Source organism: Synechococcus sp. H55.7 (genome assembly GCF_047462395.1).
Classification (GTDB): Bacteria; Cyanobacteriota; Cyanobacteriia; order Thermostichales; family Thermostichaceae; genus Thermostichus.
On sequence record NZ_JANSJD010000005.1, the window covers coordinates 110,564 to 156,992 of the forward strand.

Here is a 46,429-nt window from a genome sequence, read left to right on the forward strand (position 1 = left end):
CTCTTGGAAATGTTGGTTTGCCTTGCCCCAATCATGTAAATAAGATCCCAGCTTAACAATAGATTTCAGACGACTTGCGTCCTTCAACCTCAACTGCTGCTGAATAGTCTCTCCTAGATGCTCTGAAAGAACTTCAGCCGCTGATAATACAGCCGTAACATGACCTGTAAGCTTAGCAGCGCCTTTTGCTTGAGCGTACTCTTCTTCGGATTGGTGGCTGGGATCCCGTTTCTCCAGAGATTTTGCCAGTAAAAACTTAAACATTGTAGATCTCTCCTTACTTGTATGGTAGAAAGAACCCGCAGCCCATGCGCCGTCGGCCACCTAGGCCTACTTGCTGTAGACGAATTGAATCTTCCTCTTGTAAGTTCTCTACCAATGTTGAGAAACCTATGATTGTATGCCCCTTGATTCTTAAGGTTTTACGCAGAGGCTTTCCGGTTTTATCTTGCAGTACTGTTACCTGGCCTGAAATCTTTAGCTTCTCTAGCTGAGCCTGAGCAGCTTGGGCAAATGTATCCGGCTCAGTGTAGCCCTTGATCGTAACGATTCGAGCTTTCAGGGAAGTACTTGGTTTGAGAGTAAAAATCTTAGGGATCCCTAGCTGTACCTCATGAGATCCAATCTTCAATTGTTTACCGGCTAGCTTGTACACCTCCGCCACTGCCTCGATAGGTAGTCGAATCCTAATGTGGGAGTGTGGAGTTAGTAGGATTTTGCCTTGTCTATCTCTGATCCCTGCTGTTGTCAAAATACCGACGCAGGGATTCCGATGCAACATCGGCACTCGGTGACACAGTGCCGCCAATAAGCCGTATCCATGATCTGCCGGGAGCGTGGCTCCTCGTACAGGCAGGCACAAGTCTACTACGAGGGTAAGGAAGTCTGTTGAGTCAGGTGGTGAAGCCTCAGCAGTCATTGGTCTGGCTCCGCGTACAACCGCAATTTAAGACATCCCAGAAAGGAGGTTACTGGGGGCTCTTATCCCTTGTCAAGTGATAGACAGCGCCCTAAGGCGATCAGTGGATAGGGCAGTCAGGGGTGTTAGAGCCTGCTGCCACCAGCAAAGCACTTCTGACCACAACGGCCATTTAAGGGTGCTCAACGCCCGGAGGCTTACCTTCGACAATATCATCGTTCTCGGCTCACTGCATCTGTGAGTCAGTTCTGGGAATAGTTCTCAGAAGGCTGTTGGATCCCCCGCCCCTGCATAGGCAGGCTCAAGGGGCAGGGCTTAGGATGGCTTAGCATCTTTCTGCTTTTCATGTCTCCCCACTGCACTGCCTATGAACTTGTTCTTCGTTGCCAAGCCGCAGCCGTTTTCTCTTCTACTGATCGCGCTTCAGCTAGCTTTGGGAGCACCAGCACCAGCTCATCCGAGTTCTTTTTCTGGAAGTGACTCGACGGCGATAGCAGTTCAGAGAGTAACAGAAATCCATGGCGGAGCCGGCCCTTGGGCAGTGATCGGCTATCGCATGGGGATGCGCGCCCTTGCGGAGCTAGGCTTAATGGATCCAACTCCCCACACTTCTAGGAACCGTTTTTTGGTGGAGGTTATTCACGAGTCGCCGCTGGAGATCCCGTTTGTGTGTATTGTGGATGGCTTGCACGCTGCAACAGGAGCCAGTTTGGGCAAACTGAACTTGAAGCTGGTGGAAGTTGGCTCCCTCGACAAGATGCGCAGTGTGGTGATCCACCGAGAGACCGGCAAGCGGGTGGAGTTTCAAGTTTTGCCTGAGTTTATCGCCCAATACCGGAATTTGCCCCCGGAACAACTGGCGGCTGCAGGCCAGGAAGTTCTCCAACTGGCCGATGAGAAGCTCTTCCGCTTCACGATTAGCCCCTAGCAGGAAATCTTGTTTTGGGATCCCTTCAGCATTTGTCAATGGCCTGGAGATAAACTAGCAGGCTGTTTCACGCTATTTGCACTAAACCCACTAAGGGATCCGCGCTTGGGCAAACACATCCTGGGGAACAACCTTCAAGCCCGGCAAGCAATCGTCTTGGATGGCCTGGGATCCTGCAAATGTCTGCGGCGGGGCATCGGGGTAGAAGACGGTGATGCTCTTGGCCTGCGGATCCACAATCCAAACGCGCAGGATCCCGGCCTGCAGGTAATCGGCTGCTTTTTGAACCACAGCCCCAAAACTCTGACCCGGTGAAAGAATCTCAACCACCAGTTCGGGAGCTGTTGGACAAGGGCCGTCTTCCACCTGCTGCTCTGGCCAGCGTTCAAACGAAACATAGAGCAAATCAGGAACGGGAAGCCACTTCTGACCCTGCCTTTGCAAAACAATTGCCAGCTCTGTATATACATCTCCCTTGCCCTGACACCACGCATCCAGAATGAAAAGCAATCGCTTCTGCAGAGAGGCATGAAATCTCTGAGGGGACATCGGCGCATCTTTGGGAACAGCTTGTCCATCGACCAGCTCATAGGTAATATCTTCCTCTGGCAAAGCAAGAAACTGTTCAGGAGTCATCGATAGCTTTTCGGTCGGGAGCATGCCAGGATCCCCATCGTTCTAGAGGCCAACTGCTTTCTAGGCTAACCCCGGGCTCCTTCCACCTTCACTGCTTGGGAAAAGGCGTCTTGTTTTCGTGAAGGGGGAGCTTCCAGGTTGCGGTAGCTTGCAGGCGGTTGTGCTTTGATGCTTTGCAGACCCAACCGCGAGGATCCCTATGGCTAAAACCCTTTTGACCACCCTGGGCACCGGCGATTACACCGAGACGGTGTATTGTTTTGGGGAGCGGCGGGCAGAGAAAACCTGCTACGTTGCCAAAGCCCTCTGCCAGCTCTTTGAGATTGACAGAATTATCCTCCTGCTGACGGAAGAGGCCCGCGCCAAGCACTGGAGCCGCCTGCAGGAAGATCTACCGCCCCATGTGGAGAAGGTGGCCAAGGCCATTCCCGAAGGCAAAACCGAGGCGGAGACCTGGGCCATCTTCGACATGCTGGTTGATAGCATCGAGCCGAACACCCGGCTGTTTTTCGATATCACCCACGCCTTTCGCTCCATCCCCCTGCTGGTGCTCTTGGGAGCTGCCCTTTTGCGCAAGGCCAAAAATGTCGAGATCCAGGGGCTCTACTACGGCCTCTACCGCCCTGGTCAGGCAGAAACCCCCATTATCGATCTCACCCCCGCCCTTCGGCTTTTGGACTGGCTGACGGCCACCGACAAGTTCATCAGCACCGGCTCAGCCCTGGAGCTGGGGCAGCTTTTGGACAGGGTTCATGGGGACTTTTACCGGCAGCAAAGACCCGGTCCCAAGCCCACCCGGCTGCAGAGCTTTGGGCAAGCCATCCGCGACATCTCCCGTTGCCTGGAGCTGGTGCGGCCAGTCAGCCTGCAGGAGGACTTGCGCAAGTTACAAAGACACTCCACCCAGGAGTTGGCAGAAGAGGTGGGCCAATTTGCCAAGCCCTTTGGCCTGCTACTGCAAAGCATTCAAGATAGCTACAGCCAACTGGCGCTGCCGGCAGAAAAAGCGGCGGATCCCCAAGCTCAAGTTCAAAAGCACTTTCAACTGCTGCGCTGGTATGTGGAAAAGCGCTTCACCACCCAAGCCCTTCTCTTGGCCCGCGAGTGGGTGGTTTCTGCCCTTTGCCTCTGTGAGGGGATCCAAAACTACCGCGAACGAGAAGCGCGGCAGGGAATTGAACACCAGTTGGGATCCCTCATCCCGCGGGAAGAGCAGCTCTTGGGAGATCCCCCTGCGACTGGATCCCTTATCCAGCAAGAAGAGCAGCCTCAGTCTCTTCCTCCCATTGCCGCCCATGTCCCAGATGTGCAGCAGCTTGCTGATCTTTGGTCTCGCCTTAGCCCGTACCGCAACGACGTGGCCCATGTGCAGATGAATCGCCAACCCCTATCCAGCGAAAAGCTGGAGAGCTTCGTCTTGCAGGATCTGCTGCCCAAACTGGAAGCGCTGTTTCCCGAATTGACCCGGACAAAAGGGGAATTGGAAGGGGATCCTTCCAGTTCTCAGTAGGCTATAGACATCGGCCCACCCTCAGGTTCTGAGTTTTCAAGCTCGGTCAAACAGTTGGCAGGGGCTTAGCTTGTACAAGTCCTACTGAGCTGGAGAAATACTAAAGAAACCTGAGGGCTGGTCGGGATCGGTGGATTTTGTTTTGTAGCTTCTGCAGCCAGGTATCGGGTGGCTGCTGGGGTTTTGTTTACTTTTTTGTCTCTTGCGCGTTCAGTTCTTAACTCTCCCATTTCTCCTGCGAAAACACCATGTCTCATCACTACTGGCAAGCGAAGCTCTGGGGTTTGCTGCATGATCCTGCCCTCAAGGCCCTCCACAACGCCTCTGGCCGCGCTAAGGAAGGGCTGTGGCCAAACTTAGCGGCGATGCAAGGGTGGATCTCGCCCAAGGCAGAGGGATCCCTCCTAGCAAGCGTTGGCGATGCGGATCTGGTTGCCGCCGCCAGCGATCGGGCTGCCATTGGCCACCTGCCGGTTGCCATCGACTACCAGGTAGCCGATCGCGGCCACAGCCTGGGGCCGGGCCTAGAGATGAGCCATCTGCTTTCGGGGCGCAAGCGCTTTTGGCAACTGCCCGAAGAGGAACACCGGGCCCTGCAGCAAGCCGGCTCCCGCGCCGAGCACCTGATGCAGCTAGAGAAAAAGGTGATTCCCGATTGGATCCGGCAAGAAGAGGAGGATATCCAGAAGGTGTTCTGGTGGTTCTGGCGCTGTTTTCCCCAGGCGTTGGTTCGCAAGTTGGGCGATGAGAACCTCCTGCTTTTGCCGGCGGAAACGCGGCTGCCGGATGGATCCCTGTGGAGCCACACCAGTGTCGTGGCGGCCCTGGCGGGCTGTTTGGCCGGCTACGACGAGCCCAAGTTCACGCGGCCCTTTTTGGCCAGCTTCACCTTCAACCCCATCCAGGAGCTGATTAAAGCCAGCCGCAAGATGCGGGATTTCTGGGCCGGATCCTGGCTGTTGCACTACCTCTCGGCACGGCTTTGCTGGCGCCTAGCGGAGAAATACGGCCCCGACTGCCTGCTCTACCCCAGTCTCTACGGCCAGCCGTTGATCGATGCCTGGCTGCTGGAGAAGTACCCCAAATTTGCCGAGTGGATCCCTCAACCTTCTGCCCACGCCCTGCTCACCGCCGGCTTCCCCAACGTGATCCTCTTGCTGTTGCCGGAAGAGCGGGTGGAGGCGGCCATGCAGTTGGCCCAGCAGACCCTCAAAGAAGAATGGCGCCACCTGGCCGAAAGAGCGCTGGAGCACCTGCAACTGGAGCGCCGCTGGCTGGTGCAGTTGCGCCCGGAGGATCCCACCTGGGAGGGATGGTTGGAGCACCAGTGGCAGCTCTACTGGGCAGCAGCACCCCTGGGATCCCCCCAGCAAAGGCTCAAAGACACCGCCATCCTCAAGTCCCAGGAGCCGGTCGAACGGGATCCCTGGGTCAGCGCCCAAAACCGCACCTACCACCTAACAGGAGAGCGGCAGCTTTTTGCCGACGCGGAGCTGAAGTTCCTGCGGATCAGCTTCGGGGATCCCCAAAAGCAGCAGCGCCGCCAGTACAAGCCGGGGCTGAACGTCGGCTCCTGGTGGGCAGCGGCGGTGGAGGCGACGCGCCGGCTGCAGGCTGCCTGCAAACAGGCCCGCGATTGGCAACTGCCGGTGGCCTTTGGACCGCGCAGCACCGTCTCCGGCCTGGGGCCGGTGGTTCACCCTTCCCCCAGGGATCGCTGGATTGGCGAAGGGGAGAGCCGGCGGCTTTGGCAGCGGCAGGCGGGGCTTTTCGATGGCCGCGAGCAGCTCAACGCCACCGAAACGGTCAAGCGGGCCCTGGACAAGGTGTTGCCGGAGCTCTTTCCCAACCTCGATGAAGACAAGATTGCCGCTTCCTACCCCGATCTCACCGCCGGTGTGGCCGGCTACCTGAAAACCCACGGGCGACGGGAGCAGGAGCACTTGGAGCAAGCCTGCCGGGCCGTTGAGGCCATCCACCCCGGCATTCGGGAAGTGGTGCGGGAGATGCGCGGCAAGTGGGGGATCCCGTGGGCCGACCAGCAGAACCTACGCTACCACCCGCGGCTGCTCAACGCCGGCTGGCTGGTGGAAGACCTGGAAGCAGACGCAGCAACCCAGAAGCGCTGCCGCCAGGAGATAGAAGCCACCCTCAGCCGCTACTACCCCAGCATCAACCCCGCCAGTTGGTACGTGCTGGCCGCCGGCGACGGCGACGACATGGGCCAGTGGCTGAGGGGGGAGAAGATGCGACCCTACTACGACTACCTGCCCCAGCCGCTGCAGCGCCTAGCCGATAAACAGAAGGACACCATTGGCCAGGTCATCAACTCCGAGGAGCTCGACCAGGTCAAGGACGCCTTCGGCGAATTTGTCAAAAACAGCCGCAAGCGCATGGGCCCGGCCACCCACAGTGCCCTCAGCCGCGCCCTGTTGGATTTTTCCGGCCAGTTGGTGCCCTACCTCACCGAGCAGCGCTACGCCGGCAGGCTCATCTACGCCGGGGGAGACGACGTTTTGGCCTACACCAACCTCTGGGAGTGGGATGGCTGGCTCTGGGACATCCGCCAGTGTTTCCGCGGCGGCGAAGACGACTGGCGGGAGTTCGCCAACGAAGGGGACTACTGGCAGTGGCAAAAGGCGCAGTTGCCGCCTGGCCTCAGCCGCCGCCCTCTTTTTACCCTGGGATCCCTGGCCAGTATTAGCTTTGGCGTGGTGATTGCCCACCACTCGGTGCCCTTGGCCATTGCCCTGGAAAATCTCTGGGAGGCGGAAAAAGACGCCAAAGGGCAGGCCTATGCCCATGGCAGCCCCAAGGACAGCGTCCAGGTGCGGGTACTGTTTGCCAACGGCAACCAACTGGTGGGCACCAGCAAGTTCGACACCTTCGACAAGTGGAAAGACCTGCTGGATTTTGACTGGAAGTTGTTGGGCCAACAGCAGGATCAAAGCTCGCTGTTTGAGCAGGCCGCCCAGCTCTGGGAGCAGCACCCCGCCCCCAGCGTGGAAGCTGTGCCCGATTGGGCCCGCTTGTTCTGTAGCCGCCGGGATCTCTTTGGCGGCGAAAGCGAGCAGAGGGATCGCTTCCAGGCCAAGCTAATCGAGTTTATCCAGCACTTTTGGCAGCACAGCCTGCCCGCCCAGCCGGCAGCCTGGGATCTGGCCATCAAAAACTGGTTTAAGCTAGCGGCCTTTGTGCTGCGCAACCGCACCGTGAAATTGGGGAGGAACGGTCGATGAGTTGGTTCACGCTATCGCCTTTGGATGTGTGGATGTTTCGCGATGCCAGGCCCTTTGCGCCGGGGGAGCGGGCCTGGGCCACCAGCGGCTTTCCGCCCAGCGGCCACACCCTGGCCGGAGCCATCCTGGCCCACCTGGGCCAGCCGACAACCCTGCGCCTGCGCGGCCCCTTCCTCTGCTGGGATGAGCAGCTTTACTTCCCCAGCCCCCTGCACCTTGACCAGGGATCCCCGCTGGTGCCCATCCCCTGGCTGGAAGAGGAGCATTCCTACAGCGGCTACCGTTGGGATCCCACTCGGCCGGCCCCTTTGGTAGCAGCAGCTCCGGAGGAGGAACGGCCAAGCCCCAAGCAAAAGGCCGCCGGCTACCTGCCCTTTCAGGCGGTGCAAAAAGCGCTGCAGGGCAAGGGCTGGGATCTGGCTCAAGCCGTTCCGCCCCCCTGGGTGGCAGAGGTGCGGCCCCACAACACCCTGCAGGCAGGCAAACGTCAGGTGCGAGAAGCCGATGGCTACTTTGTGGAAACCTGCATCCGCCTGCAGCCCGGCTGGAGCCTGGCTTTCTCCATCGAGTGCTGGGATCCCGAGCGCGAAACCTGGGATCCCTTGCCCCTGGAGCAAGAAGAGGTGGTGCGGCTGGGGGGAGAAGGCCACGGCGCTCTCCTGGGCCCTTGCCCAAAGCTGGGCAAGCAGTGGCAAGCGCTGCAGGAGCTCTCCCAAGAGACCTTCCGGCAAACCCGGCGGGCCCTCTCCTACCTCGTCACGCCTGGAGTGTTCATCAAGAAGGTGGATGGGCGCTCCCTCTGCCGCGCCTGGCCCTGGGAATGGCGCTTGGCCACCCCCCACCCTGCCCACTCCCTCACCGGCCCTCTGGTAAGCGTGGCCACCGGCAAGCCGGTTCCCATCAGCGGCCGCCTGCAGGTGGATTCCCTAACAGAGCCGCGCAAGACCAGCTTACCGGCTCCGCAAGTGTTTGCCGCTCCGCCCGGCAGCGTCTACTACCTGGAGCAGCCGGCTCCCCTTGGGCAGGACGAGCCGGAGCTGGAAGATGGCCGGCTCAACGTCTTCCACCGCTGGCGGCTGTTGGGCTACAGCGAGTTGCTCTGGCTGCCTTGGGTTAACTGATGCTTTTGCAGCCCTGTTCTTTGTCGATAAGGAGTGTTTTTTCGATGACTTTTCACCTGGTCTATCTCACCCTGTTAACCCCCCTGCACACCGGCGGCACCACCCAAGAAGGCAACCTCTTGGGCATTGCCCGCGAAGCCCACACCAACTTGCCCTACATTCCTTCCAGCACCATCCGCGGCAAATTGCGGGCCAGTATGGCTGAGAAAGAGTTAAAGTTTGAGCTCTTTGGCAACGAAATTGGGGAGGGGGATCAGCTTACCCAAGGCTCCATTTGGATTGGGGATGGATCCCTGTTGTGGGTGCCGGTGGCTTCCCTCAGCCACGGGGTAGTCTGGATGAGCTGCCCCCTCTTGCTCAAGCGCTGGCTGCGGCTAAGTGGCCAGCAGTTGCAGGTGCCGGATCCCTATAGCACCAACTTAGAGACAAACCGGGCCATCTACCTCAAGGATGCCATCCTGAAAAATGGCCTGAAAAAGTGGGCCAACTGGCAAGACTTTGTCAAGTCTTCCAGCATCACCCGCGTCATCGTCTTGCCGGATCAGCACTGTGCCACCCTTATTCAAATGAGCCTGTGGCGGCAGGTAAAAGTTAAGCTCAGCGAGCACAAAGTTGTAGAAGGCGGCTTTCGCTACGAAGAGGCCATTCCCCCCGATAGCTTGATGTACTTTACCTGGGGGGTAACAGCCCAAGCCAATGGCAGTTCCCAAAAAGCAGTAGAGCAATTCCGGAAGCTTCTGCAGGATAACCAGCTTCTGCAAATTGGCGGTCAGGAGAGCCTAGGTCGGGGCTTTGTCGAGTTGTCTTGGAACTAGTTGAGGAGGTTTTATGGAAACTTTTGATCCCCGCACGTTGGCCAAGCCTGTTTACGAATCCCTTCGCCAGTTAAGGGCTCAAACCAGAGACCAAGAAAAGCTTAAGGAGCAGAAAAACCAGGCTGTGGAACTCTACACCTACCTTTCCACCTGGGGCCTGCTGCGCCTTAAGGCAGAAGAAGATGCCCTCGGCCAAGACGGCAAAAAGCAAGTGGTCAAGGAGTTCTTTAATTGCCTGGAAGAGATTTCTGGTCAGAAGGGAATTGCTAACTCCAATGGTCTGGATCGTCTTATGGGACTGGGAGTCGAAGAGTATCTAGGTTTAACAGGGTTAGGGCTGGCTTTGGCTCAGGAGTTTGGCTTTTGGGCCATGGCCATCTACCACGACATTAAAGGAGGGGAGTAATGGGCGTCGCAATCCCCCTACAATCGATTTCCCTGCAAGAAGGCAGCCGAGTGGTTATTCATTCTCTTACCTGGCAAGACTGCGAGAGCATTCTGGAGGAGCTGGGCGAAGATCGCCACACTCGCATTGCCTACTACGATGGCACTTTTGAGATCATGTCTCCCTTATCCAAACACGAGCGCCTTCATCGCATTGCCGGGTATATTGTCTCAGCCATTCTCGATTCTCAGGGTAGGGATTGGGAAGACTTTGGCTCAACAACCCTTAAAAAGTCAGGCAGGGCTGGAGTGGAGCCCGACACCTGCTTCTATGTCAATCACCTGGAGTTGGTGCGAGGTTGTGAGGGCAGGATCGATGTCGATCAGTTGCCCCCACCTGATCTGGCCATCGAGTCCGACGTTACTTCCCGAACTTTTATTGAGGCCTATAGAGCCATCGGCGTGCCGGAAGTTTGGATCTTGGGTGAGCGAAGTTTGCGGATCTTTATCCTGCAGGGAGAAGACTACGTAGAATCAAGCCGCAGCCGGCTTTTTCCAGACTTCGACATCCCCAATCTTGTACCTCAACTCATTCGACGCGCCCTAGAAATTGGTACCAGCACCATGTTGCGTGAATCTCGCCAAACCCTTGGCAATTCCTAACCCTGTTTCCCGCTTTTGGAGAAGATCCCATGACCGGTCATCGCCCTACTCGTCAGCCGCTTGCTCGTCCCCCCAGGCCAGGGGATCCCAGCCGCCGGCCGCCTCAGGAAAATCGAGGCCCCAATTCTCCTAGAGGAGGCAATGGAGGGGGAAACCAGCCGCGCGGTGGAGGGGGCAACAATCCTCCGCCCTCGCCTTGGCTGGGTCACCCCTTGGATCCCACGCCCAGGCCGGATCCCACCGCCGGTTTTATTGAATATCTGCGCTGGATGCGAGCGCCGGTTGATGCTGCTACTAAAGACGGCACCAAAGCGGAGCTGGCGCACCAAGTGGAAACAACGATTAACCTTGGAGCCCGCTTGAAAGTTTTGAACGAGCGCACCCAACGCCTTGCCAGCGACACCTTTCAGGTTACCTGTCCCTGGCGAATTCGAGTCGGTGGGGCCAAGGGCCCAGAGAGCATGTTGCTCCCCGCTTTCGATCACTTAGGGATCCCTTACATTCCTGGCTCCACCCTGCGCGGTGTAGCCCGCTCCCAGGCCATTCGGGAGCTGATGCAGGAGCGCAACCTATCTTGGGATCAAGCAGACAAAGCTGTAGCTCCTTGGTTTGGCCACCTACAAGCTGAGGAAAAAGATAGCGCCGGCAAGGTTGTCTTCTTGGATGCCTATCCGGTACCCACTCGCCCCCAAAGGCGGGAGGATCCCGATAACTCCAAAACGGGGGGGCTGGCTGTAGATATTGCTAATAACGTCTGGAAATGGAATGGAAAAAATCTTGAATACTCGACCAACCCCAACTTATTTTTCTCTCTCAAGCAAGCCACTTTTTTGATTGGCCTACGCAAAGGCAGCGGCTGCACCGATGAGATGCTGGATCAAGTTAAGCAATGGCTCCTCCGGGGTTTGGAGCAAGGGGTGGGATCCCAGGTGAATACCGGCTACGGTCGGCTAATCCCCTCAGGGAAATCGCCGGACAAGAGCCAAGGAGAATTCTTGCGCCTGCCCTTTGAGTTAGAAGGCCAACTCATTCACGGGCGCCAGGTAGTCAACTGGAGACCCGACAAGAATCGCTACGACAACCGATCCATCGCCGAAGTGCGGCCTGTGGCTTTTAAGAATATGCTGCGCTATTGGTTCCGCACCCTTGCCCTGGGAGTTTTGCCGGTTGATCAGGTGCAGGAGTGGGAAGGGCAACTTTTTGGCGCCATCACCCCTAAGCAAAAACACGGCTGGATCCATGTAGATCTCCTAGATGGCAAAGTCTCTCAGCCGGAGCCAGAGCCCAATCAGCAAGGAAGAAATAAACCTGCCGGACGACAAGAAGGGATCCTCGTCTTGAGTCTTTCGGGCGAGTGCCAAAATTATGCTTCGCAGGAAGATCAAGAGGCGGCGAAAAAGCTCTTTGCCAACCTCACCTGGATGATGTTCCATCTGGGAGGTGTGGGCCAAGGGGCCAGAAGACCCTGCTACTCCCGCCAAAACCGCGAGGGGGCTCCCTGGTGGCGCGGCTCTACCCTAATTCCCAACTCAGAAGATGCCTTTTGGAAGCCGCCGAAATCGGTGGCTGAGTTTCAGAAGCTTTTCCAAAAGCGTCTGGAAAACTTTTTTGCCGCTCTCGAGACTCTAACCAAGCAGGCGATTAACCCCAATAGCCCAGGAAGTGTTGGCCAAGTTGACAGGGATAAATGGCCGCAAGCGGTGGATGCCAACTGCCAGATTGTGGTCTGCAGCGGCGAGGAAGACTTTAACAAACCCTATGCCCTGGCCACTTTGCATCGTCTTGGCCGGCAGGGCGAAGGCCGGTACGACAAATTCTTGTGTGGGGGTGTACAGGGAGGTGCTCTGCCCTCTCCAGTTTGGATTGCCGATTTGGGTGATTACCAAGTGGTTACCGTTTTTGGGGCAACGGCGGATCCTAGGAAAAGGTATCTTGACGAGCTCAAGAGAAGTGCCGATAGCTTTGGAGTAATCTGGCCCTTGAGATAGAAAAAATCTTGGAGAGTTTTCGGGAAAACCATGCCTAGAAAGAAGATCAAAGCCAAAGTTCTCAGAAACCTTGTTACAGCTACAATCAATGGCCTGATTACACTGGCCATTTTGCTCATTGCTCCCTTGGGCCTGGCAGCCGTGATTACCAACACTATTTTGGTTGCAATTGCCAGCTTCTTTTCTGGAAGCTTAACGGAGATAGTCATGGAGCTTTTGTCAAGTCCTGAAATTAATGTAGATGTTTTACCAGAAGAGCGCCAATCCAAGACCAGCACTTCCATAGAGCCAAGGCGAGGCTCAGAGAGTCTGCGTCGAGATGATCGATAATGCGAACCTTGTATGTTTCCCAGCAAGGGTGCAGGCTAAGCCTCAGGCAAGAGTTTGTGCTGGTTCATTTGGGCGATTTGCTTTTGCAGGAGGTGCCTCTGCCCTTGCTAGAGCAAATTTTAATCTTCGGCCGCTCGCAGGTGACTACCGATGTTGTAAGAGAGTGCTTGAAGCGCAATATCCCCATTGCCTACCTCTCCCGACTCGGCTATTGCTACGGTCGCCTCATTCCCATTGAAAGGGGCTACCGCCGCTTGGCCCATTGGCAACAAGCACTCCCTGAAGCATGGCGATTGCAAACAGCAGCCCAGATAGTGCGAGCTAAGCTCCTCAATGGCCGCGTGTTGTTGATGCGGCAACTTAGGCAGCGCCCCAGCGAAACTGGGGATCTAACCCTGCGCAGCCTGGAACATCTGGCCGAGCAAGTTCTGCAGGCTAAGTCTCTAGATCAATTGCGCGGCATTGAAGGGATCGGCGCAGCCCTGTATTTCCCAGAATTGGGCAATTGCCTACAACAAAAAGGATTTGTTTTGCTCAAGCGCACCCGACAACCACCCACCAATCCAGTCAACGCCATGCTTAGCTTTGGCTATATGGTGCTCTGGAACCACCTATTAACCTTGATTGAGCTGCAAGATTTGGATCCCTATCAAGGTTGCCTACATGCCAGCAGTGAACGCCACGCTGCTCTGGTGTCCGATTTGCTGGAAGAGTTCCGAGCGCCTATTGTGGACTCCCTGGTACTGTGGCTTGTCAACAGCAGTGTTATGGATATCCAAGAAGACTTCGAGTATCGAGATGGGGGCTGTTTTCTCAACGATGCTGGCAGAAAGAAATACCTCAAAGCTTTTCTCCAGAGAATGGAGGGATCCATTACAACTCCTGCTGGGGATCAGCCCCGCTGGGATTTGCTAACACAGCAGGTTAAGAAGTTTAAGCAGTCCGTCTATAATCCTCAAGACTTGTATCAGCCTTACCGGATTCGCTGATGTTTCTTTATGTTGTTACCTACGATACCCCCTGTGACAAGCGCCGCAAGAAAATTGCCGACTTGCTAGAAGGCTACGGCAAGCGGGTGCAGTACAGTGTCTTCGAGTGTGTCCTCAACAAGGACAAGTTCGAGGAGCTCAAGCTACGGCTCCGGAAAAGGATCAAGCCTAACGAAGACAGCGTCCGCTTCTATCCCCTCACCAGCCACGCCCTCGACCAAGTGGAAATCTGGGGTGAACCCCCTTTAACTGCACCCCCTGGCTCGGTCATCGTGTAGCTCAGGCAACTTTCCCCCTACCTAAGTACTTGATGTTCTCGAAAGCACACAAAAACGGTATCAGCAGCTCTGCGAGCGCCTCGCCAAATCCCGCAAAGGCCGATTCTTTCGTTGACCCGCTCGATGCCTTGCCCCACAAGGCTTTCAGGCCTCTTGCCCCCCCTCTTCCAGGCCCTTTTTTGCCGTCTTCGACCGACCCCCTCGCAAATGGGTCTTGCATTCCTTGCCCCGCTTGGGTTTAATAGGGGTAGAGTTCCCCCTTCGGGGGGATCCCTAGAAATTGGAAACTCCACCTGGTGGCCGGGCCTGGTGTGGTGGAGTTGTCGGCCGTTCCCCCTTCGGGGGGATCCCTAGAAATTGGAAACACTCAGCATAGGGAACAAAGAGTTCCCCGTTGTTGGTAAGTTCCCCCTTCGGGGGGATCCCTAGAAATTGGAAACACCTATAACGCCGCCGAACGGGTGGTGGCATGCGGTCGGTTCCCCCTTCGGGGGGATCCCTAGAAATTGGAAACTGCCTACGCCACCTGGAGCTGGACGTGCAGAGCTGGGTGTTCCCCCTTCGGGGGGATCCCTAGAAATTGGAAACACTTGGACCCGCCCCTCGCAAACAAGGACGGCAGTTCCCCCTTCGGGGGGATCCCTAGAAATTGGAAACATGGATCGCATCGGAGTTTGCGATGAGACGGTGCTGTATAGTTCCCCCTTCGGGGGGATCCCTAGAAATTGGAAACGCTTCGCGATGGTTTGTGCCGTGTTAGCGGCACCGGCCGTTCCCCCTTCGGGGGGATCCCTAGAAATTGGAAACTACGCCCCCAACCATCTTACGGCCTTGATACCGTACAGTTCCCCCTTCGGGGGGATCCCTAGAAATTGGAAACGGTATTACAACCATCACTCCCAGACGCCTCCCCTCTAGTTCCCCCTTCGGGGGGATCCCTAGAAATTGGAAACCGATGAAGAACTCCATCTCCCGGCTAAACTCAGCATAGTTCCCCCTTCGGGGGGATCCCTAGAAATTGGAAACCACGGCCCCGCCGATACGGCGGGGTTTGTGCCACCCAGGCCGGTTCCCCCTTCGGGGGGATCCCTAGAAATTGGAAACAGCTCAAGTCTTTTTTGATGAGTTTCAGTAGTATGTCAGGTTCCCCCTTCGGGGGGATCCCTAGAAATTGGAAAAGAAATTGGAAAGAAAAGAAGAATAAAGCCGCTGCTGCTCAGCAGTAGACAGATAGCGCTGTTGGTAGCCGGGCCACTCCTGGAGGGCTAGCTTTTGTTGCTCTTGGAGAAGGGTTTGCAGTTCTGAGTCTGCGGGCAGCTCGGCTTGCAAAACTTGCAAGTCGTTAAAGCGGCCCAGTTGGTCTTGCAAGCGCTTCAGGGTCGCTATCCAATCTTGCATGGCTTCCCCGTAAAAGGGCGCAAAAAACTCCACCTGATAGCGCAGCCGTTTGGTAGCCTTGCGCAGCTCGTGCAGTTGCTCAGCTTGAGCTTCTGTCTCGGGAAAAGCAGGGATCCGCCAACCCGGTTGCAGCAGCCACTCGGCCAGCAGAGGGGTCAGCAAATGGGGCAAGCTTTCCAGCAAAGGCAGCTCTGCCTGAGGCTTGTAGCGCGGGTGAGCCAGCCACTGCTCGCAGGCGGCTTGAAACTCCAGAAAGTCAGAATCTTCGAGGGCGCGACGGGAGCGCTTCTCAGCTTGGGCTCGACGTTGCCGCAGATCTTGCCTTAGCTTCTCCAGCTCCGCTTGCTGGGCCGCCGGGATCCCTTCCCAGCACGGCTCCTGCAGGATTTCCAGCAGCACGTCCAGATCCCGCTGTTTGCCCAAAGCCCTGGCCAACTTTTGCAGGCGTTTGGGCTTAAGAGGTTTGGGCAGCCGGACAGATCCCTGAAACACCTCCACCCAGGTGCCAATACGGCGCAGGATCACCCGGATTTGATGCAAGGATTCTACTGCCTCTGGATGCTGGGCCAGAACTCGCCGCACGTGTTTTTGCAGTCGCTGCCATTGCTGGCTCAACAGTTGGTGGGCTTGGAGCGCCAGAGAGGACGAGGACAAAGGGGAAAGCATGATCTGGTTCTGTTCACCCTTTTGCTCGGTACCCAGCAACATCGCATCTATAGACAGGTCTCCCTTTCCAAAAGCCCAGCGAAGCAATCGAAAAGACAAAACTCTCGCCCGCGGAGCTGCCCAGCCAACCTAACCTAGGAAGAGGTAGAGCGGCTTTGCTTCTTAACCTAATTTTAACCTTAAGGGGGCGAGAGGGGAGAGATACTAACTTGCACTGTTGTCGCGCCGGGGTAGGCGGGGCTTCACCACCGACCAGATGCGCGCGGCTACCTCGGCAGGGGATCCCTCGGCATCGATGCGGACAGTCCGCTGCGGTTCTGCAGCGGCCAGGGCTTGGAACCCTTGGTAGACGCGGCGGTGGAACTCCAGGTGCTCCTGTTCCAGTTTGTCGCCAAGATGGGAGCGCGCTAGCCCCACTTCGGGAGCAAGATCCAGCCACAGGGTGAGATGCGGCTGCAGCCCGCCGGTGGCCAAGTGGTTGAGCTGGCGGATCTGCCCCAAATCCAGCCCCCGACCGTAGCCCTGGTAGGCCAGGGTGGAATCGGTGTAGCGATCACAGATCACCACTTGTCCCGCCGCCAGGGCCGGCGCGATGACCTTGCTCACGTGTTCAGCCCGATCCGCCGCGTACAGGAGCAGCTCGGCCAGCGGCGTCATGGGATCCCCGTGCAACAGCAGCTCCCGCAGCACCTTTCCCAGTGCTGTGCCCCCTGGCTCGCGGGTACACAGGCAAGCATAGCCCTCTTGTTGAAGCTGCTCGGCCAAAAGGGACTGCTGAGTGGTTTTGCCCGCTCCTTCTCCACCTTCTAAGGTGATGAACACGTCCTCGCCCAGGAGAGTGTGTCAAAGGATTGTTTGAGGGGCATGGCTAGCGCAGGTTGAGTTGAGGCTGCAAATTGAAGGAGTGCCCCGGCACCATCACGTACACATCGGGGATGTTGGTGGGCTCCAGGCCTTGCAAGGCCAGCCCTTCGATGTTGGAGCGCAGGGTGTTGTTGATGGTGGTTTCCAGTTGGGACAAAACCTGGGCCTCGTTACCCTGACTGGCCAAGCTAGGAAACTGGTTGTAGATGGCGCGGGCCAAGCCGCTGGCGAGAGGGAGCTGGATGAGGGTGAGGTTGGATCCCCCCAATTGTGGGCCTAAGGTGTCTGCCCGCCCGCGGATGCCCAAGGCCTGCAGGGCGTTGGCGGTTTGGCTGACGGGGATGGTGCAGGTGTCCATCTTGTAAATGGGCACCGAAGCCATGGTGAGGGCGGAAACGCTGGTCAGTTGCACCACGGTAAAGGAAGCCGTGCCATTGTAGGCAAAGCAAAAATCCCGGAAGGCCGCCGGCACGTTGGCCGCGCGGATGGGACGCTCATCGTCGAAGCCGCCCGACTCGGCAAAGATGTTGCGGATGGCAAACCCGCCGAAGAAAGCCAGCAAGGCCACCACCAGCAGGATTGTCAGATCCGAGGAGGAGACTCCCCCTGAGGAGCTGCTGCTGCGTCCTCCACCTCCATATCCTCCACTGCCGCCGTAGCCGGCGGTGTAGCCGTAAGTTGCAGACCGGTAGGAGCCGGCATAGGCAGAAGAGCGGGCGGATCCGTTCCGGCTGCCGGAGACAGAACGGCGGGGAACTAGGGCCTGTCCAGAACGCTCACCCGCTCTTCTCTGCTCACCCTTTTCGTTGTCTCGGCTGCGGCCAGAAGGTCGCGAAGCCCTGTGGCTATCCCGCCCATTCTCCTCATCCAGCCAATCTTCTGCGCCCGCAACAGTTGAGCCCTCTTCCGGCAAAGGGGGCGGAGAACGACGGCCGCCCGCTGCTCCGCTGGAGTTTGGACTGGAAGTAGAATCTGGAGAACCACGGCCGGCAGCCTGCTCTGTCGCGGCGGTGGGATCGCGATCCTCAAACTCGGAGAAGCTCATGTTGCCTCAAGTACTCCCTTTCGGCTGCCAACGCAAGAGGGTTTTCCCTGTCCCAAACCCTCAAGAATTGGACTAGTGTATCCTAGCAGCTCCCAAGCCTTTGGTGAGTCTAGGCTAGCCCAGACTGCCCTCCAAGGCGAGCAACTGCTCCTTGAGGGCGCGTAGGGCCTGGCCGCGGTGGCCGATGGCTTCTTTTTGCGCCGGGCTCATCTCGGCAAAGGTTAGCTCCACCTCCGGCACCCAAAACAGCGGGTCGTAGCCGAACCCCCCCTTTCCCCGCGGCTGGGTCAAGATTTCCCCGTGGCAAAGGCCTTCCACCAACGCCTGCACCTGGCCCTGGGGATCCACCAGGGCGATGGCGCAGTGAAAGGTGGCTCGGCGATTTGGGATCCCTTCCATCTCCTGCAGCAGCCGCTGGATGCGGGCGGCATCGCTGTTAGCATAGCGAGCCGAGTGGATCCCGGGGGCGCCGCCAAGGGCTGCCACCGCCAGGCCGGAATCGTCGGCAATGGCCCACTCTCTCAGAGCTTTGGCCACGGCCTTGGCTTTGAGAAGGGCATTCTCGGCAAAGGTGGTACCGGTCTCTTCCACCTCAATTGCTGCAGGCAGACGGAGCAGCTCCCAAGCGGGGGCATGGGCTTGGAAAAAGGCGTTGAACTCGCGCCATTTGCCAGGGCTGCTGCTGGCCAAGATCAAAGAACGGGGCATGAAAGGGATCCTAGCGCAAATCCAAGGGATCCCTACCTAATCGATCTCGAGAACCATGTTGTGCAGAGCCGCGTTGATCACCAGGGTGGATCCCCACCGCTCTACCTTGCCCCCATCCCAATGCATGTGTCCGCAGATGTAGTAGCGCGGCTGCACCTGTTCCAATAAGGGGCGCAAAGTGGGCGTGCAATGGTGATACCATTTTCCGCCTTCATCCAAAAGACCTTGCGGCGGAGCATGGGTCAGCAGCAGGTCAATGGGCCGGGGGGGTTGACGGTAGAGGTGGAGCAGCTCCTGCAAATGGCCGGAGGTGAGAGACCAGCTCCAACCACAGGGGGGAGTCCAGGGCACAGCCAAAACCTGTAACCCCAGCCACTCAAAGCAGCAGGACTGGGTGATGGCCCGCCCCCAACTGCCAGCCAGCGAATCCAAAACCGCAGCCGCCGGATCGTGGTTGCCGGGCAGGAAGAGCCAGGGCTTGCCCAAACTCTCCACCGCCGCCAGAAAAGATTGCAACTGGGCTACCTCGGCTTGCGCTGCCGGATGAAAGCCCTGGGTGGCTTTACGGGAGGGCTTGCCGGCCTTGGAACAGAAATCGCCGCAGTTGATGTAAGCATCCACCTGTGGCAGATGGGCCAGGGCCTGCCGGATCAGCCGGTCGCTGCCGTGGTAGTCGGAGCCCAGCAGTAGCTTAATTCCCATGCTGCCCTACACCGCTGGCGCAAAAGGAATCTGCAGCAGCCGGGCGGCCACTTGCTGCCAGGAGCTGCGGTACCAAGCTTGCTGGGCCTCCAGTTCTTCGTCCAGGGATCCTGTGGGGCCAAAATCCGAACAGGCATACCCCAGGGAGCGCAAGCCTGCCACCAATACCGCCGGAGACAGCCACCATTGCTGGGCCAAGCGCAGCAGATCCACCTGGCTGTGGGTTTGCAGGTATTGGCGGAGCTGGCGTTGCAAGCCGGTGGCGGAGGGTAGGGGCACCGCTTGCCGATGGACGGCGATCAGCAGCTCACTGCTGGGAGTACCCCAGAGCAGCCACTTGAGGTGATCCACAGAAGGAGGCCAACTCCACAACCAGAGTTGATCGTAGCGGTGGCCGGTTTGGGGGCGGTCGTAGTGGAGAGTCAAGTGCCGCCCAGAAGACAGGACAAGCGAAGGGCGGCGGAAGCCGTAGAACAGGATGGTTCCCCGCGCCCGGGGCAAGAGGACAGAAAACCGGTCTACAGCTTGCCAACGCAAAGGCTGGGTGGGCTGGGGGGTGGGTCGCCAGATCAACAGGGGTGAGGACTCGGTCTCGCTCTGGGAGTGGGACATGGAAGGAGCAGCGTCCAGAGGAAAGGGGGGGGTGCGGGCAGCAGCCTCTTGGGCAGGTCGGATCCCGACAATTTCCAGCTCCAGTTGGGTTTCTCCCTGCCACGTTTTGGCCTTCAGAGTGTAGGCGAGGTCAACTCGGTCGGGCAGGGGATAATTCTCAGCCCCTCGCCAGCGAATGGCCCACAGGGGACGGCTGCGGGCTTTGGCGGTTGAGGCTAGTGAGGGTTCTGCTCGGTTGCCAAAGGCAGAAGTGTCGGGATCCTGAACCAGCAGCTTCAGGTGGCTGGGGGTATCCCCACTAACGGCCCTTGCGCCAAAGCGCTGCTGTTGCAGCACCTGCAGGTTGCGGCTGCAGAAGACCGGCTCAGGGTTGCCGATGCCACAGGGCTGCAGATGCTGAAGCTCTCGATAGAGGTCAAGGGTGAGATCCGCCAGTGCCACCTCCACGTCGATCTGTACCAGCGGCTGGATCTGCTCCGGCTGCAACTGCTGTTGGGCAAACTGCCGCAGCCGCTCTTCAAAAAGAGGCCAGTTTTCCGCCCTCAGGCTAAATCCCCCTGCCGCCGGGTGGCCGCCGTGTTTGCTGAACAGATCTTGGCAAAACTCCAACGCCTGAAACACGTCGAACTCCGGGATCCCCTGCCGCGCCGAGCCGCTGACCTCCCCTTGCCGCGACTGGCTGCCGATGAACACCGGACAGCCCAAACGCTCTGCCAAGCGCGAGGCCACGATGCCGATCACCCCTTTGTGCCATTTCTGCTGCGGGGATCCCAAAATCGTCAACACCCGCTCCTGCCGCAGATCCCGACCTTGCCGGGCAATTTGCTCCAGGGCCTCGGCCTCGATGCGGCTGCACATCTGCTGCCGCACCTGGTTGAGGCGTTCGCAGCGGCGGGCCAGTTTCTCCGCCTGCTGCGGGTCGTCGGTGGTCAGCAACTGGATCCCCATTCTCGCCTGGCCAATCCGCCCAACGGCGTTGATGCGCGGCCCCAGGCCAAACCCAATCCACTCAGGCCGCAGCTCCTCTGGGGATCCCTGCACCCCCATCACCTGCAACAGGGCGCGGATCCCGGCCACCTGGGAAGTGGGCAAGAGGTTCAGCCCCTGCCGCACCCAAAGGCGGTTGATCCCTGTCAGCGGCGCCAAATCGGCAATGGTGCCCACGGTAAACAGTTCCAGCGCCACCCGCTCCAAATGGCCGTCACCGCGCCGCTCCGCCAGCGCCTGGGCCAGGAGGTAGGCCACCCCCACCCCGGCCATCCCTCGATAGGGAGAAGAGAGCGGGAGCTGTTTGGGATTGAGGATGGCGTCGGCAGGGGGCAACTGGGGCGGCAAATCGTGGTGATCCGTCACGATCACCGTCAAACCTAGGGCTTTGGCCAGTTGGATGGGCTCGTGGGCAGAGATGCCGTTGTCCACCGTGAGGATGAGGCGCACCCCCTCGCGGTGCAGCTCTTGCACCATGCGGCTGTTGAGGCCATAGCCCTCGGTCATGCGGCTGGGAATGCGGTAAACCACTGGCGTGCCCCGCAACGCCCGCAGCAGCAGAGCCGTGCTGGTCATGCCGTCGGCATCGTAGTCGCCGCAGATGGCAATGGGCTCTTGTCGGCAAATCGCCCCATCCAGCAGTTCCACCGCCAGCGGCAAATCGGCAAAATCCTGGCTGGGCGGGGGCAGGTGGGCGGGATCCGGCTGCAAATACCGCTGCACAGCAGCAGGGCTAGAGAGGCCGCGATTGAGCAAGATCTGAGCCAACACAGAGGAGACCCCCACTGCCTCGGCCAAGTTCTGGGCAGCCAGTGTGTCTGCAGAATGAAACAGCCAGCGTTGGGCAGGGATCCCGGCCATTGCAATCGGTCTTCAGGTAGCAGGTAGCAGTGCTACAGTTGGCCTATGGGCTATCCTTTTGACATTAACTCAAAACGCTCCTCTGCTCTTTCCTGCCGCCGATGTATTCTCTGCTGCTTACCTATGGCCTCAACCCGCTGACAGGCTGGAAGCTATTGGTCAAGTCTCCTGAGCAAGCCTCTCTGTGGACGTTGGCCCGGCAGCTTTGGAGCCGCCCTGGATCCCGGCGCCGCAGGCCGCGCCTCCAAATCTCTCTCGGCCGCCTCGTGCCCGAACAGACCGAGCGCCTGTCTAAACTGGAGGTGCTGCTGCGTCTAAGATTTTTCATCGCCCTCGAAGCCGAAACCCCGGATCAGCCCTTGCCAGCTCTTCCCTCCGGCCAGGGATCCGCTATTCAGCTTGCCCACTACACAGAGGGCTCGCAGCAGTACAAGACGGAGATCATCCGCTTTGCCCTGGGGGGATCCCGCACCCTGACTGCTCGGCGCCGCCGGCGCCGCCGCTTCTGAAAACCCCTGGGCCGCAAACCATTCCCGCCAGGGGTGGAGTTCTGCCGACCTGTCTATACTAGAGATGCACCCAAAAATGCGCTAAGTCTGTGCTTATCCCGTGAACGCCGGGCTGTTTCAGTGCCGCAGATGGCTTATAAACCAAAGGGCTGCTCCAGGGTGGCAGGGGCTTCCTGCTCCACGGCTGGGGATGACAGCGGCTCTCTTGGCCGGATCCCTGGCGGCTTTTGTCCTCGCCCTGCCTGCTGCTTTGGCCTTGACCCGCTACCAGGTACATGTGCTGGCCAACGAGGCAGCCGCTCTAGCCCAGGTGCGCGGCCAGGTGCCGGATGCCTATTTGGTGCAAGGGGACGGGCAGGTGTTCATTTTAGCGGGGACGTTCATCAACCGCAACCACGCCCAACGCCGCCAGGCTGAATTGGAACGGTTGGGCTTGCCGGTGCGGGTGGTGAGCCGTCAAGATACGGATCCGCCCCTTCCGCCCGCTTTTCCCGCCCAAACAGCGCCCGACCGCCCCTCCCCCAGCTCTGAAAACCCTGCCCCGCCGGCGCCAACGGCTCCCCCCTCCGATCCCCAGCGGCCCTTTGCCACCTATGTGCCCAACCCCAGCAGGGATCCCCGGCTGGAAGAGCGGGTGCGCCGCTTTTTTCCAGGAGCTGCTGTGGTGCAGTACCGCGGCCAGGCGGCTTTGCAGACGGGCACCTTCTCCCGCCTGTCGCTGGCGCAGGATCAGGCCCGCTGGCTGACCGCCCAGGGCTTGCCGGCAGTGGCGGTGTCGCTGGCAGGGGAGGAAGCTGTAGGGGATCCTGACTCCAATCCACCTCAGGGGGAGCGCTACTGGGTGTTGGTGGCGGATCCCAGCGGTGAGAAATGGCCTGCACTCAAACAACTGCTAGAGGGATCCCTGCCTTTGATCTACGACGACCTGCGGGTGGTGCGCACGGGCGGGTTTGCCGATCCGGCTGCTGCCGCCGAACAGGTGCGGTACCTGGCCGACCGAGGCTACGAAGCCGGGATCTTCCCCGCCGATCTGCGCCGCTCTCGACCGCTTCTGGTTCAGGATCCCACCCCCTCTCCCGCATCCCTGCGCGAAGAAGGCACAGGCGGATTTTGGGTGGTGGTATCCGCCGGCGCAGAGGCGCTGCCCAAGCTGCAGCAGTTTGCCCCTGACGCTTTTGTGCGCGGCTCTGTGATTCAGGTGGGCACTTACCGGCAGCGGGCCAATGCCGAACAGGCGCGGCGCGCCCTGGCCGAGGCGGGGTTTGACGCCCGCATCCTGCCCGTGGAGTAGCAGCAGCCAGCTTCAGCCCCTTTCCCTGAGGGAGAGGGGAGGTCAGGAACCGTCTCGCTGCTGTTGAGAATAGCCCCATTGGGCCTCGCTGCCCTTTGCACCGCTTGTTGGAGTCGCCAGGGATTCTTCTGCAAGTGAGATCGCCACTAGGGTGAGGCGCAGGGTTTCCGCCTGCAATTGGGCCGGGCTGGCCAGGGGATAGGCCAACTGTTGCACCACGTGGGGGCGATCCCCGCCGCCAAGATCTAAGCTGGGATCCAACCAGTCCAGTTGCCTTTCGCAGGGGCTGGACAAGATGCTGTGGACATCCTCCACCCCCCGATTGGCCCCGGTGAGGCGGAGCCAACGCCGAAAGCTGGGCCAAAGGTGCTGGGGCAAGGGTCGCACCTGACCCGGCACGGCCCTGTCGAAATAGATGAGAAAGTCTGCCTTCCAGCCGTTGCAGGCCGGGCAGAGGGGCTGCAAGTTGGCAGCCGTGTTGGGCCCTCCGCGGCTGAGGGGGATGATGTGATCCTGGACAGGAGCGGATCCCACCTGTGACCATGGCCTGCCACAGCAGGGGCAACAGGGGTACCAGCGCAACAGTTGCCAGAACTCGGCAGCAGCAACTTGGCCCGTCAGGTCGTAGCTGCCCCGCTTTTCCTTGGCGCGAGCGGCCCGCTGCTTCTGGCGTTGTCGGCTGGCACAGGTGGGGCAGGGATCCGGTCGAAACAGGAACTCATCCCCACACTCCGGGCAACGATAGGGACTCGACATCAGGACCTAAGACCCTGAACGGGCTAAAGAGCTTGTTTGGCCTGTTGCAGCGTCTGCTCAAACACCTCCAGCGGCTGCGCCCCCGAGAAGGCAATGCCGTTCAAGATGAAATAGGGCGTGCCGCCAATGCCCAGTTGAGAGGCCAGATCCATATCCCGCTGAATGGCTCGCTCTGCCGCCCGGCTGCGCCGATCCCGGTTGAACTTCTCCACGTTCAGGCCCAACTTCTCGGCAGTGGCCACATAAAACGCATCTCCAAGCTGGGATTGGTTGGCGAACAGCTCGTCGTGAAATTCCCAGAACTTACCCTGGCGCTGGGCAGCCCAAGCCGCGCGAGCCGCCGCCATCGCCTCCGGGTGGATGCTGGTCAAGGGCAGGTGCTTGTACACCAAGGTCACCTCGTTCCCGTGCTCGGCCATGAACTGTTTGAGGGTATCGTGGGCGCGGGCGCAGAAGGGACATTGAAAATCGGAAAACTCCACCAACACCAACCGCAAAGCCTCGGATCCCAGTTGGGGAGAGTCTCCGATGACGGCACGCGGGTTCTCCCGCAACTGACGGCCAAATTCTTCCGCCAACTGCTGCTGCTGTTGCTGTTGCTCTTGGTACTGTCGCTGCTGGTATTCCTGGACAGCCTCTAGGATCACCTGGGGGTTCTTGCGAATGATCTGGAGCACCTGCTCTTCCAAATCTGCCGGGGCCGCCGCCGCCGGCAGGAAAACCGCAGCTCCACTTCCCACTTCCAGCAGAACCATTAGCCCAAGCAAAAGTCCGGCCTGAGCCCAAGCGCGAAAAACCCTCACCAGCCTATTCATCCTAACCCCCGTCTCAGACATGCCCAGAACTCCACACAGCCTACCGTCGGATCCCAACGGTGTCTATCACTCCTTCGGGGGGATCAGGAATTGGTGGCCTGCAGAAGCTGCTCCTTGATCCGCTGCAACTGGCTGGCCCAGCGGGGATCCGGCTCAGAGGCTACCTCGCTGGCGGCAGCGACAGTGGCGCGCCCGCCTTTGTTGCCGCGCTGGCGTTGCTTTTTGCTGGGAGCAGAGTTTCCTGCTGATGGATCTTTAGAGCCTTTGGCCTCAGAATCTCTGGATGCTCTGGAATCTTTAGACTCCTTGCCAGACTCTTTGGCTGAGGGCTCAGGAGCTGCCGCTTTGGATGGGGCCTCTTCCCCTCGGTCGCGCGGCTGGGCGATCTCAATGCGCAAGTTAACATCCCCAAAGCTGTGGCCATTGAACTTTTCGATGTACTGCTGCGCCTGCTCCTCGGTGTTCACCGTTACAAATCCGAAGCCGCGACACTTGCCGGTCTTGCGATCCCGAATCACCTTGGTGGAAATCACCTCGCCGGCAGAGCGAAAGAGCTTCTCCAACGCCTGACGATCCACCTCTTCCGGCAGATTTCCGACATACAGACGCACAGACATGATTCAGTGAAGCTCCTAATCGAAATAACAAAAGGCGACCAAAAAGCAAGGTGCTGGGTCAAAGGCGCTCAAGTCGGCACAGTTGGAGTCCAGAACCCAATCGTTAATTGTCACACCACAGCGCGACACGAAGCACAACCTTTGCAAATCACAGAGCTATTCTTTAATCTACCCCAACCTGGAGCTGCCAAGACGAGGAGAACGGTTTTTATGAACGCTTGCCTCATAACCTTTCCGGGGCAGGCCGTGTCCCCTAGGCCAAACCGGTGTTGTTCAGACGATCTCGATGTTGAAAAGGCCGGGCCTGCGGGCCTGTATAGTCGGCTACAAGATGTCCTTGCCCTCGCAGTTGGTAGCGGTAGGTCACCAAGCCCTCCAAACCCACCGGGCCGCGCGGCGGCAGTTTTTGGGTGCTGATCCCCACTTCTGCCCCAAAGCCGTAGCGGAAGCCGTCGGCAAAGCGGGTGGAAGCATTGTGAAAGACTCCTGCCGCATCCACTTCATCCAGAAATCGACGGGCGGCGGCGGCATCTTCGGTTACGATGGCCTCGGTATGGCGGGATCCGTACTGCTGGATGTGGGCAATGGCCTCGTCAAGGGAGCCGACCATCTTGATCGAGAGGATCAAATCGGCGTACTCGGTGCTCCAGTCGGCCTCAGTGGCCGGGATCAGATCCGGCACCAGCTCGCGGCAGCGGGGATCCCCGCGCAACTCCACCCCTTGCTCGCGCAGCGCCTGGACCGCCGGGGGCAAAAACTGGGGGGCAATGTCCGCGTGCACCAGCAGGGTCTCGATGGCGTTGCAGGCGGCGGGGTACTGGGTTTTGCTGTCCAGCGTCAGCCTCACCGCCATCTCCACATCGGCAGCCCGATCCACGTACAGGTGACACAGGCCATCGGCGTGGCCCAGCACCGGGATGCGGGTATTTTCCATGATGTAGCGGACAAAGCTGCTGGAGCCGCGGGGGATAATTAGATCCACCAGCCCCTCCAGTTGCAGCAGGGCTTTGATCTCCTCACGGCTGGTGAGCAGCTGCAAAGATCCCTGGGGAAAGTCCGGGATCTGCTGCAGCCCCGCTTGGATGGCCGCCATCAACGCCTGACAAGAGAGCAGGGCTTCGGATCCCCCTTTGAGCAAGACGCTATTGCCCGTTTTCACCGCCAGGGCGGCAATTTGCACCAGAGCATCGGGCCGCGACTCGAAGATCACCCCCAGCACTCCCAAAGGATAGGTGCGCCGCTCCAGTACCAGCCCCTCGTCCAGCTCTCGGATCAGCAAAGCTCGGCCCACCGGATCCCCTAGCCGGATCACCTGCCGCACTCCGGCCACCATGTCCGCCAACTTGTGGGGATCCAGCTTCAGGCGGGCATAGGCGGCTGCCGACAACTCCCCGGCCTCGACCCTCTCTGCTGCCTGCTCCAAATCCGCCTGGTTGGCCGTCAAGATGGCCTCTTGGTGTTCCAGCAGGGCGGTGGCCATGGCCTCCAGAGCAGCATTTTTAATAGCAGTGGGCAAGGTGGCTGTGCGCTGGGCGGCAGCGCGGGCCAACTGCACTTGGGACAGCAAAGGCCGATCGAAAGCGGCTGCAAGCGAGTTAGGGCAGTCGGTGGAGAGGGACATAGGGTCAAGAAGGCGGCACAAGCGCCCATCCAGAACAAAGAGCGGCAATTGGGTTGGGATGTGTGATGAATGGGATCCCAGGAGCGCCCTTGTGGGGATCCCTATGCTAGGTTAGGCACATTCGGGCTGTGCCATTTGCAGCCTACCAAACTTTGGATCCCACCGGCTGCGGCGGGGTATTCCTCCTTCATCTCCGATGCTTCTGGGATGAGGGCGGACGAGAGAAAGCTTTTGCTTGCACTTCCGTTCCCGGACGGTTAGCGATCCACCTCGTCAACCTCGACTTTTAGCACCTTGTCTTCTAGGAGAGCCAATGAGAAAGCGTGGGTTTGTGGTGAGTGCAACGGCTGCGGTAGTCACAGCCGTGTCGCTGGTTGGCGTGCAGCTATCCAGTCCGGGTTGGGCAGGGTTTCGCCGGGATCCCAAAGAAGTGGTGGACGAAGTTTGGCAGATCGTCAATCGCGAGTACGTCGATCCTTCCTTTAACTCCGTCGATTGGGAGGCGGTGCGGCGGGATCTGCTCAGCCGAGAATATGCCACCCGAGAAGATGCCTATGCGGCCATTCGCGAAGCCCTGAAGAAACTGAACGATCCCTACACCCGCTTTTTGGATCCCGATCAGTTCGCCAGCATGCAAATTGATACATCCGGCGAGCTGACCGGGGTGGGGATCACGCTGGGCATGGATCAAGAGACGAACGAGCTGGTGGTGATCTCCCCCATCGAAGGGTCCCCCGCCGACCGGGCCGGGATCAAATCCAAAGACGTGATCGTGCGCATCGACGACAAGTCCACCGAAGGCATGGACACCAACGCCGCGGTCAACCTCATTCGGGGCGAGCCGGGTACGCGGGTGCGGCTGACCATCCGCCGCGAGGGAGAAGGGCTGAAGGTGTTCGACCTGGTGCGGGAGAGAATCGAGCTGGCCACCGTGCGCTACGAGGTTCACGAGGAAAGCGGCCTGCCCATCGGCTACATCCGCATCACCCAGTTTTCCGGCAACGCTGCCGAGAAGATGCGCCAAGCCATTCGCGAGCTGGAGAAACGAGGGGTGGCCGCCTACGTTCTCGATCTGCGGGCCAACCCAGGGGGGCTGCTCTACTCCAGCGCCGAGATCGCCCGCATGTGGATCGACCGAGGCAGCATTGTCTCGACGGTGAACCGGCAAGGGGAGCAGGATCGCCTCACGGCCAACAACACCGCCCTCACCGACAAGCCTTTGGCCGTTTTGGTGGATGGGGGATCCGCCAGCGCCAGCGAGATCCTGTCGGGGGCTTTGCAAGATAACCGTCGCGCCGTGATCATCGGCACGCAAACCTTCGGCAAGGGCCTGGTGCAGTCGGTGCATCCCCTGTCGGATGGGTCGGGCCTGGCGGTGACCATCGCCCGTTATCGCACCCCCAACGGCACCGACATCGATCACAAGGGCATCACCCCCGATATTTTGGTGGAGTTGTCTGAAGAAGATCTGAAGCGGCTGGGCCAGAACCGGGAGTTGGTGGCCACCTCGGCCGACCCCCAGTATGCTGCCGCCATCCAGGCCCTCCAGGCTCAGATCTCGGCCCGTCGGCAACAGGCCCAAGAGGCCATTCGTTCCTCTTCGCGGTAGCCGGATCCTGAGGCCGTGGTCGAGCTGAGGCTCAAAGACCAACGCGGGGTTGGCAATGCTGGGTTGTTCGTGGAGGTGGCGCGCGGCACTATGGCCGAGTCGAAGACCGTGGGATCTGTGAACTTAGCCGGGCGGGATCTGCTCCGGCTCAGCGACCTGACATCGGCAGAGCTATCGGCCCTGCTGGCTCAAGCGGCGGAACTGAAGCGGGATCCCTATCGGGCGGATCTGCGGGGTCGGGTGCTGGGGCTGTTGTTTCAAAAGGCTTCCACCCGCACCCGCGTCAGTTTTACTGCTGCCATGGCCCAGTGTGGGGGCAGCACCCTGGATCTGGTACCGACGGCGCTGCAGGTGAGCCGCGGCGAACCCCTGCCGGATACGGCCCGCGTCCTCTCCCGCTACCTGGATGTCATTGCCATTCGCACCTACGACCAGCGAGAGCTGGAGATCTTTGCCGAGTATGCCGAGATCCCGGTGATCAACGCCCTCACGGATCAGTTTCACCCCTGTCAGGTGTTGGCCGATCTGCTCACCATCCAGGAGAACTTCGGCCAACTGGCGGGCCTGACCTTGGCCTATTGCGGCGACGGCAATAACGTTGCCCATTCCCTGCTGCTGGGCTGTGCCATGAGCGGGATCCACATCCGTGTCGCCACACCCCCCGGTTACGAGCCGGATGGGGCGGTGGTGGCAGAAGCACAAGCCCTGGCCCAGGGATCGCAGGTGCTGGTCTTACGGGATCCCTACGCAGCAGTCGCAGGAGCTCAGGTGGTCTATACCGACGTGTGGGCCAGCATGGGCCAAGAGGATCAGGCCGAGGCCCGCAAAGCCCACTTCCTGCCCTACCAGGTCAACGCCGCGCTGATAAAACAGGCGGATCCCGAGGCTATCGTGCTGCACTGCTTGCCTGCCCACCGGGAAGAGGAGATTACTGCCGAGGTCTTAGAGGGATCCCAGTCCCGTGTGTGGGATCAAGCAGAAAATCGCCTCCACGTGCAAAAGGCGCTGCTGATCCAACTGCTGGGGGCAGGGTGACCCCAGAGAGAGGGAAGGTGTCAACGGTTATTGGCGGGGCGGCGAGCGGCAATGGCCAGGCTGACGTTGGGCAGCCGCTGCAGGGTATCCATCACCTCTACCACCTTGCCGTGGGAGAGGGCCAAATCGGCGTTGATCACCACCAGGCGGCGCCCTTCAGCCGGCTTCTCGGCCAGGATGCGTTCCACCGTCGGGATCAGAGCGGAGATATCGGCGATCTTTTCCTGGTTGACGGCGATCTGGCCTTCTGCCGTGATGCTCACCGTTACATCCGGCTGTAGACGAACTTGGGCCGTGGTTGCGTCCGGCAGGTTGACATCCAGCGCTTCCGAGCGGGTGAGCACCAAGCTGGCGATGACAAAAAACACCAAGATCGAAAAGATGACATCGATCAAGGGCACAATATTAATCTCGCCGGAGCGGAAGTTTTCTTCGGGGATGCGCATGGCTTAAGAGGGCTCAAGCGAAGAGTAGGGCGGAAGGGTGGAGCTGCCACCGGGTCTGGACTGCGTGTAGGGGTACTGGGAAAGTTGCTGGGCTTGCATCTCTTGCCGCTGCCGATGCAGCAACTCCAGCTCGCCGCCGTACTCCTGGATCTTGGAAAGTTGCCGCAGGTAGAGAGAGCGGAAGACATTGGAGATCAGCAAGGTGGGAATGGCCACGATCAGCCCAAAGGCGGTCGAGTAGAGGGCTTCGGCAATCCCTTGACCCACCCCCTGTGTGTCGGTGCCGCCGATATCTCCCAGTTGGATGGAGCTGAGGATCTGGATGATGCCGGTAACCGTGCCCAGCAGTCCCAGGAAGGGGGCAACGGTAATGACAGTGTCGAAGACCGTGTTGAAGCGCTTCAGCAGGGGCACCTCTGCCGCCAGGGCTGTTTCCAGGGCCAACTTAAAATCTTCGGGGCTGGCTTCGTTCAGCTCCAGGCCGGCCAAAAAGATGCGAGCAATGGGCAGGTCGGCATTTTGTTCCAGCAGATACTGGGCAGCGCGTGGGTTGCGGCGGTACTGGCTGAGGGCTTGCCGCACCACCTCCTCCTGCCGGTGGGTGACCTTCCACCAGAACAAGGCCCGCTCGATGCAACAGGCCACCGAGAAGACCGAGAACGTCAGCAGGGGGATGGAATAGTACCAACCCTGGATCAGGAGCTGCAAAACTCTATCCATACGACCCTGACTTCCCCCTTCTTCTTCGCTCATCTTGTCATAGCACTTTCTCGGCAGGGCTGGGATCCCTTCTTGCGCGGCGAAGGTTGCACCTTTTGGCAATTTTGCCCCAATCCCGGATCGCATCTCGTCAATCGTCGATCCAGAAGGCATACTGGTTGCAACCATTTTGGTTTGGATCCCGAGGGCGTGAATTATGAAATTCAGACGCTGGTTGGGCCTTTGCTGCGCCGGACTGATGGCACTGCTGTTGACGGCTTGCGGCAAGGGATCCACCCCCTACGACAGCATCGTGGTCAACTTTGTTAATACGGCCACCCCCAGCCAGATTGCCGCTATCGCCAAAGAGTATAATTTGACGCTCCGCCCCAGCAGCGACAGCGCTTTTGCCCGCCAAGAAGCGATCTACCTATTTGACGTGGATGCCGACCATCTGGGATCCACGCGGCGGCTGGTCAAGCGGCTCACCAACGAAGCTTTGATCGAGTACGCTCACCCCAACTATCAATTCCAGGCGGCCTTTGTGCCCAACGACCGCCTCTATCCCCAGCAGTGGAATCTCAGGGCCATCCGCATGCCGGAAGCCTGGGACATCTCTCAGGGGGAAGGGGTGACGGTAGCCGTGGTGGATACTGGGGTGACGCGAGTTCCCGACCTGGCCCAAACTCAATTTGTGCAGGGCTATGACTTCGTGGACGATGATGAGGACCCGGAAGACCTCAACGGCCACGGCACCCATGTGGCGGGAACCATCGCCCAATCCACCAACAATTTCTTGGGTGTAGCCGGCATCGCCTTCAAGGCCAAGATTATGCCGGTGCGGGTGTTGGATGCCAACGGCTTCGGCTCCCTGTCGGATGTGGTGGAAGGGATCCGCTATGCTGCCGACCACGGGGCCACGATCATCAACCTCAGCCTGGGTAGCCGCGCTTCGGCCCGACTGATGGAAGAGGCCGTAGCCTATGCCCACAGCAAAGGGGTGACGGTGATCGCAGCCGCCGGCAACGAAAACTCCGACCAGGTGAGCTACCCGGCCCGCTACCCGCATGTGATCGCTGTCTCGGCCACCGGCCCCGATGGCAGCAAAGCCCCTTACTCCAACTATGGGGTGGGGGTGGACATCTCTGCCCCGGGCGGCGCCAAAACCCCCGATCACCCTGAGTACGGCATTCTGCAGCAGACCATCAACCGCCGCAACCCCAGCGAGCCGGTCTTTGCCTACTTCCAAGGCACCAGCATGGCCACTCCCCACGTGGCCGGCGTGGCGGCGCTGATCCAAGCCCAGGGCATCAAAGACCCGGACAAGGTGGAAGAGGTGCTGAAGATGTCGGCCACCCCGGTGCCCGGCGACAAACAGAACTTCTACGGGGCCGGTCGTCTGGATGCTGCCAAGGCGCTGGCCCGAGCCACCGGTCAGCAAGAGGAGAACCCCCTGGTGCTGTGGCTGAAGGACTTCCTGCAATACCTGAACAACAACGGCTACCTCAACCCGCGCTTCTGGTTTGATGGCGGCCCGATTGCCCTGGTGCCCAAGCTGCTGATGGTGATAGGCGGCTACATCATCCTGGTGCTGATCCGCTGGTGGCTGGCTCCCAAGCCGATGCGGGCAACAGTGCCTTTGCTGGCCGGGATCCTCTTGGGCAGCGCCGGCCTCTTCCCACTGCAGGGCTTGGCCATTGTGGGTGCCCCTCGCTGGCCCTTCCAATTGGCGGGGAGCTCCCTGCCGGAGCTGGGCACCGCCTTGGCCCAAACCAACGCTTTGAACCCCTTGTTTGCCAGCGTCTTGATCCCGGGCCTGTTGCTGGTGCTGCTCCTGGGCCATCGGCGCTGGCGCTGGGCGGTGATCGGCCTCTCTATCGGCATGGCCTCCCATCTGCTCTTGTCCGGATCTCTGTTCTATGAGGGGGTAGTATGGCTTGGATCCTCTGCTTGGCTGGGTCGCTCCTTTTTGCTCTTCAATGGCCTGCTCTGCCTGGGCCTGGCCTATTTGGGAGCACAAGCCATCCTGGAGTCCCAGTCCAACAGCACCGGTCTAGCGCTGAGGCGGTGATGGAAGAATACAGCGGTACCATCCAGTTCCTGGATATCGAAGGAGGGGTGTGGGTGCTGACCCTGCCTTCCGGCCAGCACTATGCCCTCTTCCGCGCCCCCAAAGAGCTCTTACAAGAGGGGTTGGAAGTCACCATCCAGGGACAGCTCAAAGAAGACATGGTGACGGTGGCTCAGGTGGGGCCGGTCTTGGAGGTGAAGAGCTTCCGACGGCAGCCCTAGCTTGGCCCAGATACAGATCGATCAACCAAATCGGGGATCCCCGCTCAGGGATCCCCATTTTTTCTAACTTTTTGGGATGTTTCGCTGCGCCAGCGTTTTCTGGATCCCTCACCCCCAGCCCCTCTCCCTGAGGGACATCCCTCACCCCCAGCCCCTCTCCCTGAGGGAGAGGGGAGCTGGGGATGGACGTAACGAACCGTTTCATTGCCGTTTGAGATGAAGGTCAGCTCAACACAGCCTAGGAAAACACGGCCTCCAACTCTTGCAACGTCTTTTTCACCTTGGCCTGGGCTGCTTCCACCTCCGGTTGGTCATAGGCTTTGGCGGCAAAGTCCAGTTGTTCCAGGCTACGGCCCATCTCCTTGGCCAGGCGCAGCACTTCCCGCTTTTGCCGATCCGGCAAGGTGGCCGCCAGGCCGGTCAAGGTCTTGCGGGTCAGGCCCATCGGTCCGTGGATGTAGGAGCGGATCTCCAACCAGTCCTCCGCCTCCACCAGGCTTTGCAGCCGCTCCACCTGTTGCTCCAGTTGTTGCAGCTCTCGGGGCAAGCCGGCAGCCGCCTGTACAGGAAGCGATCCCAGCCACAGCCCCAATGTCAGGATGGCAACCAGCAACACACTCCGCCAGCGACAGATCATCACGTACCTCCCACATGCCTGCAACAGGCTTGATTTCAAGGACTCCGTCCCGCCGACACGATCGGCAATCAAATCAATAGTTTACCTGCTGGCTGCACCCCAGCTCCTCGGCTACCTCTCAAAGAGCAGAGCAAATCGGCTAGGCTAGAGCTATCCTGTAAAAGAATGTAAATGGCGCTCTCATGCAACGCATCATCCTCATGACCGGCAAGGGTGGGGTCGGCAAAACCTCGATGGCAGCGGCGACCGGCTGGCGTTGTGCCGAGATCGGCCTGAAAACTTTGGTGCTGAGCACCGATCCGGCCCACTCGTTGGCCGATAGCTTCGATCAGCCCTTGGGCCATGAGCCGGTGGAGGTCAAACCCAACCTTTGGGGCGCGGAGCTGGATGCCCTCAACGAGCTGGAGCTGAATTGGGGATCCGTCAAAACCTACATTACCCAGGTGTTGCAGGCGCGTGGGCTGGATGGGGTGCAGGCGCAGGAGCTGGCCATTTTGCCGGGGATGGACGAGATCTTTGCCCTGGTGCGGGTCAATCGCCATTACGACGAGGGCAAGTTCGATGTGCTCATCATCGACTCAGCCCCTACGGGCACGGCTCTGCGCCTTTTGAGTTTGCCGGATGTTTCCGGCTGGTACATGCGCAAGTTCTACAAGCCCCTGCAGGGCTTGGCGCAGATGCTGCGTCCTATTGCCGAGCCAATTGTGAAGGGACTGACCGGGATCCCCCTGCCCAATGACCAGGTACTGGATGCCCCCTACGAGTTCTACCAGAAGATCGAGCGGCTGGAGGGCATCCTCACCAACAACCGCATCACCTCGGTGCGGCTGGTCACCAACCCCGAAAAGATGGTGATCAAAGAATCGCTGCGGGCCCACGCCTACCTCAGCCTTTACGGCGTCGCCACCGATTTGGTGATTGCCAACCGCATTCTGCCGGATGGAGTGGTGGATCCCTACTTTGCTGCCTGGAAGGCCGCCCAACAAAAATATCGCCGGGAGATCCACGAGAACTTTGCTCCTCTACCGGTGGTGGAGATCCCGCTGTACTCCGAGGAGTTGGTGGGGTGGGACGCCCTGGCCCGCCTGAAAAAAGACCTTTGGGGAGAGCGCAACCCGGCGGAAGTGTTCTACACCGAGCAAACGATGCATGTGGTCACCGACAACGGCCAGTACCGCCTGGATCTGTACTTGCCCGGGATCCCGAAAGAGCAGGTGGAACTGAGCAAAACTGGGGATGAGCTGAACATCCGCATCGGCAACCACCGCCGCAACCTGGTGTTGCCCCAGACCTTGGCAGCCATGACCCCGGCCCGCGCCAAGATGGAAGAAGACTACCTGCGCATCCATTTTGCCGCTTGAGCCTGTAGCCCTCTGCCGAAGAGGTATCCTCAAATAGCAAACAGCCAGCTAACCCGGAGCGGATGAGCTACTACATTGCCCCCACCTTCCTCAAGGTCGTCGCCCTGCACCTGACGAAGAATCATCTCCCTTTGCCGGACGTGCCGGTTCCGCTCATCTTGGGCATCCACGGGCGTAAGGGTGAGGGCAAGACCTTTCAGTGCAACCTGATTTTCGAGCGCATGAAGGTCTATGCCGTTCACATCTCCGGCGGTGAGCTGGAAAGTCCCGACGCCGGGGATCCGGCTCGCATGATCCGTCTGCGCTACCGTGAAGCTGCCGAGCACATCCGCAAATTTGGCCAGATGGCCGTGCTGATGATCAACGACCTGGATGCCGGTGCTGGCCGTCTGAACACCATGACCCAGTACACCGTCAACACCCAACTGGTCAGCGCCACCTTGATGAACATCGCCGACAACCCCACCAACGTGCAGCTTCCCGGCAGCTACGATCCCAAGCCTCTGCCACGCGTGCCCATCATCGCCACCGGCAATGACTTTTCCACCCTCTATGCCCCCCTCATCCGCGATGGGCGCATGCGCAAGTTCTATTGGGAGCCCAGCCGCACCGACCGCATTCACATCGTTCACGGCATTTTTCAGGCTGACGGGCTGTCGCTGGAGGAAGTCGAGCGCCTGGTGGACACTTTTCCTGAACAGGCCATCGACTTTTTCGGCGCCCTGCGCGCCCAACTTTACGACGAGCAGGTATGGCAATTGATCCAACAAGTGGGCCTAGAGGGCATAGCCTTTCGCCTGCTCAAAAGCAAAGAAGGCGCCCCCCACTTTCCGCCGCCGCGATTTTCTCTGGAGCAGTTGATCCAGGCCGGCCACCAGCTCAAAGCCGAGCAACAACAAGTAGAAGCCCGTCGCCTCTCCGAAGAATACCTTGGCCTCAAGCGCTCCGCCTCCCAGGAGCCGCCTCCCGCTTCCCCGCCATCCCCTCCCGGGGCTGCTCACTCGGTCGATCCTCCCCCCGTTCCGCTCAACCCAAAAGTGCAGGCCCATATTCGCCAGATCCTGGCGCAAGGATACGAAATCCAGGTGGAGCACGCGGATCCGCGCCGCTACCGGGTTCATTCCTGGCAGGAGTGTGGAGTTGCCCACCTGAAAGAATGGGCCGCTGCCTGTCAGGCTGTCGAGCAGTGCCTCAGCCGTTTTCCCAAGGACTACATCCGGCTGGTGGGCGTAGATCCAGTGAAAAAACAACGGCGGATCGAGACCATTATCCAACGTCCATGAGGGGATCCCACCGCAAACTGGAAGGGGGAGTGCGGCGCCAGAGCAAAATGGCACAATGAGGGAGCCCCCTCTTTGCTCGACAATCCTCTCCAAATCATGCTGTGGCTGCGCCTTCTCCTGGTGGCTTTGTGCGTCGTGTTCATGGGCTGGTTGTCTCCGCCTGCCAATGCCCTCCTCAACGACGACCGCTACGACGGCAACATCTTTGCCCTCTACGGCTCCAACGGCGGCATGATCCCCCCTCGTGTCTCCCTGAAGCAGGCCAAAGAACAAGGGATCCCGGCCCTCCTCGTCTACTACATCGACGACAGCAGCGATTGCAAAAAATACGCTGCCACCCTGGCCAACCTGCAAGTTCGCTATGGGCTGGGAGTCTATTTCATCCCTTATTCTGTCGATTCCCTCTTGCCCGGGGATGAGCGTGGCCAATACTACAGCGGCCAAGTGCCCCAGACCCTCCTTTTTGACTCCCAGGGCAACATTGCTTATCAATCCATCGGCAACCGCCCCATCACGGAAGTGGAAAACGCCATTCGCGCCCTCTTCCACCTGGATCCCGTCCCCCCAGGGGTGATCAAAGCCAAGCCCTTCAACGAGATCCAAACCGGATTTTCCCGACCCCGTTCCCCCGCCCCCCCAGCCGAGGCACAGCCGTGACCGCTCCTCCCGATTCCCCGGATTCGCTTGAGGCTCTGCAAACCAAGCTCGAGATCTTGCAAGCGCGGCTGGTCGACCTACGCGAGCTGGAGCGCCTGTCCCAGCTTTCCCCCGAACACTGGGCTGAAATTCAGGCGGAAGTCAGCCAATTGGAGCAACGCCTGCAAGCCTACCTGTTGGAAGTGTTTAACCCTGTCCCCGCCACCTTTTGGCAGGTGCTGCGCTTTGGCGGCCTGGGCCTGCTTCTTGGCATTGCTCTCCAGCGCTGGGTGCTGAGCTAGCACCCGTTAAGAACGATCAAAAGTCTTGGATCCCGGAGCCCTTTCCCATGCGCCTGCGACGCCCTAGGCCCTTCAGCTCGAGTACGTCCGCAACTTGCCTGACGATATCCAAACCATCGTCAGCGAGCAAAACACCATCCTCAATCTCGGCGACTTTCTCAATACCACCAAATAATCGATACCGAAGTGGCCCCCAGCCCCTCTCCCAAGCTGAGAACTAGAGCTACGCCCACCATCCAACTTCCCCACACCCCCAGAACCTGCCGCAGCAGCCCCAGACTTTCCCGCACCACCTGGGGGCTCAAGGGACGGGCTGGGATCCCCACCTTGGGCTTCTCCTTCGGGATCCCGCGATAGCAATTGGTGCCTCCCAACTGGATCTGCAGCCGCCAGGCAAAGGCCGCCTCGCTCCACCCCGAATTGGGGCTGGGATCCGCCCGCCCGTCGCGGCGACACCGCTGCCAAAACCCCCAGGGATCCCCGCTGAACAGGGCCAGGGTCAACACCGTCAGCCGGCAGGGCAGCCAGGTCAACACATCCTCACAGCGGGCCGGCACCGTGCCCAGGTAGGTAAAGGGGGCATGGCGATAGCCCACCATCGAATCAAGCGTGCTGCTGGCCTTGTAGGCCAAAGCCAGGGGCGCCCCTCCCAAAAAGGCATAGAACAAAGGGGCCGTCGCCCCGTCCGGGGTATTTTCCGCCACCGTCTCGATCACCGCCCGCAAAATCTCCGCCTCCGTCAGGTGCTCTGTATCCCGGCCCACGTAGCGGCTCAGCCGTTGGCGGGCCTGCAGCAGATCCCCCTTTTCCAAGGGATCCAACACCTCCAAGGCGGCAAAGCGCAGGCTGCGCCCCCCCAGGCAACTGGCCATCAGGATGGCGTGCATCAGGATCCCTGCCCAGGGGTGGAGAGCCTGGGCAACGGCGATCAGCCCCCAGCCTGCCGCGTAGGATCCCGCCAGCAGCGCCAGCGTCAGCACCGCCCCGCCCCACCGTTGTGCCTGTGGGGTCGAACAGTGCTTGAGGATACAGCCTTGCCCCCAGGCGATGACTGCCCCCATCACCCGCACCGGATGGGGCCACCCCCAGGGATCCGCCAACCAGTAATCCAGACCCAGCGCTGCCGCCAGCACCAGCGCAGCAGCCGGCTGAGTCGGGAAAAAGGGCAAGCGCTCCATCCTGCCCATCAGACCACAAATCCACTCTCCTGATCCTGAGCCGCCTGCCAACTGCGGGCATCAAAATACAGATCCTCCAGAGTGGTTTCCTCCAGCACCTGCTGCGCCCGTCGGGCGATCCGCTCCCAGAGAGCCGCTGTCACCCAGTCCAGCCGCTCCGTCGAGCCTGCCTGAGGCACGGCTGAAGCTTTGGAACTCTCCACAAGCGGATCCAGAGATTCTCCCACCGCTGCCAAAATGGCGCTGATCGGGATCCGCCGCGGTGCCCGTGCCAGCCGGTAGCCCCCCTGCGCCCCCCGCTGCGAACAGACCAAACCGGCCTGGCGCAGCTCGATCAACAGCTTTTCCAGATAGGGGGCCGGGATCTGCTGTCGCTCAGCAATGGCCCGCACCGAGGCCATCTGCCCCGCGCCGAGCATCGCCAGATCCAGCAAAGCCCGGATGCTGTAAGTAGCTCGCGTGGTCAGCCGCACCTGCTCTCTCCCGCCAGTCTCTCCCGATCCTGCCACAGGGATCCCGGCTAGAGGGGTTAACCTAGAAAGCAGTACCCGCTCAGCTCTGGCCTCGTCGGGATGGAGCGCCCCACCGTCGGCCTCTACTTGGTGGCCACCCCTATCGGCAACCGCGAAGACATTACCCTGCGGGCGCTGCGGGTTTTGCGGGAGGTGGACTGGGTGGCAGCAGAAGACACCCGCCACTCCGGCCAGCTTCTTAAACACTTTCAGATCTCCGCCCGCCTCATCAGCTATCACGAGCACAACGCGGCCCAGCGCATCCCACAGCTCCTCAAGTATCTGTCGGCGGGCCAGTCGGTGGCTCTAATCAGCGATGCCGGCACACCCGCCATCTCCGATCCGGGTGAAGAACTGGTGCGCGCCTGCATCCAAGCCGGGATCCCCGTGATCCCGGTGCCTGGCCCGGTAGCGGCAGTGGCCGCCTTGGCTGCTTCTGGGCTGGCCACAGGGCGGTTTGTCTTCGAGGGTTTTTTGCCGCTCAAGGCCAGCCAGCGGCAGGCCCGTCTGCAACAACTGGCCCAAGAAGAGCGCACCATCGTCCTCTACGAAGCCCCCCACCGCCTGCAGCAAACTCTGCAAGATCTCCTGGCTCACTGCGGCCCGGAGCGGCAGATCGTGCTGGCCCGTGAGCTGACTAAGCTGCACGAGTCCTTCTGGCGGGGATCCCTGGCCGCCGCTCTCGAGCATTGCACCGCCCAGCCGCCGCGGGGAGAGTTCACCCTTGTTCTAGAGGGGCGGCCTGCCTCCCAAAAAGACGAAGAAACCTCCCCTTCCGAAGCGGAAGTTCGCCAGGAGCTGGCCCGCCTGCTGGCCGAGGGCCTCTCCCGCTCCGCCGCCAGCCGGCAACTGGCCCAGCGCTTCCAGGGATCCCACCTCTGGACGCGGCGCCGCCTTTATGATCTCTCTTTGCAACTGGAGCCGCCTCCCGGCTCGGATTGCTCCTCGGCAGTCGAGCTTTCTTCTGCAACCGACGACGAGACAGACTCCTAGAGCATGGCGCGCATCTTGTTGGTGGACGACGAAGTGGAGTTGGCCGATTCCCTGGCCCAGCACCTGCGGCGAGAGGGCCACAGCGTGGACGTGGCCTACGAGGGAAACAGCGCCTGGGAGCTGCTGCAGAAGCCCCCAGCTCCACCCTACGACCTACTGGTACTGGACTGGATGTTGCCGGGCCTGTCCGGCCTCTCCCTCTGCCAACAGGTGCGCCAAGTGGAAAAAACTGCGTCCCGCGCCACCCCCATTCTCTTCCTAACCGCCAAAGATACCCTCGACGACCGGGTGGAAGGGCTGGACGCCGGCGCCGACGACTACCTGGTCAAGCCCTTCGAGCTGCGGGAGCTGCTGGCGCGGGTGCGGGCCCTCTTGCGGCGGGCCGCCAGCCCCGGCGAAGGGATCCCTCGCCTGCAAATTGGGGATCTGGAGCTGGATCGGGAGAACCAAGTGGCCTACCGCCAGGGGCGGATGATCCACCTCTCCCAAAAGGAATTCCGCCTGCTGGAGTACTTCATGGCCCACCCTGGCCAGTTGCTCACCCACGAGCAGATCTACGAGCGGGTGTGGGCCGGCGAGGATCCCCCCAGCAGCAACGTCCTGGCCGCCCAGGTGCGCCTGTTGCGGCGTCGCCTGCGCTTGCCCGGCTCCCCCGAGTTGATCCACGCTGTCTATGGCAAAGGCTACCGCTTCGGGCCTGTGGCCGAGGATCCCTAGCAGTCATCAACTCCCCTCTCCCAGAAGGAGAGGGGCTGGGGGTGAGGGCATTACTTAGACTTGAGTTTCTCCGCCTTCTCGATGGCCTCCTCGATGGTGCCCACCAGGTAAAAAGCCTGCTCCGGCAGATCGTCCAGTTCTCCCGACAAAATGCGCTGGAAGCCCTTGATGGTGTCCTCCAACTTCACGTACTTGCCGGGCGAGCCGGTGAAGACCTCCGCCACAAAGAAGGGCTGCGACAGGAAGCGCTCGATACGGCGGGCGCGGGCCACCACCAGCTTGTCCTCTTCCGACAGCTCGTCCAACCCCAGAATGGCGATGATATCCTGCAACTCTTTGTAGCGCTGCAGCGTTTGCTTCACCGCCCGAGCGGTGTTGTAGTGCTCCTCGCCCACAATGTCGGCTTGCAGAATCGTGGAGGAAGAATCCAGAGGATCCACCGCCGGGTAGATGCCCTTGGCGGCCAAGCTGCGCGACAGCACCACTGTCGAATCCAGGTGGGCAAACGTCGTCGCCGGTGCCGGATCCGTCAAGTCGTCAGCAGGCACATACACCGCCTGCACCGAAGTGATGGATCCCTGCTTGGTAGAGGTGATGCGCTCTTGCAGGTTGCCCATTTCGGTGGCCAGGGTAGGCTGATACCCCACTGCCGAGGGCATGCGGCCCAACAGCGCCGACACTTCCGACCCGGCCTGCACAAAGCGGAAGATGTTGTCGATAAACAGCAGCACATCCTGCTTGTTGACGTCGCGGAAGTACTCCGCCATCGTCAGGGCGGTCAGGCCCACCCGCATACGGGCGCCCGGCGGCTCGTTCATCTGGCCGTACACCAGCGCCACCTTGTCCAGCACCCCCGATTCTTTCATCTCGTTGTAGAGGTCGTTCCCCTCGCGGGTGCGCTCTCCCACGCCGGCAAACACCGATAGGCCGGAGTGCTCCTCGGCGATGTTGTGGATCAGCTCTTGGATGAGCACCGTCTTGCCTACGCCGGCGCCGCCAAACAGGCCCACCTTGCCGCCCTTTTTGAAGGGGGCCAGCAGGTCGATCACCTTAATGCCCGTTTCAAAGGGCTCTGGCTTAATCGTCAAATTGACAAACTCCGGCGCGCTGCGGTGGATGGGGGCAAATTCTTGAGCTTGAACGGGCTCCCCTTGGTCAACCGGCTCTCCCAGCACATTAAAAATACGACCTAGGGTGGGCTGCCCAACCGGTACGGTAATCGGAGCGCCCGTATCCACCACTGGCATGCCCCGTACCAAGCCATCGGTAGAGGACATGGCCACCGCCCGCACGCGGTTGTCTCCCAGAAGCTGCTGCACCTCGAAGGTGATGTTGATCTTCAGGCCACTTTCGGTTGTGCCCTCCACCTTGAGGGCATTGTAAATTTCGGGCAGCTTGCCGCTGGGAAACTCGGCGTCGATCACAGGGCCAATGACCTGTGTAATGTAGCCAACATTGGTGGCAGTAGCGGTGGCAGTAACCATAGTTGAGGCTCAGCTCCTTGTGTGCGCAGCTATCGACTCAGCAAAGCCGGGTTGATGTTGATAAGTCATTAATCATCATACAAATAAAGGGATCCAGTTGCTGCTGCGCTTGTTCTGCGACAGAGTAGGCTTTTCTTCGCTACCCTAGAGCTAGGCAAGACAGGGGAATGGCAGCGATGGATCACTACGGAGGGCGTACTGCACAGCTTGGCTCCGTCCGCTTGGGAGGACGGCGTCCTCGCCCCCGGCGCGGCCCGGCTCTGCAACTGGGGATCCTCGGCTTTTTGCTGGGGTTGGGGGTGATGGGGGGAGCTTGGTGGTACAGCATCGGGCCGCGGCAAACCCTTTCTTTGTACTGGCTGACCAGTGCTGACAATTCCATCTACTACGTGCAGCAGGAGCGCTCCCTGCGCGCTTTTGACACCCAAGAGGCCATTCGTCTGGCCTTGGAAGAGCTGATTGCCGGCCCCCGGGATCCCCACCTTGCCACCGCTATCCCCTCCCAGACGCGGCTGCTGGATGTGCGGGTGGAAGGCAACGATATTTTCCTCAATTTCTCTTCTGAATTCACGCAAGGGGGGGGATCCACGGCGATGATGAGCCGGATTGCGCAGGTGCTCTACACGGCCACCAGCCAGAACCCCGGCGCGCGGGTGTGGATCTCCGTCGAGGGGCGCGCCCTCGAGGTGTTGGGGGGGGAAGGGCTAATTATCGACCAACCCTTGACGCGGGCCTCGTTTGTGCCCAGCTTCCAGCTGCCGGCAGAACCTGAGGCGGAGCCGTCAGCCGTATCAGCCTCTTGAAACCCTTGAGACAAAGATCATGAACTGGTTGCAGCGGGTGGGCAGCAGTTTTCTCCTGGCCGGTCAGGTGATCTTGCACCTGCTGCAAGGCCGTATTCATCGGCGCAACACCCTGGAGCAACTGGCGACAGTGGGGCTGGAGTCGCTGCTGATTGTTTTGATCACGGCGGTGGTGATCAGCGGCGTTTTCACCATTCAGTTGGCACGCGAGTTCATCAATTTCGGGGCCTCTTCCCTCATCGGCGGGGTTTTGGCCATTGCCCTGGCCCGCGAGCTGACGCCGGTGGTGACGGCGGTGATCCTGGCCGGACGGGTGGGATCCGCCTTTGCCGCCGAGCTGGGCACCATGAAAGTCACTGAGCAGATCGACGCTCTGCTGTTGTTGCGCACCGATCCGGTGGATTACCTGGTGATCCCGCGGGTGGTGGCTTCAGGGCTGATGCTGCCGGTGCTCACCATCCTCTCCTTGCTAACCGGCTTAGTGGGAGGGATGATCATCTGCGCTTCGGTCTACAACATTCCTTCCGCGGTGTTTCTAACCTCGGCTCAGAATCTCCTGGCCCCTTGGGACTTGCTCGTCTGTTGTTTGAAGGCGATGGTGTTCGGGGCTCTGATCGCCATTATCGGCTCCAACTGGGGCCTTTCCACCAGCGGCGGCGCCAAGGGGGTGGGGCGCTCCACCACCGATGCTGTCGTCACGGCGCTGCTGGGCGTGTTTGTTACCAACTTTCTGATCTCTTGGCTGTTGTTTCAGGGGCCGGGTAGCGCCCTCAGCCGCGCGCTGTAGTCGCGCCTGCCCACGCTGCCGCTAAGATGGGATCCCCTGCCCATTCTCCGGATCCATGCGAGTGGAATTTCAGATTTTGCGACAGTTGCCGCCGGAGCCACCCCGCTGGCAGTCTTTCTGGCTGGAGACATCCCCTGGCGCTACCATTCTCGATTGCCTCAACCGGATCAAGTGGGAGCAGGATGGCAGCTTGGCCTTCCGCAAAAACTGCCGCAACACCATCTGTGGCAGTTGTGCCATGCGCATCAACGGCAGGGCTGCTTTGGCCTGTGGCCGACAGGTGGGCGAAGAGCTGGATCCCCGCAGCCCTCAGCCCATTCGCATCGGCCCTTTGGGCAACCTGCCCGTCCTGCGGGATCTGGTGGTGGATATGCAGCCCTTCTGGAACGATCTCAGCCGGGTGGATCCCTTTGTCAGCACGGCGGGGCGCCGCATCCCGGAGCGGGAATTTTTACAGTTGCCTGCCGAACGGGAGCATCTCAACGCTGCCGGTGGCTGTATTCTCTGCGGGGCCTGCTATTCCGACTGCAACGCCAAAGAGGTGAACCCGGAGTTTGTCGGCCCTCATGCTTTGGCCAAAGCCAACCGCCTTGTCCAAGACAGCCGCGACAGCCGACGGGAACAACGCCTGCAAGCTCAAGATAGCTTGGCCGGCGTCTGGGGCTGTACCCGCTGCTGGAACTGCAACAGTGTCTGCCCGATGGGTGTAGCGCCCCTGGATCAAATCACCGAGCTCAAGCAAGGGATCCTCTCCCGAGACCAGACTCCTGTTTTGTCGGGCAACCGTTCTCGTGCCCAGGACATAGCCATCCGCCACCGCAAGACCCTGGTGCAACTGGTGCGCTCCGGTGGTTGGGTGGATGAGCGCCGCTTCGGCCTGCAGGTGGTGGGGCGGGAGGGGCTGCTCAGCTTGGTGCCTTTGGGGCTGCGCCTGCTGGCCAGGGGCAAATTTCCCTTGCGCTTCAAGCCCTCCTCAGGGACGGCGACGGTGCGGCGGCTGATCGATGCGGTCAGACAGGAAACGAACGGTGGCGCCGCGGATCCCTAAGCCCCATTTTTGAGATTTTCCTGGCCTGAGATCAGCCGGGCGCTCAGGATCTGGTCCCCTAGCTTGATCTTGCGCAGCACCTCGGTGCCCTCGGTAACATAACCGAATACGGCATAGCGGCCATCCATGAGGTTGAGGCCGGCAGGGGTGAGATCCGGCTCGGCCATGAAGATGAAGAACTGAGAAGAGGCGCTGTTGGGATCATCGGGATAGCGGGCCATGGCCACCGTCCCCTCAGCAGCAAAGGGCAGGGCTGGCTCTACATCCCACAGGCCCAGTTGATCGAAGGTCTGGCCGTAGCGGGGCACCACCTCGCCTTTGACCCGGATCTCCATCGGGATGGTGCGAACCTTGCCGGTGGCCGGATCCACATAGCCGTCGGCAGGGCCTGGGGGATCCCCCGCTTGCACCAGGAAGAAGTTCTCCACCCGGTCAAAGGTCAGGCCGTCGTAGAAGCCCCGCTGCACCAAATCGGCAAAGTTGCCGGCGGTGAGGGGGGCGCTATACCCATCCAGCGTGATCACCATGCGCCCGGCGGTGGTGTTCAGCTCCACTTCCGCCCGGCCCAGGAGCTGCGGCTTGTCGGCATATTCGGCAGGGATCGCGTAGGGAAAAGCCCCCACCCAGTGGTTTTCCAGGGATCCCAGCTCGTCTATGAGGCGGTCGTAGGCGGCGCGGGCCTCTTCTTTGCCCTTGGATTTGCGCTCCGTGGCCTGGCCGATGGTTTGCAACTCCTGGCGTAGAGCGGCAACTTCTCCAGCGGCGGCGGCAGCCTGCTCAGGGGGCAACTCCGCCAAGAGGGGATCCGTGTAGCGATCCAGAAGCCGCTCCACCTGGCGCACATCTCCCCGCACCGCCGACCAGCGGTTGTACTTCAGGTCGCTCTCAATTTTGGTGATGGCCTCATCGATTTCCCAGATCCGGCTGTCCTGGATGGGCAGCGCCCGCCGCAAGAGAGTACGCGGATCCGTAATGGCATCCCCTTGCGGCAGTGCCAGGGCCGGGATCCCACCCAGCCAAACCGCCCACAGCAACACAGCAGCTAAGACAAGCCGGAGCGATTTTCTCCCCCACTCCCACCGATTGCTGCCAACTGCGGATCCCTGCTGGGCACGCTGCGCCATATCCTCACCTGTTGCCGACACTGCTTTTGCTCTCAGCCTGGCATTCTACCGTTGCTGGCGGCAAGCGTTGCTGCAAGAGAAGAGAATGCAAAGGTCAAACGGCCAGGAACCGGCTGCATCCCCCTCCTACCTGGGAACGACGGCCTCAAAGCGGATGGCCCCGGCAGTGCCAGATCCCCCCACATTGACCACCACCACTCCGTTGGAGTTGGTGATGCCGCCGCAGGTCGG

General features: G+C 60.2%; 45 protein-coding genes, 1 pseudogene and 1 CRISPR repeat array (1 of these 47 only partly in view). Of the genes and pseudogenes, 26 read left to right on the plus strand and 20 right to left on the minus strand.

What is annotated here, in order from left to right:
* Positions 1–264, minus strand: the 5' end (the start) of a protein-coding gene (cas3, locus tag NW851_RS03855; protein WP_414337100.1) for a CRISPR-associated helicase Cas3'. Its footprint begins 2,154 nt before the window's first position; 264 of the gene's 2,418 nt are visible here — the first part of the coding sequence; it begins with the start codon at positions 262–264; its stop codon lies off the left edge, out of view.
* Positions 265–277: 13 nt separating this feature from the next.
* Positions 278–919 carry a type I-MYXAN CRISPR-associated protein Cas6/Cmx6 gene (gene cas6, locus NW851_RS03860; RefSeq protein ID WP_414337101.1) on the minus strand — a complete coding sequence of 214 codons (642 nt, stop codon included), beginning with the start codon at positions 917–919 and terminating at the stop codon, positions 278–280.
* A 367-nt stretch (positions 920–1,286) separates the two neighbouring features.
* Between cas6 and NW851_RS03865 the strand changes: the two genes are divergently transcribed.
* Positions 1,287–1,847, plus strand: a complete 561-nt coding sequence (locus NW851_RS03865) for a formylmethanofuran dehydrogenase subunit E family protein (protein WP_414337102.1) — start codon at positions 1,287–1,289, stop codon at positions 1,845–1,847.
* A gap of 90 nt (positions 1,848–1,937) precedes the next feature.
* On the opposite strand, the gene NW851_RS03870 is transcribed toward NW851_RS03865, so the two are convergent.
* Positions 1,938–2,507: a Uma2 family endonuclease gene (locus NW851_RS03870; protein WP_414337103.1), complete on the minus strand. Its 570-nt coding sequence runs from the start codon at positions 2,505–2,507 to the stop codon at positions 1,938–1,940.
* A gap of 175 nt (positions 2,508–2,682) precedes the next feature.
* On the opposite strand from NW851_RS03870, the gene csx2 reads away from it, so the two are divergent.
* From csx2 to cas2, 10 genes are all read left to right on the plus strand, one after another.
* A complete protein-coding gene (gene csx2 / locus NW851_RS03875) occupies positions 2,683–3,993 on the plus strand; it encodes a TIGR02221 family CRISPR-associated protein (protein ID WP_414337104.1) in 1,311 nt (436 codons plus the stop codon).
* Positions 3,994–4,241: 248 nt separating this feature from the next.
* Positions 4,242–7,232 carry a type III-B CRISPR-associated protein Cas10/Cmr2 gene (cas10, locus tag NW851_RS03880; protein WP_414337105.1) on the plus strand — a complete coding sequence of 997 codons (2,991 nt, stop codon included), beginning with the start codon at positions 4,242–4,244 and terminating at the stop codon, positions 7,230–7,232.
* A complete protein-coding gene (locus NW851_RS03885) occupies positions 7,229–8,353 on the plus strand; it encodes a type III-B CRISPR module-associated protein Cmr3 (protein ID WP_414337106.1) in 1,125 nt (374 codons plus the stop codon). Before cas10 ends, NW851_RS03885 begins: the two co-directional genes overlap by 4 nt.
* Positions 8,354–8,397: 44 nt before the next feature.
* Complete coding sequence (gene cmr4 / locus NW851_RS03890) at positions 8,398–9,168, plus strand: type III-B CRISPR module RAMP protein Cmr4 (protein WP_414337107.1); 771 nt, start codon at positions 8,398–8,400, stop codon at positions 9,166–9,168.
* Between the two features lie 13 nt (positions 9,169–9,181).
* Positions 9,182–9,574 carry a hypothetical protein gene (locus NW851_RS03895; RefSeq protein ID WP_414335540.1) on the plus strand — a complete coding sequence of 131 codons (393 nt, stop codon included), beginning with the start codon at positions 9,182–9,184 and terminating at the stop codon, positions 9,572–9,574.
* A complete protein-coding gene (locus NW851_RS03900; RefSeq protein ID WP_414337108.1) occupies positions 9,574–10,215 on the plus strand; it encodes a Uma2 family endonuclease in 642 nt (213 codons plus the stop codon). The genes NW851_RS03895 and NW851_RS03900 overlap by 1 nt, the downstream gene beginning before the upstream one ends.
* A 29-nt stretch (positions 10,216–10,244) precedes the next feature.
* Positions 10,245–12,203 carry an RAMP superfamily CRISPR-associated protein gene (locus NW851_RS03905; protein WP_414337109.1) on the plus strand — a complete coding sequence of 653 codons (1,959 nt, stop codon included), beginning with the start codon at positions 10,245–10,247 and terminating at the stop codon, positions 12,201–12,203.
* Positions 12,204–12,233: 30 nt separating this feature from the next.
* Complete coding sequence (gene csx18, locus NW851_RS03910) at positions 12,234–12,533, plus strand: CRISPR-associated protein Csx18 (protein WP_414337110.1); 300 nt, start codon at positions 12,234–12,236, stop codon at positions 12,531–12,533.
* Positions 12,533–13,522, plus strand: a complete 990-nt coding sequence (gene cas1 / locus NW851_RS03915) for a CRISPR-associated endonuclease Cas1 (protein WP_414335548.1) — start codon at positions 12,533–12,535, stop codon at positions 13,520–13,522. The genes csx18 and cas1 overlap by 1 nt, the downstream gene beginning before the upstream one ends.
* On the plus strand, positions 13,522–13,800 hold the full coding sequence (cas2, locus tag NW851_RS03920) for a CRISPR-associated endonuclease Cas2 (protein ID WP_414335550.1): 279 nt from the start codon (positions 13,522–13,524) through the stop codon (positions 13,798–13,800). Before cas1 ends, cas2 begins: the two co-directional genes overlap by 1 nt.
* A gap of 252 nt (positions 13,801–14,052) precedes the next feature.
* Positions 14,053–14,979: direct repeats of the CRISPR family, unit length 36 nt; unit sequence GTTCCCCCTTCGGGGGGATCCCTAGAAATTGGAAAC.
* Between the two features lie 147 nt (positions 14,980–15,126).
* Here the strand turns inward: cas2 and NW851_RS03925 are convergent.
* The 6 genes and pseudogenes from NW851_RS03925 to recJ form a co-directional block, all read right to left on the minus strand.
* Positions 15,127–15,906 (minus strand): annotated as a pseudogene (locus NW851_RS03925) (CHAD domain-containing protein); the annotation flags it as partial.
* 162 nt (positions 15,907–16,068) lie between these two features.
* Positions 16,069–16,686 carry a dTMP kinase gene (tmk, locus tag NW851_RS03930; RefSeq protein WP_414334763.1) on the minus strand — a complete coding sequence of 206 codons (618 nt, stop codon included), beginning with the start codon at positions 16,684–16,686 and terminating at the stop codon, positions 16,069–16,071.
* Positions 16,687–16,732: 46 nt separating this feature from the next.
* Positions 16,733–17,773 carry a hypothetical protein gene (locus tag NW851_RS03935; protein ID WP_414334764.1) on the minus strand — a complete coding sequence of 347 codons (1,041 nt, stop codon included), beginning with the start codon at positions 17,771–17,773 and terminating at the stop codon, positions 16,733–16,735.
* Positions 17,774–17,887: 114 nt separating this feature from the next.
* Positions 17,888–18,481, minus strand: a complete 594-nt coding sequence (gene rdgB, locus NW851_RS03940) for an RdgB/HAM1 family non-canonical purine NTP pyrophosphatase (protein WP_414334765.1) — start codon at positions 18,479–18,481, stop codon at positions 17,888–17,890.
* 36 nt (positions 18,482–18,517) lie between these two features.
* The gene (locus NW851_RS03945; RefSeq protein ID WP_414334766.1) at positions 18,518–19,183 is read right to left on the minus strand and encodes a metallophosphoesterase family protein; all 666 of its coding nucleotides are present in this window, start codon (positions 19,181–19,183) and stop codon (positions 18,518–18,520) included.
* Positions 19,184–19,189: 6 nt separating this feature from the next.
* On the minus strand, positions 19,190–21,643 hold the full coding sequence (recJ, locus tag NW851_RS03950) for a single-stranded-DNA-specific exonuclease RecJ (protein ID WP_414334767.1): 2,454 nt from the start codon (positions 21,641–21,643) through the stop codon (positions 19,190–19,192).
* Positions 21,644–21,744: 101 nt separating this feature from the next.
* Here recJ and NW851_RS03955 point away from each other — a divergent pair, with 101 nt between their 5' ends.
* Positions 21,745–22,152, plus strand: coding sequence for a hypothetical protein (locus NW851_RS03955; protein ID WP_414334768.1), 408 nt, complete (start codon positions 21,745–21,747; stop codon positions 22,150–22,152).
* Positions 22,153–22,342: 190 nt separating this feature from the next.
* Entirely contained in the window at positions 22,343–23,443 is a 1,101-nt protein-coding gene (locus NW851_RS03960) for an SPOR domain-containing protein (RefSeq protein ID WP_414334769.1), read from the plus strand.
* A 42-nt stretch (positions 23,444–23,485) separates the two neighbouring features.
* Here NW851_RS03960 and NW851_RS03965 read toward each other — a convergent pair whose 3' ends face one another.
* The 4 genes from NW851_RS03965 to NW851_RS03980 all read right to left on the minus strand — a co-directional run bounded on the left by NW851_RS03965 (position 23,486) and on the right by NW851_RS03980 (position 27,252).
* Positions 23,486–24,199, minus strand: coding sequence for an HNH endonuclease (locus tag NW851_RS03965; protein ID WP_414337111.1), 714 nt, complete (start codon positions 24,197–24,199; stop codon positions 23,486–23,488).
* A gap of 23 nt (positions 24,200–24,222) precedes the next feature.
* Positions 24,223–25,014, minus strand: coding sequence for a DsbA family protein (locus NW851_RS03970; protein ID WP_414337112.1), 792 nt, complete (start codon positions 25,012–25,014; stop codon positions 24,223–24,225).
* Positions 25,015–25,097: 83 nt separating this feature from the next.
* Complete coding sequence (locus tag NW851_RS03975) at positions 25,098–25,631, minus strand: RNA recognition motif domain-containing protein (protein ID WP_414337113.1); 534 nt, start codon at positions 25,629–25,631, stop codon at positions 25,098–25,100.
* A 253-nt stretch (positions 25,632–25,884) separates the two neighbouring features.
* Positions 25,885–27,252: a glutamate-5-semialdehyde dehydrogenase gene (locus tag NW851_RS03980; RefSeq protein WP_414334773.1), complete on the minus strand. Its 1,368-nt coding sequence runs from the start codon at positions 27,250–27,252 to the stop codon at positions 25,885–25,887.
* A 313-nt stretch (positions 27,253–27,565) separates the two neighbouring features.
* Between NW851_RS03980 and ctpC the strand changes: the two genes are divergently transcribed.
* Positions 27,566–28,861, plus strand: a complete 1,296-nt coding sequence (ctpC, locus tag NW851_RS03985; protein ID WP_414334774.1) for a carboxyl-terminal processing protease CtpC — start codon at positions 27,566–27,568, stop codon at positions 28,859–28,861.
* Positions 28,862–28,978: 117 nt separating this feature from the next.
* A complete protein-coding gene (argF, locus tag NW851_RS03990) occupies positions 28,979–29,896 on the plus strand; it encodes an ornithine carbamoyltransferase (protein WP_414334778.1) in 918 nt (305 codons plus the stop codon).
* Positions 29,897–29,916: 20 nt separating this feature from the next.
* Here the strand turns inward: argF and NW851_RS03995 are convergent, their stop codons facing one another.
* Both NW851_RS03995 and NW851_RS04000 read right to left on the minus strand, forming a co-directional pair.
* Positions 29,917–30,342 (minus strand): ExbD/TolR family protein, encoded by a 426-nt coding sequence (locus NW851_RS03995; RefSeq protein WP_414334775.1) that lies wholly within the window; start codon positions 30,340–30,342, stop codon positions 29,917–29,919.
* 3 nt (positions 30,343–30,345) lie between these two features.
* Complete coding sequence (locus NW851_RS04000; RefSeq protein ID WP_414334779.1) at positions 30,346–31,038, minus strand: MotA/TolQ/ExbB proton channel family protein; 693 nt, start codon at positions 31,036–31,038, stop codon at positions 30,346–30,348.
* A gap of 262 nt (positions 31,039–31,300) precedes the next feature.
* On the opposite strand from NW851_RS04000, the gene NW851_RS04005 reads away from it, so the two are divergent.
* Entirely contained in the window at positions 31,301–33,112 is a 1,812-nt protein-coding gene (locus NW851_RS04005) for a S8 family serine peptidase (protein ID WP_414334776.1), read from the plus strand.
* Positions 33,112–33,333: a hypothetical protein gene (locus NW851_RS04010; protein ID WP_414334777.1), complete on the plus strand. Its 222-nt coding sequence runs from the start codon at positions 33,112–33,114 to the stop codon at positions 33,331–33,333. Before NW851_RS04005 ends, NW851_RS04010 begins: the two co-directional genes overlap by 1 nt.
* A gap of 238 nt (positions 33,334–33,571) precedes the next feature.
* Here NW851_RS04010 and psbQ read toward each other — a convergent pair whose 3' ends face one another.
* Positions 33,572–33,970 carry a photosystem II protein PsbQ gene (psbQ, locus tag NW851_RS04015; protein WP_414335259.1) on the minus strand — a complete coding sequence of 133 codons (399 nt, stop codon included), beginning with the start codon at positions 33,968–33,970 and terminating at the stop codon, positions 33,572–33,574.
* Positions 33,971–34,152: 182 nt separating this feature from the next.
* On the opposite strand from psbQ, the gene NW851_RS04020 reads away from it, so the two are divergent.
* The 4 genes from NW851_RS04020 to NW851_RS04035 all read left to right on the plus strand — a co-directional run bounded on the left by NW851_RS04020 (position 34,153) and on the right by NW851_RS04035 (position 37,552).
* A complete protein-coding gene (locus NW851_RS04020; protein ID WP_414335260.1) occupies positions 34,153–35,331 on the plus strand; it encodes a TRC40/GET3/ArsA family transport-energizing ATPase in 1,179 nt (392 codons plus the stop codon).
* A 62-nt stretch (positions 35,332–35,393) separates the two neighbouring features.
* Complete coding sequence (locus NW851_RS04025; RefSeq protein WP_414335262.1) at positions 35,394–36,614, plus strand: ribulose bisphosphate carboxylase small subunit; 1,221 nt, start codon at positions 35,394–35,396, stop codon at positions 36,612–36,614.
* Positions 36,615–36,686: 72 nt separating this feature from the next.
* Positions 36,687–37,271: a thylakoid membrane photosystem I accumulation factor gene (locus NW851_RS04030; RefSeq protein WP_414337114.1), complete on the plus strand. Its 585-nt coding sequence runs from the start codon at positions 36,687–36,689 to the stop codon at positions 37,269–37,271.
* Complete coding sequence (locus NW851_RS04035; protein WP_414335266.1) at positions 37,268–37,552, plus strand: hypothetical protein; 285 nt, start codon at positions 37,268–37,270, stop codon at positions 37,550–37,552. The genes NW851_RS04030 and NW851_RS04035 overlap by 4 nt, the downstream gene beginning before the upstream one ends.
* Before the next feature lie 158 nt (positions 37,553–37,710).
* Here NW851_RS04035 and cbiB read toward each other — a convergent pair whose 3' ends face one another.
* Both cbiB and NW851_RS04045 read right to left on the minus strand, forming a co-directional pair.
* Positions 37,711–38,739, minus strand: coding sequence for an adenosylcobinamide-phosphate synthase CbiB (cbiB, locus tag NW851_RS04040; protein WP_414335268.1), 1,029 nt, complete (start codon positions 38,737–38,739; stop codon positions 37,711–37,713).
* On the minus strand, positions 38,739–39,203 hold the full coding sequence (locus NW851_RS04045; RefSeq protein WP_414335270.1) for an Rrf2 family transcriptional regulator: 465 nt from the start codon (positions 39,201–39,203) through the stop codon (positions 38,739–38,741). Before NW851_RS04045 ends, cbiB begins: the two co-directional genes overlap by 1 nt.
* A 99-nt stretch (positions 39,204–39,302) precedes the next feature.
* Here NW851_RS04045 and rsmI point away from each other — a divergent pair, with 99 nt between their 5' ends.
* Both rsmI and rppA read left to right on the plus strand, forming a co-directional pair.
* A complete protein-coding gene (gene rsmI / locus NW851_RS04050; protein ID WP_414337115.1) occupies positions 39,303–40,235 on the plus strand; it encodes a 16S rRNA (cytidine(1402)-2'-O)-methyltransferase in 933 nt (310 codons plus the stop codon).
* 3 nt (positions 40,236–40,238) lie between these two features.
* Complete coding sequence (gene rppA, locus NW851_RS04055) at positions 40,239–40,952, plus strand: two-component system response regulator RppA (protein WP_414337116.1); 714 nt, start codon at positions 40,239–40,241, stop codon at positions 40,950–40,952.
* A gap of 50 nt (positions 40,953–41,002) precedes the next feature.
* On the opposite strand, the gene atpD is transcribed toward rppA, so the two are convergent.
* Entirely contained in the window at positions 41,003–42,436 is a 1,434-nt protein-coding gene (gene atpD, locus NW851_RS04060) for a F0F1 ATP synthase subunit beta (RefSeq protein WP_414335276.1), read from the minus strand.
* Between the two features lie 176 nt (positions 42,437–42,612).
* On the opposite strand from atpD, the gene NW851_RS04065 reads away from it, so the two are divergent.
* The 3 genes from NW851_RS04065 to NW851_RS04075 are packed head-to-tail and all read left to right on the plus strand — an operon-like array spanning position 42,613 to position 45,074.
* On the plus strand, positions 42,613–43,239 hold the full coding sequence (locus tag NW851_RS04065) for a GerMN domain-containing protein (RefSeq protein ID WP_414337117.1): 627 nt from the start codon (positions 42,613–42,615) through the stop codon (positions 43,237–43,239).
* A gap of 16 nt (positions 43,240–43,255) precedes the next feature.
* Positions 43,256–44,026 carry an MlaE family lipid ABC transporter permease subunit gene (locus NW851_RS04070; RefSeq protein WP_414337122.1) on the plus strand — a complete coding sequence of 257 codons (771 nt, stop codon included), beginning with the start codon at positions 43,256–43,258 and terminating at the stop codon, positions 44,024–44,026.
* Between the two features lie 55 nt (positions 44,027–44,081).
* Entirely contained in the window at positions 44,082–45,074 is a 993-nt protein-coding gene (locus NW851_RS04075; protein WP_414337118.1) for a succinate dehydrogenase/fumarate reductase iron-sulfur subunit, read from the plus strand.
* On the opposite strand, the gene NW851_RS04080 is transcribed toward NW851_RS04075, so the two are convergent.
* Positions 45,071–46,198 (minus strand): peptidylprolyl isomerase, encoded by a 1,128-nt coding sequence (locus NW851_RS04080; protein WP_414335282.1) that lies wholly within the window; start codon positions 46,196–46,198, stop codon positions 45,071–45,073. The two genes, NW851_RS04075 and NW851_RS04080, sit on opposite strands and share 4 nt — an antisense overlap.
* Positions 46,199–46,429: the final 231 nt, after the last annotated feature.

Excerpts from the sequence above, each read along its gene's own strand:
- NW851_RS04080 (WP_414335282.1), bottom strand. The coding sequence starts at position 46,198 with ATGGCGCAGCGTGCCCAGCAGGGATCCGCAGTTGGCAGCAATCGGTGG.
- NW851_RS03965 (WP_414337111.1), bottom strand. The coding sequence starts at position 24,199 with ATGTCGAGTCCCTATCGTTGCCCGGAGTGTGGGGATGAGTTCCTGTTT.
- atpD (WP_414335276.1), bottom strand. The coding sequence starts at position 42,436 with ATGGTTACTGCCACCGCTACTGCCACCAATGTTGGCTACATTACACAG.
- NW851_RS04065 (WP_414337117.1), top strand. The coding sequence starts at position 42,613 with ATGGATCACTACGGAGGGCGTACTGCACAGCTTGGCTCCGTCCGCTTG.
- NW851_RS03955 (WP_414334768.1), top strand. The coding sequence starts at position 21,745 with ATGTATTCTCTGCTGCTTACCTATGGCCTCAACCCGCTGACAGGCTGG.
- cas2 (WP_414335550.1), top strand. The coding sequence starts at position 13,522 with ATGTTTCTTTATGTTGTTACCTACGATACCCCCTGTGACAAGCGCCGC.
- NW851_RS03900 (WP_414337108.1), top strand. The coding sequence starts at position 9,574 with ATGGGCGTCGCAATCCCCCTACAATCGATTTCCCTGCAAGAAGGCAGC.
- NW851_RS04075 (WP_414337118.1), top strand. The coding sequence starts at position 44,082 with ATGCGAGTGGAATTTCAGATTTTGCGACAGTTGCCGCCGGAGCCACCC.
- cas1 (WP_414335548.1), top strand. The coding sequence starts at position 12,533 with ATGCGAACCTTGTATGTTTCCCAGCAAGGGTGCAGGCTAAGCCTCAGG.
- cbiB (WP_414335268.1), bottom strand. The coding sequence starts at position 38,739 with ATGGGCAGGATGGAGCGCTTGCCCTTTTTCCCGACTCAGCCGGCTGCT.
- NW851_RS03945 (WP_414334766.1), bottom strand. The coding sequence starts at position 19,183 with ATGGGAATTAAGCTACTGCTGGGCTCCGACTACCACGGCAGCGACCGG.
- csx2 (WP_414337104.1), top strand. The coding sequence starts at position 2,683 with ATGGCTAAAACCCTTTTGACCACCCTGGGCACCGGCGATTACACCGAG.
- NW851_RS04005 (WP_414334776.1), top strand. The coding sequence starts at position 31,301 with ATGGCACTGCTGTTGACGGCTTGCGGCAAGGGATCCACCCCCTACGAC.
- NW851_RS03960 (WP_414334769.1), top strand. The coding sequence starts at position 22,343 with ATGACAGCGGCTCTCTTGGCCGGATCCCTGGCGGCTTTTGTCCTCGCC.
- rppA (WP_414337116.1), top strand. The coding sequence starts at position 40,239 with ATGGCGCGCATCTTGTTGGTGGACGACGAAGTGGAGTTGGCCGATTCC.
- cas10 (WP_414337105.1), top strand. The coding sequence starts at position 4,242 with ATGTCTCATCACTACTGGCAAGCGAAGCTCTGGGGTTTGCTGCATGAT.
- NW851_RS03975 (WP_414337113.1), bottom strand. The coding sequence starts at position 25,631 with ATGTCTGTGCGTCTGTATGTCGGAAATCTGCCGGAAGAGGTGGATCGT.
- NW851_RS03980 (WP_414334773.1), bottom strand. The coding sequence starts at position 27,252 with ATGTCCCTCTCCACCGACTGCCCTAACTCGCTTGCAGCCGCTTTCGAT.
- csx18 (WP_414337110.1), top strand. The coding sequence starts at position 12,234 with ATGCCTAGAAAGAAGATCAAAGCCAAAGTTCTCAGAAACCTTGTTACA.
- rdgB (WP_414334765.1), bottom strand. The coding sequence starts at position 18,481 with ATGCCCCGTTCTTTGATCTTGGCCAGCAGCAGCCCTGGCAAATGGCGC.
- NW851_RS03970 (WP_414337112.1), bottom strand. The coding sequence starts at position 25,014 with ATGAATAGGCTGGTGAGGGTTTTTCGCGCTTGGGCTCAGGCCGGACTT.
- NW851_RS03870 (WP_414337103.1), bottom strand. The coding sequence starts at position 2,507 with ATGCTCCCGACCGAAAAGCTATCGATGACTCCTGAACAGTTTCTTGCT.
- NW851_RS04010 (WP_414334777.1), top strand. The coding sequence starts at position 33,112 with ATGGAAGAATACAGCGGTACCATCCAGTTCCTGGATATCGAAGGAGGG.
- NW851_RS04020 (WP_414335260.1), top strand. The coding sequence starts at position 34,153 with ATGCAACGCATCATCCTCATGACCGGCAAGGGTGGGGTCGGCAAAACC.
- NW851_RS03995 (WP_414334775.1), bottom strand. The coding sequence starts at position 30,342 with ATGCGCATCCCCGAAGAAAACTTCCGCTCCGGCGAGATTAATATTGTG.
- psbQ (WP_414335259.1), bottom strand. The coding sequence starts at position 33,970 with ATGATCTGTCGCTGGCGGAGTGTGTTGCTGGTTGCCATCCTGACATTG.
- rsmI (WP_414337115.1), top strand. The coding sequence starts at position 39,303 with ATGGAGCGCCCCACCGTCGGCCTCTACTTGGTGGCCACCCCTATCGGC.
- cas6 (WP_414337101.1), bottom strand. The coding sequence starts at position 919 with ATGACTGCTGAGGCTTCACCACCTGACTCAACAGACTTCCTTACCCTC.
- NW851_RS03935 (WP_414334764.1), bottom strand. The coding sequence starts at position 17,773 with ATGAGCTTCTCCGAGTTTGAGGATCGCGATCCCACCGCCGCGACAGAG.
- recJ (WP_414334767.1), bottom strand. The coding sequence starts at position 21,643 with ATGGCCGGGATCCCTGCCCAACGCTGGCTGTTTCATTCTGCAGACACA.
- NW851_RS04025 (WP_414335262.1), top strand. The coding sequence starts at position 35,394 with ATGAGCTACTACATTGCCCCCACCTTCCTCAAGGTCGTCGCCCTGCAC.
- NW851_RS03895 (WP_414335540.1), top strand. The coding sequence starts at position 9,182 with ATGGAAACTTTTGATCCCCGCACGTTGGCCAAGCCTGTTTACGAATCC.
- NW851_RS03885 (WP_414337106.1), top strand. The coding sequence starts at position 7,229 with ATGAGTTGGTTCACGCTATCGCCTTTGGATGTGTGGATGTTTCGCGAT.
- NW851_RS03905 (WP_414337109.1), top strand. The coding sequence starts at position 10,245 with ATGACCGGTCATCGCCCTACTCGTCAGCCGCTTGCTCGTCCCCCCAGG.
- ctpC (WP_414334774.1), top strand. The coding sequence starts at position 27,566 with ATGAGAAAGCGTGGGTTTGTGGTGAGTGCAACGGCTGCGGTAGTCACA.
- NW851_RS03865 (WP_414337102.1), top strand. The coding sequence starts at position 1,287 with ATGAACTTGTTCTTCGTTGCCAAGCCGCAGCCGTTTTCTCTTCTACTG.
- cmr4 (WP_414337107.1), top strand. The coding sequence starts at position 8,398 with ATGACTTTTCACCTGGTCTATCTCACCCTGTTAACCCCCCTGCACACC.